This window comes from Streptomyces sp. A 4/2 (genome assembly GCF_940670765.1).
GTDB lineage: Bacteria > Actinomycetota > Actinomycetes > Streptomycetales > Streptomycetaceae > Streptomyces.
This window is the reverse complement of record NZ_CALNVW010000051.1, coordinates 114,026-171,696: the sequence shown is the minus strand read 5'-3', so window position 1 is coordinate 171,696 and position 57,671 is coordinate 114,026. Positions and strand designations below refer to the sequence as shown.

43 protein-coding genes and 1 riboswitch (2 of these 44 running past the window's edge) are annotated in these 57,671 nt (G+C 69.5%); of the genes, 16 read left to right on the top strand and 27 right to left on the bottom strand.

What is annotated here, in order from left to right; translation table 11 throughout:
- Positions 1 to 511 carry the beginning of a glycosyl hydrolase family 18 protein gene (locus tag NBY69_RS34210; RefSeq protein ID WP_250305998.1) on the bottom strand. It extends 1,787 nt beyond the left edge of the window, so the window shows 511 of its 2,298 coding nt (coding positions 1-511); the start codon lies at positions 509 to 511; its stop codon lies off the left edge, out of view.
- Positions 512 to 760: 249 nt separating this feature from the next.
- Between NBY69_RS34210 and NBY69_RS34205 the strand changes: the two genes are divergently transcribed.
- Positions 761 to 1,369, top strand: coding sequence for a TIGR03086 family metal-binding protein (locus NBY69_RS34205; protein WP_250305993.1), 609 nt, complete (start codon positions 761 to 763; stop codon positions 1,367 to 1,369).
- Between the two features lie 170 nt (positions 1,370 to 1,539).
- On the opposite strand, the gene NBY69_RS34200 is transcribed toward NBY69_RS34205, so the two are convergent.
- Positions 1,540 to 2,223, bottom strand: coding sequence for an alpha/beta fold hydrolase (locus NBY69_RS34200; RefSeq protein WP_250305992.1), 684 nt, complete (start codon positions 2,221 to 2,223; stop codon positions 1,540 to 1,542).
- Between the two features lie 258 nt (positions 2,224 to 2,481).
- Between NBY69_RS34200 and NBY69_RS34195 the strand changes: the two genes are divergently transcribed.
- Positions 2,482 to 3,342: a chitosanase gene (locus NBY69_RS34195; RefSeq protein ID WP_250305991.1), complete on the top strand. Its 861-nt coding sequence runs from the start codon at positions 2,482 to 2,484 to the stop codon at positions 3,340 to 3,342.
- 76 nt (positions 3,343 to 3,418) lie between these two features.
- Here the strand turns inward: NBY69_RS34195 and NBY69_RS34190 are convergent, their stop codons facing one another.
- The 7 genes from NBY69_RS34190 to NBY69_RS34160 all read right to left on the bottom strand — a co-directional run bounded on the left by NBY69_RS34190 (position 3,419) and on the right by NBY69_RS34160 (position 9,346).
- Positions 3,419 to 4,852: a nucleobase:cation symporter-2 family protein gene (locus NBY69_RS34190; RefSeq protein ID WP_250305990.1), complete on the bottom strand. Its 1,434-nt coding sequence runs from the start codon at positions 4,850 to 4,852 to the stop codon at positions 3,419 to 3,421.
- 276 nt (positions 4,853 to 5,128) lie between these two features.
- Positions 5,129 to 6,514 (bottom strand): 8-oxoguanine deaminase, encoded by a 1,386-nt coding sequence (locus NBY69_RS34185; protein WP_250305989.1) that lies wholly within the window; start codon positions 6,512 to 6,514, stop codon positions 5,129 to 5,131.
- A 161-nt stretch (positions 6,515 to 6,675) separates the two neighbouring features.
- The gene (gene pucL, locus NBY69_RS34180) at positions 6,676 to 7,599 is read right to left on the bottom strand and encodes a factor-independent urate hydroxylase (protein ID WP_250305984.1); all 924 of its coding nucleotides are present in this window, start codon (positions 7,597 to 7,599) and stop codon (positions 6,676 to 6,678) included.
- 7 nt (positions 7,600 to 7,606) lie between these two features.
- Entirely contained in the window at positions 7,607 to 7,996 is a 390-nt protein-coding gene (uraH, locus tag NBY69_RS34175) for a hydroxyisourate hydrolase (RefSeq protein WP_250305983.1), read from the bottom strand.
- A gap of 5 nt (positions 7,997 to 8,001) precedes the next feature.
- On the bottom strand, positions 8,002 to 8,553 hold the full coding sequence (gene uraD, locus NBY69_RS34170; protein ID WP_250305982.1) for a 2-oxo-4-hydroxy-4-carboxy-5-ureidoimidazoline decarboxylase: 552 nt from the start codon (positions 8,551 to 8,553) through the stop codon (positions 8,002 to 8,004).
- A gap of 155 nt (positions 8,554 to 8,708) precedes the next feature.
- On the bottom strand, positions 8,709 to 9,086 hold the full coding sequence (locus NBY69_RS34165) for a helix-turn-helix domain-containing protein (protein ID WP_250305977.1): 378 nt from the start codon (positions 9,084 to 9,086) through the stop codon (positions 8,709 to 8,711).
- The gene (locus NBY69_RS34160; protein WP_250305975.1) at positions 9,083 to 9,346 is read right to left on the bottom strand and encodes a hypothetical protein; all 264 of its coding nucleotides are present in this window, start codon (positions 9,344 to 9,346) and stop codon (positions 9,083 to 9,085) included. Before NBY69_RS34160 ends, NBY69_RS34165 begins: the two co-directional genes overlap by 4 nt.
- Positions 9,347 to 9,470: 124 nt before the next feature.
- Here NBY69_RS34160 and NBY69_RS34155 point away from each other — a divergent pair, with 124 nt between their 5' ends.
- The 4 genes from NBY69_RS34155 to pip all read left to right on the top strand — a co-directional run bounded on the left by NBY69_RS34155 (position 9,471) and on the right by pip (position 14,292).
- A complete protein-coding gene (locus NBY69_RS34155; protein ID WP_250305974.1) occupies positions 9,471 to 10,292 on the top strand; it encodes a TIM barrel protein in 822 nt (273 codons plus the stop codon).
- 35 nt (positions 10,293 to 10,327) lie between these two features.
- Entirely contained in the window at positions 10,328 to 11,218 is an 891-nt protein-coding gene (locus tag NBY69_RS34150; protein WP_250305973.1) for a 2-hydroxy-3-oxopropionate reductase, read from the top strand.
- 199 nt (positions 11,219 to 11,417) lie between these two features.
- On the top strand, positions 11,418 to 12,875 hold the full coding sequence (locus NBY69_RS34145) for a catalase (RefSeq protein ID WP_250305971.1): 1,458 nt from the start codon (positions 11,418 to 11,420) through the stop codon (positions 12,873 to 12,875).
- A gap of 457 nt (positions 12,876 to 13,332) precedes the next feature.
- On the top strand, positions 13,333 to 14,292 hold the full coding sequence (gene pip / locus NBY69_RS34140) for a prolyl aminopeptidase (protein ID WP_250305970.1): 960 nt from the start codon (positions 13,333 to 13,335) through the stop codon (positions 14,290 to 14,292).
- 80 nt (positions 14,293 to 14,372) lie between these two features.
- On the opposite strand, the gene gcl is transcribed toward pip, so the two are convergent.
- Positions 14,373 to 16,157 (bottom strand): glyoxylate carboligase, encoded by a 1,785-nt coding sequence (gene gcl, locus NBY69_RS34135; protein WP_250305968.1) that lies wholly within the window; start codon positions 16,155 to 16,157, stop codon positions 14,373 to 14,375.
- A gap of 234 nt (positions 16,158 to 16,391) precedes the next feature.
- Here gcl and NBY69_RS34130 point away from each other — a divergent pair, with 234 nt between their 5' ends.
- Positions 16,392 to 17,159, top strand: coding sequence for a hypothetical protein (locus NBY69_RS34130; RefSeq protein WP_250305966.1), 768 nt, complete (start codon positions 16,392 to 16,394; stop codon positions 17,157 to 17,159).
- Between the two features lie 41 nt (positions 17,160 to 17,200).
- Here NBY69_RS34130 and NBY69_RS34125 read toward each other — a convergent pair whose 3' ends face one another.
- Genes NBY69_RS34125 through NBY69_RS34115 form a run of 3 tightly spaced genes read right to left on the bottom strand, consistent with a single transcriptional unit; the run spans position 17,201 to position 21,306 of the window.
- The gene (locus NBY69_RS34125) at positions 17,201 to 17,971 is read right to left on the bottom strand and encodes a polysaccharide deacetylase family protein (RefSeq protein ID WP_250305965.1); all 771 of its coding nucleotides are present in this window, start codon (positions 17,969 to 17,971) and stop codon (positions 17,201 to 17,203) included.
- A gap of 57 nt (positions 17,972 to 18,028) precedes the next feature.
- Positions 18,029 to 19,630, bottom strand: coding sequence for an AMP-binding protein (locus NBY69_RS34120; RefSeq protein ID WP_250305963.1), 1,602 nt, complete (start codon positions 19,628 to 19,630; stop codon positions 18,029 to 18,031).
- Positions 19,627 to 21,306 (bottom strand): AMP-binding protein, encoded by a 1,680-nt coding sequence (locus NBY69_RS34115; RefSeq protein WP_250305961.1) that lies wholly within the window; start codon positions 21,304 to 21,306, stop codon positions 19,627 to 19,629. The genes NBY69_RS34120 and NBY69_RS34115 overlap by 4 nt, the downstream gene beginning before the upstream one ends.
- Before the next feature lie 136 nt (positions 21,307 to 21,442).
- Between NBY69_RS34115 and NBY69_RS34110 the strand changes: the two genes are divergently transcribed.
- Both NBY69_RS34110 and NBY69_RS34105 read left to right on the top strand, forming a co-directional pair.
- The gene (locus NBY69_RS34110; protein ID WP_250305960.1) at positions 21,443 to 22,264 is read left to right on the top strand and encodes a response regulator transcription factor; all 822 of its coding nucleotides are present in this window, start codon (positions 21,443 to 21,445) and stop codon (positions 22,262 to 22,264) included.
- A gap of 106 nt (positions 22,265 to 22,370) precedes the next feature.
- Complete coding sequence (locus NBY69_RS34105; RefSeq protein ID WP_250305959.1) at positions 22,371 to 23,222, top strand: GNAT family N-acetyltransferase; 852 nt, start codon at positions 22,371 to 22,373, stop codon at positions 23,220 to 23,222.
- Here the strand turns inward: NBY69_RS34105 and NBY69_RS34100 are convergent.
- Positions 23,192 to 26,062, bottom strand: a complete 2,871-nt coding sequence (locus NBY69_RS34100) for a BTAD domain-containing putative transcriptional regulator (RefSeq protein ID WP_250305955.1) — start codon at positions 26,060 to 26,062, stop codon at positions 23,192 to 23,194. The genes NBY69_RS34105 and NBY69_RS34100 overlap by 31 nt on opposite strands.
- A gap of 259 nt (positions 26,063 to 26,321) precedes the next feature.
- On the opposite strand from NBY69_RS34100, the gene NBY69_RS34095 reads away from it, so the two are divergent.
- Positions 26,322 to 26,987, top strand: coding sequence for a C39 family peptidase (locus tag NBY69_RS34095; protein WP_250305953.1), 666 nt, complete (start codon positions 26,322 to 26,324; stop codon positions 26,985 to 26,987).
- A gap of 118 nt (positions 26,988 to 27,105) precedes the next feature.
- Here NBY69_RS34095 and dmpI read toward each other — a convergent pair whose 3' ends face one another.
- The 3 genes from dmpI to NBY69_RS34080 form a co-directional block, all read right to left on the bottom strand.
- Entirely contained in the window at positions 27,106 to 27,288 is a 183-nt protein-coding gene (dmpI, locus tag NBY69_RS34090) for a 4-oxalocrotonate tautomerase DmpI (protein ID WP_250305952.1), read from the bottom strand.
- 117 nt (positions 27,289 to 27,405) lie between these two features.
- A complete protein-coding gene (locus NBY69_RS34085) occupies positions 27,406 to 28,296 on the bottom strand; it encodes a LysR family transcriptional regulator (protein ID WP_250305950.1) in 891 nt (296 codons plus the stop codon).
- 60 nt (positions 28,297 to 28,356) lie between these two features.
- Positions 28,357 to 29,451 carry a winged helix DNA-binding domain-containing protein gene (locus NBY69_RS34080; protein WP_250305948.1) on the bottom strand — a complete coding sequence of 365 codons (1,095 nt, stop codon included), beginning with the start codon at positions 29,449 to 29,451 and terminating at the stop codon, positions 28,357 to 28,359.
- Between the two features lie 156 nt (positions 29,452 to 29,607).
- Between NBY69_RS34080 and NBY69_RS34075 the strand changes: the two genes are divergently transcribed.
- Positions 29,608 to 30,759: a magnesium and cobalt transport protein CorA gene (locus tag NBY69_RS34075; protein WP_250305946.1), complete on the top strand. Its 1,152-nt coding sequence runs from the start codon at positions 29,608 to 29,610 to the stop codon at positions 30,757 to 30,759.
- Between the two features lie 199 nt (positions 30,760 to 30,958).
- Here NBY69_RS34075 and NBY69_RS34070 read toward each other — a convergent pair whose 3' ends face one another.
- Positions 30,959 to 33,997, bottom strand: coding sequence for an FG-GAP-like repeat-containing protein (locus NBY69_RS34070; RefSeq protein ID WP_250305944.1), 3,039 nt, complete (start codon positions 33,995 to 33,997; stop codon positions 30,959 to 30,961).
- Between the two features lie 475 nt (positions 33,998 to 34,472).
- Here NBY69_RS34070 and NBY69_RS37475 point away from each other — a divergent pair, with 475 nt between their 5' ends.
- The 4 genes from NBY69_RS37475 (at position 34,473) to NBY69_RS34045 (ending at position 45,211) form a co-directional block, all read left to right on the top strand.
- Positions 34,473 to 40,814 (top strand): RHS repeat-associated core domain-containing protein, encoded by a 6,342-nt coding sequence (locus tag NBY69_RS37475; RefSeq protein ID WP_284350091.1) that lies wholly within the window; start codon positions 34,473 to 34,475, stop codon positions 40,812 to 40,814.
- A 17-nt stretch (positions 40,815 to 40,831) separates the two neighbouring features.
- Positions 40,832 to 41,452 carry a hypothetical protein gene (locus NBY69_RS34055; protein ID WP_250305943.1) on the top strand — a complete coding sequence of 207 codons (621 nt, stop codon included), beginning with the start codon at positions 40,832 to 40,834 and terminating at the stop codon, positions 41,450 to 41,452.
- Positions 41,453 to 41,759: 307 nt separating this feature from the next.
- Positions 41,760 to 41,979, top strand: a riboswitch (cobalamin riboswitch).
- A 159-nt stretch (positions 41,980 to 42,138) separates the two neighbouring features.
- A complete protein-coding gene (gene metE / locus NBY69_RS34050; protein WP_250305941.1) occupies positions 42,139 to 44,457 on the top strand; it encodes a 5-methyltetrahydropteroyltriglutamate--homocysteine S-methyltransferase in 2,319 nt (772 codons plus the stop codon).
- 337 nt (positions 44,458 to 44,794) lie between these two features.
- Positions 44,795 to 45,211 carry a hypothetical protein gene (locus NBY69_RS34045; protein ID WP_250305940.1) on the top strand — a complete coding sequence of 139 codons (417 nt, stop codon included), beginning with the start codon at positions 44,795 to 44,797 and terminating at the stop codon, positions 45,209 to 45,211.
- A gap of 137 nt (positions 45,212 to 45,348) precedes the next feature.
- On the opposite strand, the gene NBY69_RS34040 is transcribed toward NBY69_RS34045, so the two are convergent.
- Positions 45,349 to 48,150 (bottom strand): molybdopterin-dependent oxidoreductase, encoded by a 2,802-nt coding sequence (locus tag NBY69_RS34040; protein ID WP_250305939.1) that lies wholly within the window; start codon positions 48,148 to 48,150, stop codon positions 45,349 to 45,351.
- A complete protein-coding gene (locus NBY69_RS34035) occupies positions 48,147 to 48,971 on the bottom strand; it encodes a xanthine dehydrogenase family protein subunit M (protein ID WP_250305937.1) in 825 nt (274 codons plus the stop codon). Before NBY69_RS34035 ends, NBY69_RS34040 begins: the two co-directional genes overlap by 4 nt.
- Positions 48,972 to 49,200: 229 nt before the next feature.
- Between NBY69_RS34035 and NBY69_RS34030 the strand changes: the two genes are divergently transcribed.
- Complete coding sequence (locus NBY69_RS34030) at positions 49,201 to 50,718, top strand: PucR family transcriptional regulator (protein ID WP_250305934.1); 1,518 nt, start codon at positions 49,201 to 49,203, stop codon at positions 50,716 to 50,718.
- 34 nt (positions 50,719 to 50,752) lie between these two features.
- On the opposite strand, the gene NBY69_RS34025 is transcribed toward NBY69_RS34030, so the two are convergent.
- From NBY69_RS34025 to NBY69_RS33995, 7 genes are all read right to left on the bottom strand, one after another.
- Positions 50,753 to 51,151 (bottom strand): molybdopterin-binding protein, encoded by a 399-nt coding sequence (locus tag NBY69_RS34025; RefSeq protein ID WP_250305931.1) that lies wholly within the window; start codon positions 51,149 to 51,151, stop codon positions 50,753 to 50,755.
- Between the two features lie 167 nt (positions 51,152 to 51,318).
- Positions 51,319 to 52,977, bottom strand: a complete 1,659-nt coding sequence (locus NBY69_RS34020; RefSeq protein ID WP_250305929.1) for a bifunctional aspartate transaminase/aspartate 4-decarboxylase — start codon at positions 52,975 to 52,977, stop codon at positions 51,319 to 51,321.
- Between the two features lie 60 nt (positions 52,978 to 53,037).
- Positions 53,038 to 54,714, bottom strand: coding sequence for an aspartate-alanine antiporter (gene aspT, locus NBY69_RS34015; RefSeq protein ID WP_250305927.1), 1,677 nt, complete (start codon positions 54,712 to 54,714; stop codon positions 53,038 to 53,040).
- Between the two features lie 128 nt (positions 54,715 to 54,842).
- A complete protein-coding gene (locus NBY69_RS34010) occupies positions 54,843 to 56,072 on the bottom strand; it encodes an aromatic acid exporter family protein (RefSeq protein ID WP_250305924.1) in 1,230 nt (409 codons plus the stop codon).
- Between the two features lie 131 nt (positions 56,073 to 56,203).
- Entirely contained in the window at positions 56,204 to 56,860 is a 657-nt protein-coding gene (locus tag NBY69_RS34005; protein WP_250305922.1) for an endonuclease, read from the bottom strand.
- 106 nt (positions 56,861 to 56,966) lie between these two features.
- Positions 56,967 to 57,608, bottom strand: a complete 642-nt coding sequence (locus tag NBY69_RS34000) for a class F sortase (protein ID WP_250305920.1) — start codon at positions 57,606 to 57,608, stop codon at positions 56,967 to 56,969.
- 43 nt (positions 57,609 to 57,651) lie between these two features.
- On the bottom strand, positions 57,652 to 57,671 hold the end of the coding sequence (locus NBY69_RS33995; protein ID WP_250305918.1) for a hypothetical protein. 463 nt of this gene lie beyond the right edge of the window; the window shows 20 of its 483 coding nt (coding positions 464-483); the start codon falls outside the window, past its right edge; its stop codon occupies positions 57,652 to 57,654.

Here is a 57,671-nt window from a genome sequence, read left to right as displayed (position 1 = left end):
TCCAGGAGAGCGTCGCGGTGTGGGCGGTCACGTCCGTCTGCTTGAGTCCGCCGGGCGCGGTCGGCGGTGCGTCCGCCGAGCCGTCGCACTTGTCACCGTTGATCCGGCAGCCGTCCGGTGCGGTGATCGGGCCGGTGGCGACGAACCAGAAGCTGTACGGCTCGGTGGTGCTGTGCGCCGCGACGGTGCCGTTGTAGGCGGCGTTGACGGCGGTGATGTGACTGCCCTGGGTGGTGACCGTCCCGTTGTACGAGGAGCTGATGGCCACTCCGGAGGGCAGGTCGAATTCCAGGGACCAGCCGGTCACGGCGGTGTCGCCGTCGTTGTGCAGGATGTAGGTCCCTTTCCACCAGGGCCCGTTGTCCGCGCTGGTGAAGGTGGCCGTCAGCTTGCCGGCCGCGTGGGCGGGCGTCGCCTGGAGGGACAGCAGCGCGAGTAGGAGTCCGAGAACGGCGATCAGGGATGTCGCCGTTCTGCGTCTGAATGATCCGAACGATCTGTGCTCGACCATGGTTCTCCCTTGAGGCAGGGACCGCAGGCGCGGTCCTCAGGGGGGAGCGAATGTCCTTGGTGCCATGGAGCACAGTGGAAGTTAGGTGGTCTGGACCAGTTCGTCAAGAGGTACAGACCACCTAGGTACAGACCAATACCGCCCGGCGGCCGGGGCCGTCCGGATGGGACGCGCCGGGCATGACCGTCCGGCCGGGCCGCGGCTCGCGCGGGAGAGTGGTTCACCCGCGGACGGGTGGTTCGCTGACCGATGAGTTCTCGGCGGCGCGCCAGTCTGAGGCGTGTGAATACCTACGATCTCGGCCCCGCCGCCCGCTCCGTGGCAGACCTCCTCGACGCCATCGACGACACGCAGCTGTCCGGCCCCACTCCGTGCCCCGACTACTCCGTCGGGGAGCTCCTGGCCCATGTCGTCGGACTGACCGCGGCCTTCCGCGCCGCGGCGGAGAAGGACTTCGGGCCGGCCACCGACACCGCCCCCGGCACGACGAAACCCGTACTCGAAGCGGACTGGCGGACCGTACTTCCCAGGCAGCTCGACGAGGTCGCCGCCGCCTGGCGCACCCCGGAGTCGCGCGAAGGACAGACCAGGGCGGGGGCGGTCGACCTGCCCGCGGAGGTGGCCGGGCAGGTCGCCCTCAACGAACTGGTCGTGCACGGCTGGGACCTGGCCCGTGCGACCGGACAGCCGTACGCCGTGGACGACGCGAGCCTTCAGGTGTCGTACGGGCTGCTGAAGATGATGAACCAGGGCGGACAGACAGACATCTTCGGCCCGGCGGTCGCGGTTCCCGAAGGGGCTCCGTTCATCGACCGGGTGATCGGTTCCAGCGGACGCAGCCCGGAGTGGCGGCCGTAGGGACGCAACGAAACAGGACGCCCCGCGCCGTACCCGGTGCAGGGCGTCCTGTTTCGTTTCGGGAGACGCGCTCGGCGCTCACCGTTCTCCGCGTGTGAGGCCGGACGTGCCGGCCGGACGTGCCATCTGGTCGCGTCAGCCGGTCGTGTCAGCCGACTCCCGGCCGGTCGTCAGCTGGTGAAGAACTCGCTGACCGCCGCCGAGAACTGCCCCGGCTCCAGCTCGTGCACCCGGTGACCGACCGGGATCGTGATCATCCGGGAGTCCGGGATCTTCGCGGCCATGTCGGGGATCCGGTCCTGCGGCATGGAGCTGTCCGGGCCGCCGGTCACGAGCAGGGTCGGTGCCACGATCTCGTCGAGCCGTTCGGCCCACTCCGGTTCGGGATCCCGGACCTGGCTCTTGATGGCGGGCACGGCGTTCCAGTCGTAGTCGACCGGCGCGTCCGGGTGGACGGGCTCGGGCCTTTCGCTGGGGAACGGCGGCGGGGTCTCCTCCAGTACGAGCCGCTCCACCCGGTCCGGATGCTCCTGGGCGAGCAGATACGCGACGACGCCGCCCATGGAGTGCCCGACGACCCCGACCCGGTCCAGGTCCAGCTCGTTCAGGAAGCCGAACACATCGTCCCGCATCAGTTCGAACGAGTACTCGTCCGGCCAGTCGCTCTCACCATGTCCGCGCAGGTCAAGGGCGTACACCCGCCACTCCTCGCCGAGCGCCTGCCCGGTCGCCTCCCAGGTCGCGGAGGAACCGCCGAGACCGTGCAGCAGCACCACCGGCGCCCCGAAGGGGTCGCCCCAGGTCCGGTAGGCCAGCCGTACGTCGCCGACATCGACTACAGAGTGATCGTCCATACCGAAGACGCTACAGCGCCCGGGGCCCTGCCTCCGCCGCGGTGCGCCGCCGGGGCTCCGGCCACCCCGGCGAGACAGGGTCGGACAAAATGCACCACCACAGCCACCCTCGTAGGGTTGATCAACGATCAAGGTCAGCCCTGCCCATACCGCATTCGCTCAACTCCTTTCTCCCCAAGGGGTGTACGACCCCCCGGACAGCTGATAGGAAAGCTTCCTAACAGAACACCTGAAGGACGAACTCCCCTTGGAGGACTGGTGAACGCCCCCCACCGCACCACCCCTGGACGCCGCAAGAGGATCATCACCCGCACGGTGCTCGGCCTGGCCCTGGTGGCCGTACCCGCCACCGCGTACGCCGCCAACGCGCCTGCGCCGCAGACGAGTTCGCATCAGGTGGCCGCTGCGGCGACCGGACTCGACGACCCGGCGAAGAAGGAAATCGCCATGAAGCTGGTCTCCAGCGCGGAGAACTCCTCGCTGGACTGGAAGGCCCAGTACAAGTACATCGAGGACATCGGTGACGGTCGCGGCTACACCGCGGGCATCATCGGCTTCTGTTCCGGCACCGGGGACATGCTGGACCTGGTGACGCTGTACACGAACCGCGAGCCCGGCAACCCGCTCGCCAAGTACCTCCCCGCACTCAAGAAGGTCAACGGCTCCGACTCGCACTCGGGTCTCGGCTCGGCCTTCGAGAGCGCCTGGAAGACCGCGGCCAAGGACACGGTCTTCCAGACCGCGCAGAACGACGAGCGCGACCGCGTCTACTTCGACCCGGCCGTCAAGCAGGGCAAGGCGGACGGCATCGGAACCCTCGGCCAGTTCGCCTACTACGACGCGATCGTCATGCACGGTGACGGTGACGACAAGACCAGCTTCAGCTCCATCCGCAAGAGGGCTCTCGCCAAGGCCAAGACCCCGGCCCAGGGCGGCAACGAGACCACCTACCTCAACGCCTTCCTCGACGCCCGGGTCTGGGCGATGCAGCAGGAGGAGGCCCACAGCGACACCAGCCGCGTCGACACCGAGCAGCGCGTCTTCCTGAAGAACGGCAACCTCGGCCTGAACCCGCCGCTCAGCTGGAAGGTCTACGGGGACCCGTACACCATCAACTGATCAGCGGTCCGGCACACGGAAACGGCGCGTACAGCACCTCAGCGGTGCGGTACGCGCCGTATCTGTCCCGCCGGGGTCAGTGGATCGCGGCTGCCGCCTCCGGCACGGCCTGCTGCTCCGGCTCCTCCACGCTCTTCCCCGCACCCAGATGGTTGAAGGCCAGGTTCAGCACGATGGCCACCACACATCCGGTGGAGATGCCCGAGTCGAGCACCACCAGAACGTCCTTCGGGAAGGCCTGGTAGAAGTCCGGCGCCGCTATCGGGATCAGCCCGATGCCGAGGGCGGTCGCCACGATCAGGGCGTTCTCCCCCTTCTCCATGGCCGCGCTCGCCAGCGTCTGCACCCCGCTCGCCGCGACCGAGCCGAAGAGCACGACCCCGGCGCCGCCCAGCACCGGCAGCGGTACGAGGGCGATCGCCGACGCGGCCATCGGACAGAGGCCGAGCAGGATCAGGATCCCGCCGCCGGTGGCGACGACGTAGCGGCTGCGCACCTTGGTCATCGCGACCAGGCCGATGTTCTGCGCGAAGGCGCTCGCCATGAAGCCGTTGAAGAACTGGCTGACCAGGCTGCCGATGGTGTCGGCGCGCAGCCCGCCCTCGATGGTCCGCTCGTCGGCGGGACGGCCGACGATCTTGCCGAGCGCCAGCATGTCCGCGGTCGACTCGGTCATACAGACCAGCATCACGATGCACATCGAGACGATCGCGGAGACCTCGAACTGCGGGGCGCCGAAGTGGAAGGGCGTCGGGAACCCGATCGGGTCGGCGTCGCGCATCGCGTCGAAGCTGGTCATGCCCATCGGTATCGCGATGACCGTCCCGATCACCAGGCCGAGCAGGATGGCTATCTGCTGGAAGAAGCCGCGGAGCAGTTTCCGCAGGGCCAGCACGATGACCAGGGTGAGGGCGGCCATCCCTATGTTCTTCATCGAGCCGTAGTCCGCCGCTCCCTGGGTGCCCTGGGCCCATCCGAAGGCGACCGGCAGCAGCGAGACCCCTATGAGGGTGATGACGGTACCGGTGACGACGGGCGGGAAGAAGCGGACCAGCTTGCTGAAGTACGGGGCGAGCAGGAACCCCAGCACGCTCGCGACGATGATCGCGCCGAGGATGACCGCGATGCCGTCGTGTCCCCGGCCCTTGCCGATGGCGATCATCGGCGTGACACCGGCAAACGAGACACCGTTGACGAACGGCAGCCGGGCGCCGACCCGCCAGAACCCGAGGGTCTGGAGCAGGGTCGCGATACCCGCGGTGAACAGACTCGCCCCGACGAGGAAGGCGGTCTCCTTGGCGCTGAGCCCCACGGCGGGGCCCACGATCATCGGCGGGGCGACAACTCCCGCGTACATGGCGGCCACATGCTGGAGGCCGCTGGTGAACATCCTGACGGGCGGAAGGACTTCGTCGACCGGATGCTTCACGGAGGTCTCAGGCCCTCCGGACGGTTCCGCGTCGACGGATACGGCTGCTGCATCATTGCGAAACCTGGGCTCGGCGGCCACGACGGCTCCTCCGGTCGGGTACACGTCGTCGGTGACGTGGGTGTCAGGGAGGTGGTGCGGAGTGCAGGTGCGGCTGCGGGTGAAGGTGGGGATCGGAGCCCGGACGGTACGGAGAGGAGGTTCCGGGTCGGTTCCAGGACGGTTCCGGGTAGGTCACCGCACCGGAGGGCGCATGCACTCTGGGCACACACCCCCCGGTCACGGCTGCCGTGAACCCCGCTCGGGCTCACGGCCGCCGGCCGGGGACCGTCCTCCCCGGCCGGAGCTCGTACGGGCTCAGTCCTGCGCGGCGATCCGCGCGAGGCGCTGCGCCTCGACCCGCGTGGCGCGGGCGATGGCGTCTTCGTCCACCGTGGTCAGGTGGCTGTCCTCGACGACGGTGAGGCCGTTCACGAGGGAGAGGGCGACGGGGGCGGCGGCGCCGAAGACGAGCGCGGTCACCGGGTCGGAGATCGAGGCGTGGGCCAGCGTGTCCATCTTCCAGAGCACCAGGTCGGCCAGTTTTCCGGGCTCCAGGGAGCCGATCTCTGCTGCACGGCCCAGGACTTGGGCTCCCCCGTACGTACCGAGGCGCAGGGCCTGACGGGCGTTCAGGGCCGCTTCGCGGTGGGTGCCGAGGCGGTTGATGAGCAGGGCGTTGCGCAACTCGGTGTGGAGTTCGCCGGACTCGTTGGACGCGGTGCCGTCGACCCCGAGGCCGACCGGGACGCCCGCCCCGAGCATGTCGGGGACCCGGGCGATGCCGGCAGCGAGGCGGGCGTTGGAGGACGGGCAGTGCGCGACACCGGTACCGGTACGGGCGAAGGCGGCGATGTCGGAGTCGTTCATGTGGACGCAGTGCGCCATCCACACATCGCTGCCGAGCCAGCCGGTCGACTCGAAGTAGTCGGTCGGGCCCATCCCGAACAGTTCCTTGCAGAACTGCTCCTCCTCGACGGTCTCACTGCCGTGGGTGTGCAGCCGCAGACCCTTGCGGCGAGCCAACTCGGCGCCTTGTCGCATGAGTTCGGTGGACACCGAGAAGGGTGAGCACGGCGCGACGGCGACCTGGGTCATCGCGTCGAACGAGGCGTCGTGGTACCGGTCGACGGTCTCCTCGGTGCCGGCGAGCGCGCCTTCCAGGGTCTCGACGGCGAAGTCCGGGGGCAGCCCGCCGTCCTTCTGGCTGCGGTCCATGGAGCCGCGGGCGAGGGTGAAGCGCACACCGGTCTCGGCGGCGGCCCCGATGATCGCACCCGACAGGTCGCCGGCGCCCTGCGGGTAGACGTAGTGGTGGTCCATCGCGGTGGTGACACCGCCGCGCGCCATCATGGCGAGGGAGCCCTGCGCGGCCGTGCGCGCCATCTGCTCGTCGATGCGCGCCCACGTCGGGTACAGCGCGACGAGCCAGTTGAACAGGTTGTGGTCGGTGGCCAGCCCACGGGTGATCCACTGGTAGAAGTGGTGATGGGTGTTGACCAGTCCCGGGGTGACCAGATGGCCGGTGCCGTCGATCCGGCGTACGACGTCGGTGAGCCCTTCGGGCGCCCTGCCGGACCCGAGGGACTCGATGCGGTTCCCCGCGACCACGACATGGCCCGATGCGTACTCGGTGTCGTGGGCGTCGACCGTCGCGATGGCTACGTTCTCGATGACCGTGCGCGCGGCTGCCGTTGGTGCCATGAGGATTCCTTCTCTCGCAGTGGCGAAGGGCACGGCAGGACCCAGGAGGATTTGAGTGCCGCAGCCGCGTGGCTCCGGGTGCCGAAAGAGTGCAGTTCAGTGGGTTTCCGGTACGCCACCGCCGGCGGTGGCCTCAGCCGGCGGTGACGTACCGGTCGGTCTCAGAGGTTGGTCATGTCGACCGGGATCCGGGCCTCGGCGCCGTCCCGCAGGATGGTGGCCTCGATGAGTCCGTACGGGCGGTCGGCCGCGAAGTAGACCTCGTTGTCGTTCTTGAGCCCGAACGGCTCCAGGTCCACCAGGAAGTGGTGCTTGTTCGGCAGCGAGAACCGGATCTCGTCTATCTCACTGCGGCTGTTGATGATGCGTGAGCCCATCTGGTACATGGTCTGCTGCAGGGAGAGCGAGTATGTCTCGGCGAAGGCCTGGAGCATGTGCTTCTTCGCCTGCTCGTAGGACTTGTCCCAGTTCGGCATCCGGGCCGCGTCGTCGGTCCAGTTGTACCGCCACTTGGCGGAGACCGCGGTCGCGAGGATACGGTCGTAGGTCTCCTGGAGCGTCGTGTACTTGTCCTTGGCGTAGCCCCAGAACTCCGAGTTGGTGGAGTTCATCACCGTCAGGTCCTTCAGGCCGGAGATGACCTGCCACTTCTCCCCGTCGAAGGTGATCTCGGTGGTGCGCAGTTCCTGGCCCTTGCGGACGAAGGAGTGCCTGACCTCGTCGGCGCCGATGAACTGGGAGCTGTTGCCGGAGGTGGCGATGCGCTCCCAGGCGTACTCCTCGATCCGGATCCGCGCGACCTTGATCGCGTCCTGGGTCGTCACGAAGTGCCTGGCCAGGTGGATGCCGAACTGCTCGGCGGACTCGATGCCGTGCTCCTTGGCGAACGCGAACACCGTGTTCTTGGTGGCATCGGTCGTCAGGACGCTGGCGTTGGAGCCGGAGTAGTGGACGTCGTCCATGTCGCCGGAGAGGGCGACAGAGACGTTCAGGTCCTTGATGTGGTGGGTGTCGCCGTCCCGCGTGATCTTGACTACGCGGTTCTCTGCTTTGCCGTACTGGTTCTGGCCGAGAATCGTGGGCATGTCGGTGCTAGCTCCCTCGGTATACGGAGTAGCCGAACGGGTTGAGCAGCAGCGGTACGTGGAAGTGCTCACCCGGTACGACGGCGAATGTGATCGCCACCTCCGGGAAGAAAGCGCCGCTGTCCCTTACGCGGGGGGCGTCCTGCTGTGCCTCGGCTTGTTTCTTGGAGAAGTACGGCCCGGTCTCGAAGTCGAGCCGTACCTGGGTGGTTCCTTCCGGCAGGGCCGGCAGGTCCTTGCAGCGCCCGTCCGCGTCGGTCGCCGATCCGCCCAGTGCCACCCACTGCGCGTCGGGGCCGCTGCGGGCCGCGAGCGCGATGGCGACACCCTCGGCGGGGCGTCCCACGCTGGTGTCCAGGATGTGCGTGGACACCGATGCGGTGGTCTGTGTGCTCAAGACCTTCACTCTCCTTGTTCTGCGACTGCGGCGACCACGATGTCCAGCCGGATCCGGTTGATCCTGCCGAGCTCGACGCGCACCAACTCGCGCTCCCGCTCGGGTGTGTTGATGATCCGGGCCTTCATCGCGTCGCGCATCTGCTCGCCGGTCGCGCCGGTCGCGCAGATCAGAAAGACATGTCCGAACCTCTCCTGGTAGGCCAGGTTCAGTTCGAGCATCTCGACCTTGAGCTCCTCCGAGGCCCCGGCCATCCCCCGCTGTTCACGGGACGATGTCGGATCACCGGGTTTCGGGCGGCCGATCGGCGGGTGCCCCGCCATCGCCTCGGCCAGATCTTCCGCGGTCAGTTCGGCCGTTGCGGCGTCGCTGGCGAGGAAGAGGGCTTCCGCGGTGGCGAAAGGGCGCTGGGCGAGGATTTTGCTCCCCCAGGCAGAACTGGCGCACACCTCGTGGAGTACGGCTCGTGCCGCACTGTCCCGCAGGGTGTTGAACCGGGCGAGACCCTCGGGGGTTGCAGGGTCCTCCCCCGGCAAGCGCAGTGAACTCGAAGTCACGGGGACCTCCGTGGCCTTGTGAGGGGCCTTGTGCTGGACGGGCTGCGGACAGCTAACGCCCTCGGAAACACCACGTCAACACTTTGTTGAAAACTTGGAGAGACAAAAACCGCCGCCCGGTTACCGGGCGGCGGCCGACTGCTCCGAACCTGCAGTCATTCACCCTTGGTGGCGTTCTCCCTGTTCAGGTAGTTGTAGACGGTGAAACGGCTGACTCCGAGCGCACCTGCCACGGTCTCCACACCGTGCCGCACGGAGAAGGCCCCGCGCGACTCCAGTATCCGCACGACCGACTGTTTCGTCCTCCGGTCGAGCTCGGACAGCGGCATCCCGTGCCTGCGCTCCATCGCCACCAGTATGTGATCCAGCGAGTCGGAGAGCTGCGGCAGCCGCACGGCCAGGACGTCCTCACCCTCCCAGGCCAGGACCACGTCGTCCTCCGCCGCCTGTCCGGGTACGAGGATCTCGGCGCCCATGGCGTCGACCAGCGGCTTCACCGCGGCGATCAGCGGGTGCTCCCCCGGCGCGGTCACCGCGCCCCCTCCTCGCCGTCGGGCCCGATCACGTTCACCTGGAGCGAGACACGGGTGGCGCCCGCCCCCAGCGCACGGCGCAGCAGCGCGTCGACCGCGGTCAGTACGGCGTCGGATGCGCCTTCCGCGGTGTTGCCGAACGGTCCGACGTCCACCGCGTCCAGCTCGGCCGCCTGAATGACCTCGCGAGCCACCACCGCATGGGGTGGCGCATCGTCCAGGTCGAAGGGCTCGGTCGTGAATTCCACTCTCAATCGCACGCGCTCAACCTACTGCGCAGGCCACGAAATTCGGGAGCCCTCTTGACAGCCTCACGACCCACCAGGCAATCTTCCATCAAGTAGAAACTAACTTCCGCAATACGGAAGGAGCGCCGAACGCCTTATGGGCTACACGGACCAGCGCTTCGATGTGAACCTCTCGATCCTCTTCAAGGAACTCCCGCTCCTGGAGCGTCCCGCGGCTGCCGCCGCGGCGGGCTTCGGCGCGGTCGAGCTGTGGTGGCCCTGGATCGAGACCCCCACCCCTCCGCAGGCCGAGCTCGACGCCCTCAAGAAGGCGCTCGACGACGCCGGCACCCAGCTGGTGGGGCTCAACTTCTACGCCGGCCGGCTGCCCGGCCCGGACCGCGGCGCACTCTCCGTCCCCGGCCAGGAGTCCGACCGCTTCCGCGCCAACATCGACGTGGCGGCCGATTTCGCCGCGTCGGTCGGCTGCAAGGCGCTCAACGCGCTGTACGGCAACCGCGTCGAGGGCGTGGACCCGGCGGTCCAAGACGCACTGGCCCTGGAGAACCTCACGACAGCGGCCCGCGCGGCCGACCGGGTGGGCGCGATCCTGCTCATCGAGGCTCTCAACAAGCCGGAGTCGCCGCTCTGCCCGCTGGTGAGCGCCCCGGCCGCCATCGAGGTGGTCGACAAGGTCAACGCCCTGACGGGGCTCGGGAACGCGAAGTTCCTGCTCGACCTGTACCACCTGTCGATGAACGGCGAGGACCTCAACGAGGTGATCGACACCTACGCCGCACAGACCGGCCACGTACAGATCGCGGACAACCCCGGCCGCGGTGCGCCCGGTACGGGCACGCTGCCGCTGGAGGACCTGCTCGACCGGCTGACCAAGGCCGGATACGACGGCCGGGTCGGCCTGGAGTACAAGCCGGGCGACCGCCCGAGCGCCGAGGCCTTCGGCTGGCTCCCCAACTGACCGTCTCCACCCGCGTGTTGAAAGAGGCACCCCGCATGAGCAAGCTCCCCAAGGTCGCCTGGATCGGCCTCGGCATCATGGGCTCCCCGATGTCCGAGAACCTGATCAAGGCCGGCTACTCCGTGACCGGCTACACCCTGGAACAGGACAAGCTGGACCGGCTCTCGGCCGCCGGAGGCACCGCCGCCTCCTCGATCGCCGAGGCGGTACGCGACGCCGACGTGGTGATCACCATGGTGCCCGCGTCCCCTCAGGTCGAGGCCATCGCCTACGGCGCGGACGGCATCCTGGAGAACGCGAAGCCGGGCGCGCTGCTGATCGACATGTCGTCGATCACCCCGCAGACCTCGGTCGACCTGGGCAAGGCGGGCGGCGAGAAGGGCCTGCGGGTCCTGGACGCCCCGGTGTCCGGCGGCGAGGCCGGGGCCATCGAGGCCGTACTGTCCATCATGGTCGGCGGCGAGCAGGCCGACTTCGACGCCGCGAAGCCGATCCTGGACGCGCTGGGCAGGACCATCGTGCTCTGCGGTCCGCACGGCTCGGGCCAGACGGTGAAGGCCGCCAACCAGCTGATCGTGGCGGTCAACATCCAGGCCTGCGCCGAGGCCGTGGTCTTCCTGGAGAAGTCCGGCGTGAACCTGGCCGCGGCCCTCGACGTCCTCAACGGCGGGCTGGCCGGTTCGACCGTCCTGACCCGCAAGAAGGACAACTTCCTGAACCGGGACTTCAAGCCCGGCTTCCGGATCGACCTGCACCACAAGGACATGGGCATCGTCACCGACGCCGCCCGCAATGTCGGCGCCGCGCTGCCGGTGGGGGCGGTGGTCGCCCAGTTGGTCGCCTCGCTCCGCGCCCAGGGCGACGGCGGCCTGGACCACTCGGCGCTGCTGCGCTCGGTCGAGCGGCTGTCCGGCACCCAGGTCTGAGGCACCGCTCCTCCTCCTTCCGAGGCTCCGGCCTCCTCTCAACTCCGGGCCGCGGCAGCGCTGACACCTGTCCTGTCGCGCCCAGGCGCTGCCGCGGCCCGGTACCCCCGAACCTAAATTTCAACAAACTGTTGACGTGACGTTCGCAGCATATTTACGCTCCTCAAGCCGTCAGCAGCCCCAGTACGGAAGGTCCACGATGTCGAAGCGCGTGCTTACGACCGAGTCAGGCGCCCCGGTCGCCGACAACCAGAACTCCGCCACCGCCGGCGTCGGCGGCCCGATCCTCCTCCAGGACCAGCACCTGCTGGAGAAGCTCGCCCGGTTCAACCGCGAGCGCATCCCGGAGCGCGTCGTCCACGCCCGTGGCTCCGGCGCGTACGGCTACTTCGAGGTGACCGACGACGTCACCGGCTTCACCCGGGCCGACTTCCTCTCCGCCGTGGGCAGGCGCACCGAGACGTTCATCCGCTTCTCGACCGTGGCCGACTCGCTGGGCGGCGCGGACGCGGTCCGCGACCCGCGCGGCTTCGCGCTGAAGTTCTACACCGAGGAGGGCAATTACGACCTCGTCGGCAACAACACCCCGGTGTTCTTCATCAAGGACCCCATCAAGTTCCCGGACTTCATCCACTCCCAGAAGCGCGACCCGTTCACCGGCAAGCAGGAGCCGGACAACGTCTGGGACTTCTGGGCGCACTCCCCCGAGGCCACCCACCAGGTGACCTGGCTGATGGGCGACCGCGGCATCCCCGCCTCGTACCGCCACATGAACGGCTACGGCTCGCACACCTACCAGTGGACGAACGCCCGGGGCGAGGCCTTCTTCGTCAAGTACCACTTCAAGACCAACCAGGGTGTCCGCAGCCTCTCCGCGGACCAGGCCGCCGAGCTGGTGGGCAAGGACGCCAACAGCCACCAGACGGACCTGCTCCAGGCCATCGAGCGGGGCGTCAACCCGTCCTGGACGCTGCACGTCCAGGTCATGCCCGCCGCCGACGCCGCCGGCTACCGCTTCAACCCCTTCGACGTCACGAAGGTGTGGCCGCACAGCGACTACCCATTGCAGCGGGTGGGCCGACTGGTCCTCGACCGCAACCCGGACAACGTCTTCGCCGAGGTCGAGCAGGCCGCGTTCTCCCCGAACAACTTCGTTCCCGGGATCGGCCCTTCGCCCGACAAGATGCTCCAGGGCCGCCTGTTCGCGTACGCCGACGCACAGCGCTACCGCGTGGGCATCAACCACACGCAGCTGCCCGTCAACGCGCCGCGGAACGCCACGGCGGACAACTACGGCCGGGACGGCGCCATGGCGACCCGGCACGGCGCGCGCCACGACAAGAACTACGAGCCCAACTCGTACGCGGGACCGGCCCAGACGGACGCCGCACTGGCCGCCCCACTGGCCGTCTCCGGCTGGACCGGCGCCCACGCCGCCGCCGAGCACGCCAAGGACGACGACTTCTTCCAGGCGGGCGAGCTCTACCGGCTGATGTCCGAGGACGAGAAGTCCCGGCTGGTCGCCAACATCGCGGGCGGCCTCTCGCAGGTCACCCTCGACGACGTGGTCGAGAAGAACCTCGCGCACTTCCGCGCCGCGGACACCGAGTACGGCAAGCGCGTCGAGGAAGCCGTCCACGCCCTGCGCGAGGACTGAGCAGCACCGAGAGACGGCGCCGATGGTCCGACGGGAGGTCGGACCACCGGCGCAGTCCGTACCACCGGCCCGATGAGGGGTGGCCGGGGTGCGGACGAGCCTGCGGACCGCGGCGGAGTGACGATGCCAGTGCGGTGGTGAAGGCCCACCGGTCCCTTTCCTGACCTGAAGGTTCGGGACCGCGAGGGCCGATCGCCTCCGCCGCGGTCCCCTGCTTCCCCAACTGCCGTATCCATTACGGGAGTCAGGGATCGGCGAGCACCACCACAAGCCCCGCCCGGTGGCGCGAATGTCCTGTCGCGCCCAGTCTCGCGTCGTCGGGCGGCACCATATTCCGGTGCGGGAGCACGGAGCAGGGACTACGGTCTTCTGCTCCGTGCTTCTTCGTGCTGCGCGGGACCGGTACGGAGCAGTAGTCCCCCGGGCCTCGCGGCGCTTCCACCGAAGGGAATGTGCCATGACCGGACTCCGTCCGCCGACCGAGCCGTACGACCAGGGAATGCTCGACGTGGGTGACGGCAACCTCGTGTACTGGGAGGTCTGCGGCAACCCGGCCGGCAAACCGGCGCTCGTCGTCCACGGCGGTCCGGGCTCCGGCTGTTCGGCGCGCTCCCGCGCCCCGTTCGATCCGGAGCGCTATCGCATCGTCCTCTTCGACCAGCGCAACTGCGGCCGGTCCACCCCGCACGCCGCCGACCCCACGACCGACCTGGCCCACAACACCACCGCACACCTGATCGCCGACATGGAACGGCTCAGGGAGCACCTGGGGATCGAACGGTGGCTACTGCACGGCGGTTCATGGGGCTCGACGCTGATCCTCGCGTACGCCGAGGCACATCCGCACCGGGTGTCGGAGGTCGTCATCGCCGGGGTCACCATGACCAGGCGCTACGAGACGGACTGGCTGTACGGGGGCGTGGGCCGCTTCTTCCCCGAGGCGCTGGCCCGGTTCAGAGCGGGCGTGCCCGAGGCCGGGGACCTGGCAGAGGTCGTCCCGGCGTACGCGCGCCGCGCCGCGGACCCCGACCCGGAGGTGCGGGCGAAGGCCGTGGCCGACTGGTGCGCCTGGGAGGACGCGGTGCTCTCCCTGGAGCCGCACGGCTCGGCGCACCCCTACGGCGACCGGCCGTCGGCCGCCCGGGTGGCCCTGGTGCGCATCGCGTCCCACTACTTCTCGCACGGCGCGTGGCTGGAGGAAGGGGCGCTGCTGCGCGACGCGGACCGGCTGAGCGGAATCCCCGCCGTGCTGCTGCACGGACGGCACGATCTGAGCAGCCCGTACACGACCGCCTGGGAGCTCGCACAGGTCTGGCCGGACGCCGAGTTGACCGTGGCCGAGGACTCCGGACACAAGGGCAGCGCCACCATGGACGACCTGGTGCGCGCCGCCCTGGACCGGTTCAGTACACGCTGAGAGCTTCCGGTGGTCCGCCGGGAGCACGCCGGAGGGGCGGGGCGCCGTGGACCGGCGCCCCGCCCCTCCGGGTGGGTCCGTCAGGAGGTGACGAGCGGGAGGATCGCGGTCGGGGCGTGGCCCGGCTCGGTCGCGATGTCCTCGAACTCGTTGACGCCGGCGATGTCCGTGCCGCTCATCGAGATGTTGGTGATCCGCTCCAGGATCGCCTCGACGACGACCGGGACGCGGTACTCGGCGGCCAGCTTCTTCGCCTCCTCGAAGGCGGGCAGCAGCTGGTCGGGCTCGGTGACCCGGATCGCCTTGCAGCCGAGGCCCTCGGCGACCTTGACGTGGTCCACGCCGTAGACGCCGAGCTCCGGGGAGTTGATGTTCTCGAACTCCAGGTTGACCTCGAAGTTGATGTCCAGGTTGCGCTGCGCCTGCCGGATGAGGCCCAAGTAGGCGTTGTTCACCAGGACATGGACGTACGGGATGTGGTGCTGTGCGCCGACCGCAAGCTCTTCGAGCATGAACTGGAAGTCGTAGTCGCCGGAGAGCGCGACGACCGTGGCGTCCGGGTCGGCGGTCGCGACACCCAGCGCGGCCGGGATCGTCCAGCCGAGCGGGCCGGCCTGGCCGCAGTTGATCCAGTGGCGCGGCTTGAAGACGTGCAGCATCTGCGCGCCGGCGATCTGGGAGAGGCCGATGGTGGTGACGTAACGGGTGTCGGGGCCGAACGCGCGGTTCATCTCCTCGTACACGCGCTGCGGCTTCATCGGCACGTTGTCGAAGTGGGTACGGCGCTGGAGCCTGGCCTTGCGGTCCTGGGCGGACGCGGCCCACTCCGTACGGTCGGGAAGCCGTCCCGCGGCCTTCAGTTCGCGGGCGACCTCGACGAAGAGCTCCAGTGCCACCTTGGCGTCGGACGCGATCCCGAAGTCGGGGGCGAAGATCTTGCCGAGCTGGGTGGGCTCGATGTCGACGTGGACGAACGTGCGGCCCTTGGTGTACGTGTCGAGCCTGCCGGTGTGCCGGTTGGCCCAGCGGTTGCCGATGCCGAGGACGAAGTCCGACTCCAGGAACGTGGCGTTGCCGTAGCGGTGCGAGGTCTGGAGTCCGACCATGCCCGCGTTCAGCTCGTGGTCGTCGGCGAGGATGCCCCAGCCCATCAGGGTCGGGACCACCGGGATCCCGGTCAACTCGGCGAACTCCACGAGCAGTTCGGAGGCGTCGGCATTGATGATGCCGCCGCCCGCGACGATCAGCGGGCGCTCCGACTCGTTGAGGAGCGCGATCGCCTTCTCGATCTGGGCACGGGAGGCGACCGGCTTGTAGACCGGCAGCGGGGTGTAGGTCTCCGGGTCGAACTCGATCTCGGTGAGCTGGACGTCGACCGGCAGGTCGATGAGGACCGGGCCGGGCCGGCCCGAGCGCATCAGGTGGAAGGCCTGCTGGAAGACGCCGGGCACCTGGGCGGCCTCCATCACCGTGGTCGCCGCCTTGGTGACCGGCTTGGCGATCGAGGCGATGTCGACGGCCTGGAAGTCCTCCTTCTGGATCACCGCGGTCGGCGCCTGGCCGGTGATGCAGAGGATCGGGACGGAATCACCCGTCGCCGAGTAGAGACCGGTGATCATGTCGGTGCCCGCGGGGCCCGAAGTGCCGATGCAGACACCGATGTTGCCCGCGTGGGTACGGGTGTAGCCCTCGGCCATGTGCGAGGCGCCCTCGACGTGGCGCGCGAGCGTGTGCCGGACACCGCCGGCGGCCTTGAGGGCCGCGTAGAACGGGTTGATCGCCGCGCCCGGCACACCGAACGCGTTGGTGACGCCCTCGCGCTTGAGGATCTCGACTGCCGCTCGGGCAGCGGTCATACGGGGCATTGAGTACTCCTGCTCGGCCAGTCGGAGTGGGCCTCCTGTCGCGCCAACCTGAGATCGCCCAGTTCCGTCGTCTTCCGTAGTGTTTTCCGCATTACGGAAATTCACTTCTGCTATATGGAAGCAATCTAAGAGCTGGCTCCGCTTTCCGTCAAGGGAGGGCGCCGCGGATGTCGGGAACCGGCCCAATGTGCGAAGTCCCTCCCCAACGCCTCGCGCTTGGTGGACGATGGCCGCATGGGAGAGGGCATGGACGAGACCGCGAGGACGGGGGCGACAGCGGCGGGGTACGCGCTGGTGCGCTGCCCGGACTGCTTGCAGGAACACACCTACACGGCGCCCGCCCTGCCCTGCGCCTGTGGCGCCCCGCTCGCCCCACCACTGCTGACGGGCGCACCACCGGAGCCGATCACCCATCGGACCTGGTCCGACGGGTGGGTCACGGTGCGCTGCGGTTCCTGCGGACGCCAGGTCGAGTGGCCGCAGCCGGAACTCGGCTGCTCCTGCGGTACGGTCCTGCGGATTCCGGTGCGCCCGGTGGCGGCGCCCCCGCCCGCCCCGGGGAACACCCGGGCACCGGCGCACATCCCCCTGCCGCGCACGGCGGCGACCGTCCGTCCGCCCTTCCGGCCGACGGCGATCCGCACCTCGCGCGACGCGGTGTCGGCAGCCGCGCGGTATCTGGAGTGGCTGGGCTTCCGCGACGTCCTTCAGCCGGAGCGGCGGCCCGCGTCCGGGATAGACCTGCACGGCCCCGGGCTGGTCGCCTCCGTGGCCGCGACCAGCGGGCCGGCCGTCCTGCGGGACATCGAGTGCCTCTGGCTGAACGGGCTGACCACCTCGTCGGCGAGCGTCTTCTTCTCACTCACGGGGTACGCCGACGAGGCGCGCGCCCGCGCCGACGAACTCGCCGTCGCACTCTTCGTGATGGATCCGACCGGCGCCCCGCAGCCGGTCAACGGCCCGGCCGACGAACTCGTCGGCGCGGGCGCCCAGGAGCCCTGAGCGGCCACGGGATCACCACCGCAGCCGCTCGGGCCCGCACCTCACGGGCGGATGATCTGGCCCGGCTTCAGCTGGGCGGGGGCGAGCAGCTGGGGCACGGTGACAAAGGTGTAACCGCGCTCCTTCAGCGTGTCGATGATGCCCGAGACCGCGGGCACCGTGCCCTTGTAGATGTCGTGCAGCAGGATGATGCCGTCGGGCTTGGCCTGCTTGAGGGTCCGCTTCTCGATGAGCGCGGAGTCGTTCGTGGAGTAGTCCTTCGCGGTGGTGCTCCACAGCACCTGCGAGACGCCCAGCTCCTTGCATATCTTGGAGACGTCGTCGTTGGTACGGCCCTGCGGCGGACGCATCACCCGGGGCCGGGTGCCGGTGATCTTCTCCACCGCGACTTCGGTCTTCTCTATCTCCTCGCGGGCGACATCACCCTTCTCCTTGGTGAGGATCTTGTGCGTCCAGGTGTGGTTACCCACCTCGTGACCCTCGGCCGCCTCCCGCTTGACGAGCTCGGGGTACTTCATCACGTGGTCGCGGCCCAGCAGGAAGAACGTCGCGTGAACCTTCTTCTCCTTCAGCACGTCCAGCAGATGGGAGGTGTTCGGGCCGGGACCGGCGTCGAAGGTCAGCGCTATGCACTTGGCCTTACGGCAGTCGACCGGCCCGAAGGGGGCCGCACTCTTCTTGTCCGCGTGATCCCGCGCCTGGGACGGGGATGTGGTCTCCATCGAACAGCCGCTCAGCACGAGGGACATGAGCGCGGCCAGGGCGGCGACGGATCCGATCCGCCCGGCCGCCTTCTTCTTGAGCAATGACATGACCCGGACTATACCCAGCATGTATAGACCGGGTGTATACCGGGGTCCCCCCAGCGGTCACACCCCGTACCGCCTGCGCAGTTCCACCTTTCGTACCTTGCCGCTGACCGTCATGGGAAACGCGTCCAGGATCCGGATCCCGCGAGGAATCTTGTAGTGGGCGAGCCGGTCCCGGCAGAACGCCCGGATCTCGTCCAGCGTCGGCGGGTGGGCCGGGTCGCGCGGGATGACACAGGCCAGCACCTCCTCGCCGTACTTCTCGTCCGGCACACCGATCACCTGGACGTCGGCGATCTTGGGATGGGTGTACAGGAACTCCTCGACCTCACGCGGGTAGACGTTCTCCCCACCGCGAATGATCATGTCCTTGATCCGGCCGACGATCTGCACATAGCCGTCGTCCCGGACGACGGCGAGATCCCCGGTGTGCATCCAGCGGCCCGCGTCGATGACCTGGGCCGTCCTCTCGGCATCGTCCCAGTACCCGAGCATCACGCTGTAGCCACGGGTGCACAGTTCGCCCGTCTCGCCACGCTCCACCGTCGTGCCGGTCGCCGGATCGACGACCTTCACCTCCAGGTGCGGCAGGACCCGGCCCGCCGTCCCCGTGCGGCGCTCCAGATCGTCCTCCCGCCGGGTCTGGGTGGAGACCGGCGAGGTCTCCGTCATCCCGTAACAGATCGACACCTCCGCCATGTGCATCTCCGCGACGACCCGCCTCATCACCTCGGCCGGGCAGGGCGAGCCCGCCATGATGCCGGTGCGCAGCGAGGTGAGGTCGTACGTGGCGAAGTCCGGGAGGTTCAGCTCGGCGATGAACATCGTCGGGACGCCGTACAGCGAGGTGCAGCGCTCGCGCTCGACGGCGTGCAGCGTGGCCGCCGGTTCGAAGGAGGGGCCCGGGATCACGATGCACGCGCCGTGCGAGGTGGCCGCCAGATTCCCCATGACCATGCCGAAGCAGTGGTAGAAGGGGACCGGCAGACAGATCCGGTCCTTCTCCGAGTACCCCACCAACTCGCCGACGAAGTAACCGTTGTTGAGGATGTTGTGGTGGGAGAGGGTGGCGCCCTTCGGGAATCCGGTGGTGCCCGAGGTGTACTGGATGTTGATCGGCTCGTCGCAGGAGAGCCGGACGCCGGAGAGCTGCGCTTCGAGCGGCTCCGGCCGGGCGGCGGCGGTCAGTTCGTCCCAGGACGCGTCGCCGATGTAGTGCACGGACCGCAGCTCGGGGCAGTTGCCGCGCACCTCGTCGACCAGGGCCCGGTAGTCGCTCCCCTTGTGCCGCTGCGATGCGACGAGCAGCGTGATGCCGGCCTGCTTCAGGACGAACTCCAGCTCGTGGGAGCGGTAGGCCGGGTTGATGTTCACCATGATCGCGCCGATGCGGGCGGTGGCGTACTGGACGAGCACCCACTCGGGGCAGTTGACCGCCCAGATGCCGACCCGGTCGCCCTTGCCGACGCCGGTACCGAGGAGTCCCCGGGCCAGTTCGTCCACCGCCGCGCCGAACTGGCGGTAGGTCCAGCGCCGCCCGGACACCACGTCGACCAGTGCCTCGCGCCCGGGAAAGGCGGCGATCGTGCGGTCGAGGTTGCCGCCGATGGTGTCGCCGAGGAGCGGGGTCGAGCCGGTCCCGTGCTCGTAGGCGAGCGTCACCTCAGGTCCCCTTCCAGGTACTCCGCCGGGGAGCCCGCCGCTGTCGCCTCGCGCAGTTCGATCCTGCGGATCTTCCCGGAGACCGTCTTGGGCAGTTCGCCGAACTCGATCCGCCGGATCCGCTTGTACGGGGCGAGCACCGCACGTGAGTGCGCGAAGAGCAGCTTCGCCACGTCGGGTCCGGGCTCCCAGCCCTCGGCGAGTACGACGTACGCCTTCGGCACGGCGAGCCGCAGCGGATCGGGGGCCGGGACAACCGCGGCCTCCGCCACGGCCTCGTGCTCCAGGAGGGCGCTCTCCAGCTCGAACGGCGAGATCTTGTAGTCGGACGCCTTGAAGACGTCGTCGGACCGTCCGATGTAGGTGATGTAGCCGTCGGCGTCGCGCGAGCCGATGTCCCCGGTGCGGTAGTAACCACCGGCCATCGCCTCGGCGGTCCGCTCCGGCTCGCCCCAGTAGCCCGTCATCAGTCCGACCGGACGCGCGGCGAGATCGAGCGAGATCTCCCCTTCGCTCGCCCCGGGCTCCCCGGTGACCGGGTCGAGCAGTTCGACCTTGTACCCGGGTGTCGGACGGCCCATGGAGCCCGCTTTGAGCAGCTGCCCGGGGGAGTTGGCGACCTGGACGGCGGTCTCGGTCTGCCCGAAGCCGTCGCGGATCGTCACCCCCCACTCGCGCCGCACCGTCTCGATGACCTCCGGGTTGAGCGGCTCGCCCGCGGCTGCGACCTCGCGCGGCGGGGTCCGCAGCTGACCGAGGTCGGCCTGGATCAGCATCCGCCAGACGGTCGGCGGCGCGCAGAAGGACGTCACCCCCACCCGGTCCATCTCGGCCATCAGCCGGGTGGGGTCGAAGCGGGTGTAGTTGTGGATGAACACCGTCGCCTCGGCGTTCCACGGCGCGAAGAGGTTCGACCAGGCGTGCTTGGCCCAGCCGGGCGAGGAGATGTTGAGGTGGACGTCGCCGGGCCGCAGACCGATCCAGTACATCGTCGCCAGGTGGCCGACCGGGTAGGACGTGTGGGTGTGCTCGACCAGTTTGGGCCGGGCGGTCGTCCCGGAGGTGAAGTACAGCATCAGCGGATCGTCGGCGCCGGTGGGTCCGTCGGGCTCGAAGTCGGCGGAGGCGTCGGCGGCGTCCGCGTACGACAGCCAGCCCGCCGGGACGTCGTCACCGACCGCGATCCGGGTGTAAGTGCCCTCCACACCGGTGAACTTGGCGGTGTCCTCGGACCGTACGAGCACATGGCGGGCCCGGCCGCGGTCGATCCGGTCGCGCAGATCGACGGGCCCGAGCAGCGGGGTCGCCGGGATGACGACGGCGCGCAGCTTCATCGCGGCCAGCGCCGTCTCCCACAGTTCCTGCTGGTTGCCGAGCATGACGAGGATGCGGTCGCCCGGCCGGACGCCCCGGGCCCGCAGCCAGTTCGCCGCGCGGTCGGACCGCCTGGACATCTCGGCGAACGAGACCTTGCTCCCGGTGCCGTCCTCCTCGACGATGTGCAGCGCGGTCCGGTCGTTGTCCCGTGCGATGACGTCGAACCATTCGAGCGCCCAGTTGAAATGCTCGGGCCGCGGCCAGCTGAAGCCCTCGTAGGCCGTGCGGTACTCCTCGCGGTTCCGGAGCAGGAAATCCCGTGCGGACCGGAACTCCTCCGTCGCATTGGTCGACGCCATGTGTCCTCCTCGTTGCGGGACTGCTGCCCAGCATCGTGTAATCAGTGCCTCAGGTCTCACTACCCCCGAACGGGGGTCCAGGGGAGTGTCACCGGGGATACAGCCACCCGGGGCCCCGCCAGAAAGGAAATTCCGCGTGCCGGAGCCGGTCGAGGCAGTGGAGATGCGGGCGGCGCTGCTGCGGATGCGTCGCGCGACCGGGCTGCCGGTCGCCTTCGGCGGCCTGCTGACCGGTACCAGACAGCTGCGCATCGCCGAGCTGAGCGGTACGGCGACGCCGGCGCTGCGCGGGCTCGCGGTGTCCGCGGGCAACGGTCTGGGCGGCAAGTCGATCGCGCTGTCCCGCCCCTGCGCGGTGACCGACTACCACTCGTCGCTCCACATCAGCCACGAGTACGACACGGCGGTGGGCGCGGAGGGGCTGCGCGCGGTGCTCGCGGTGCCCGTGGTGGTGCGCCGCCAGGTGCGCGGGGTGCTGTACGGAGCGGTGCGCGAACCACTGGCGTTCGGTGACCGTACGTACAACGCGGCGGTCGAGGCGGCGCGCGACGTGGAGCAGTCCCTGGTCGTACGGGACGAGGTGCAGCGTCTCCTCGCGGCGGCCCGGGAGCCGGTGGCCGGACCCGGCGCGTGGGAGCACGTCCGGGAGGCGCACAGCGAACTGCGCGCGCTGGCCCCGCGCATCGTGGATCCGGAACTCCGTGGCGAACTCCTCGCGGTGTGCGGGCGGCTGGTCTGCGGAAGCCCGGAGCGGGAACGGCAGATCGTGCTGGCGCCCCGCGAGGTGGACGTACTGGCCTGGGTGGCCACGGGCGCGACGAACGCGGCGGCCGGGGCGCGGCTGGGCCTGAAACCCGAGACGGTGAAGGGCTATCTGCGGTCCGCGATGCGCAAACTGGGGGCGCACACCCGGCTGGAGGCGGTCGTTGCGGCGCGGCGGGCCGGTCTGCTGCCGTAGCATCCCGGCCGGGACCGCACGACGAGCAGCAGCCACGAGCAGCAGCACGGCCCACAGACCGAGCCGGAGCACGAGCCGGAGCACGAGCCGCATACCGGGAGCACGCATGACGCACTCACCCACCGACCGGCTCGTCGTCGCGCGGGCGGCCGAGGAGGACTGGTCCGCGATCAGCGAGTGGGCGCACGACGAAGGGTGGAATCCCGGAGTCCGCGACGCGCGGAGCTTCTTCGCCCAGGACCCCGACGGCTTCTTCATCGGCCGGCTGGGCGGGGAGCCGGTCTCCGCGATCTCCGTCGTCAACTACGGTGCGCGCTACGCCTTTCTGGGCTTCTACCTGGTCCGCCCGGATATGCGGGGGCGCGGCCACGGCCTGGCCACCTGGCGGGCCGCGCTGGCCCACGCGGGCGACCGGACCGTCGGTCTCGACGGTGTGGTGGCCCAGCAGGACAACTACCGCAGGTCAGGATTCACGGCGTCCCACCGCACCGTCCGCCACACCGGCACGCTGCCTGTCCGCAGCGCCGAGGCGGTCCGGCCCGCCGTGGCGTCGGACCGCGAGGTGCTCGCCGCGTACGACAGCGCGTGCTACCCGGCCGACCGTCCCCGGTTCCTGGAGAACTGGCTGACCACGGACGGCCATCGCGCGTTCGTCCGCGTCGTCGACCGGCGGCTGACCGGATTCGCGGTGATCCGGCCGGCCCGCACGTCCCTCCGTATCGGCCCGCTGTTCGCCGACTCCCCCTCCGATGCCGAAGCGCTGTACGGAGCGCTGGCGCAGGAGGCGGGTGCGACTCCGGTCGCGGTGGACGTACCGGAGTCCAACCGCGCGGGCACGGCGCTCGCGCGTTCGCTCGGGCTCACCCCTTCCTTCGAGACGGCCCGGATGTACACCGGGCCGATCCGACAGGTCGCGGAGCAGTGTGTCTACGGGGTCACCACGCTGGAACTCGGCTGACGGTCGGCTCCGCCCGTCGACGCGGGCTCGGGCGGAACCCCCAGGCAGTCCCGGAGCCGGGCGTGCCTGAACTGGTAGACGGCGCCCATCTGCCGCAGCACGCCGCGGCGTCTGGCGTCGTCGAGGAACCGCATGAGCCGCCACGGGGTCCTCCCGCGGGCCGCGAGCCAGAGCCGGTTCAGCGCGAAGGCGCCCCAGGCCCGGGTGAGACAGACCGCGAGCCCCACGGCGAGCCCGAACGTGAGGCCCACGAGGAGCCCGTCGGTGATGCCGGTCGACCGCGGGAACACCAGGCCTCCGATCATCATTCCGGCGATCCCGTAGGCCGCGCTCCCCACCCCGCCGAGCAGATAGCGCCCCAGCAGGGCTGCCGCGGAGCCACCGGCCAGTGCGAGGACGAGATCGAACCGCCCGTCCGCCACGGTCACGAATCTGACCTGCCGGGTGAAGGCGAACGCCATCGCGTAGAACAGTCCGAGCGACAGGGCGAGCGACAGGGTGAACAGCACGGCGGCGAGCCGGTCCTGGCGGAGAAGGCTGGGCGGGCTGGACACCCGGTTCGCGTCGACCGGCGCGTCCAGCCAGACGTGCACCCCGATGCCGAGCCCGAAGATCACGGCGAGCAGGGTGACCGTCACGGCCGTGAGCGACCAGCTGATTCCGAGCCCGACGCCGATCGCGACACCGATGCCGAACCGGCCGAGGAAGCGGGCCGCGGTACCCCTGAAGTGGAGTTCCACCCGCAGCGGCCCCGGCCGGTTCCCGACCCCGTGGGCGACGCAGCCCGCGAGGGTGAACGACAACCCGTAGATCAGCCCGACCACGGGTCCGGCGGCGAGTTCGCCGGTGGCCGCGAACAGCAGCCCCGGCGGCAGCCCCAGCAGGAGCCCGGTGACGCACCGCGGAACGGCCCCCTCCAGCTGCCACCAGGCCATCTCGTGCGTACCGGTGGCGCGGAGGTGCTGGGCGAGGAAGGTCAGCCACCGCTGGGCCTCCTCCTGCGAGTAGTGACGGACCGGCACGGTGGGGTTGTACGGTGCCGCCGGGCGCGGGTGGCGCGGGTAGACGGCGGGCAAGTAGGCGGCGAGCAGGTGCTGTTCGACCTCGTGCCGGTCCGGGAAGCGGGCCGGGTCGCAGAGTTCGGCCGGGTCCGTGGCGGGGTCCGTGTAGGCGGTGCGCGCCAGGTCGACCATCAGCGGAGTACCCAGTGCCCGCGCGAACGCTCCGGTCGGGTGCCCCCTCAGATGGTCGGCGACCGGCTGCCAGCGGGGGTCGCCGAGCCGTTTGCGGGCGGTGAGGAATCTGATGGCGTCCTCCAGGCCGACCGGTTCGATCTCGACGACCGCCGCCCGTGCCAGGATGCCGCCCTCGTGACGCACCGCTTGTTCGTACTCCGCGGTCCGGCAGGTGACCACGAGCGGGCGGCCGTCGGCCACGGCCTGGTCCAGGGCGTCGATGGCCGCCGCGTGCAGGGCCGGCGGTGTTTCGTCGAGACCGTCGAGCACCGGGATCAGAAGCCCCTCGGCCACCAGGCGTTCCGCCGCGTTCCAGCCGTAGGCCGCGGTGTTCGCCAGGCCCGGGTACTCCTCGACCAGTCTGCGCTCCAGCCAGAGGCGCAGATGCTCCCGGCGGGGGTTCCACGACGCCAGCGGGAGGAGCACCGGCACCGGCTCCCCCGGCGCCCGGTCGCGGAGCAGCCCGAGCGTCAGCTGGATGGCCAGTACCGTCTTGCCCGCGCCCGGCTCGCCGAGCACCACCAACTGGCGTGCCGGGAGCCTGCGGAACTTCGCCGCCACATCGGTGAGGTCCCCGCGCAGGGTCATCCGCTCGGGCCGGTCCCCGTCCGGCCGCACGCCCAGTACGGCCCCGGCAACCGCGGCGACCGGGCGGCCGGTGCTGGACCACCCGAGGTGGACCGGCTCGGGCCGGTTCAGCGACCGCATCTCCGCCTCCGCCGTCCACTGGCGGGTGATGGCCGCACCCAACTCCCGTACCGCTCCGGCCAGTCGAACCGTTTCAGCAGTGCGGGGACCGGGGTCGGTCGTGCCCGCCGCGGGCCGTTCGGCGGGCGCTGCGGGCCGTTCGGCGGGCGTCGGCGCTGCGGGGCCCGCGGGCCCGGACTCGCCGCGGAGTATGCGCGTGTAGAGCTCCTGGAGTTCGGGCCCCGGGTCGATGCCGAGTTCGTCGGCGAGCCCGCCGCACAGCCGGCGGTACACCGCGAGGGCCTCGACCTGGCTGCCACCGCGGAACAGCGCGCACATCAGTTGTCTGCTCAGGCGCTCGCGCAGCGGATGTTCGACGACCAGCCCCGCCAGTTCGTCGGCGACCTCGCGGTGTTCGCCCAGCGCCAGTTGCCAGTCGATGCACTCCTCGACGGCGTTGAGCCGCTGCTCGTCGAGCAGCGCCGCACGACTGGTCAGCAGCGGGGTGTCGAGGCCGTCCAGCGCGGCGCCCCGCCACAGTCGCAGCGCCGCGCGGGCCTCGGCCACGCCCTCCGCGAGCCGCCCCTCGGCGGCGGACAGCCGGGCCGCCGTGAGCCCCCGGTGGAACCGGAGCGAGTCGAGCTGATCGCAGGTGACCGTCATCCGGTAGCCGGGCCCGTCGGTGGCGATCAGGTCGTTCCCCGCCGGGCCCAGCCTCTCCCGAAGCGCCGAGACGCAGTTCTGAACCTGCTTGGTGGCGGTGGCCGGAGGACGTTCGTCCCACAGCGCCTCGACCAGTTTCGGTAACGAGACCACCGCGTTCGGCGCGAGCAGCAGAGCCGCGAGTACACGCTGATGACGCTGGCTCGGCAGCGGCACCCTCGCGGCCTCCGACCAGACCTCCAGTGTTCCGAGCACACGGAATTCCATCCCTGAGTACCTCTCCCCCGACAGAAACCTCAGTGATTTCGAGCGTACCGAGGATCATCCGGCCGTGGCCGCGCATTCGTATGACGGCACGAGGACCGGGTGATGACGGCGTGATGAGGCGCCCTGCCACGGTCGGTCCGCGGCTTCACCGGCCCGGGGTGCGCACCCCGGCCACGCTCGCCGCGGTCCACGGGAGCGAGTGGCGCTCCCGGTCCTTCTTCCATTCTTCCGCAGAACGGAGCACCCCATGCGTACACGTATCGGAGTTGCCGTCACGGCCCTGGCCGCGGTGGCCGGACTCGCCCTGGCGGCCCCGGCGTCGGCCGGCGGCATGACACCGCAGCAGCACGCGCCCGGCTCAGGGACCTACCCCTCGTCGGCCGCGGTGCACGGCTACCAGTTCCAGACGGAGCCGTACGGAATGAACGGCGCCTGGTGCGGACCGGCGGCGACACGGCTCGCCATCACCGCGCAGGGCAAGTACCCGTCGGTGTCGACGCTCGCGTCCGAGGAGAGGGCGGGCGGTTCCAGGAGCGGTGCCGGTACCGCCACCATCGGGCTGGTCACCACGTCGCTCAACAAGCACATAGGCCGGAACTTCTACCAGAACAAGACGTCCAAGAGCCTGACGACGCTCAAGCGGGACCTGCGCTACGACTTCACCCACGGCTACGTCATCGTGGCCAACGTCAAGGGGAGCGCCAAGGACACCCAGGGCCGTACCCGGCGCTACTCGGGCGGTCACTACCTCGATGTCGTGGGGTACTACAACGACGCGAGCCGGGTGACCATCGAGGACATCGCCTACCCGAGGACGCCCTCCTCGGGCAGCGGGTACCACCGTCGCTACAACATGACCACCGCCAACCTGCTGAACTGGATCAACTTCGGATACAGCGGGTACTCGGCCTGAGCCGCCGGCCCGTCGCTGTTCCGGTATCCGGCAGAAGTGCCGGTCCGAGGCAGGCCTCGCAGGCCCGCCGCCGCACCCCGGTAGCGGCGGCGGGCCTGCGGCTGCGCCCGGACACGTGCTACTTGTCGGCGGTGAGCCTGCCCCCGATGGCCCAGCTGTCGGTCGGCACCTCCTGGATCCAGACCTGTACGGCCTCGGCCGGGATCTTGAGCGAGTCGACGAAGGCGTCGGTGATCTGCTTGACCAGTTCGCGCTTGAGCTCGATGTCGCGCGGACCCTGCTGGACAGTGACGATCGGCATGGCTGAACTCCCGTTCCCACGGCGGCTTCCCGGTTGTTCCCGGGGTGTCTCACCGGCATGACCCCAGTCCATCCGACCGGCGGCCTCCGACCAACAGGCAGAGTGCGACAGCAGCGATCAGTTCTGGTGATCGTCGCTGGTGGAAGGCGTAGCGCAGGCTTTCAGCAGCTGATCGAGGCAGCGCGGCGGGGCGGACTGCCGCACGGCGAGCGAGGTGGACAGAGCCAGGGGACGCGCGCGGAAGGGCAGGAACGCCACGCGTGGGCTGTGCAGTTGGCGGGCGTGCGCGGCGTACACGACGGTCCACTGCGGGATCGCGGACGCGCCGATGGTCGCGAGGGTGTCCTGGAGCGAGCCGCCGACCGGTCCCGGCAGCGGCTCGAATCCGGCCTCGTGGCAGGCGTTCACGACGAGGTCGACGAGTGCCGGGTTGGTACGGCGGGCGGTGATCCTCAGCTGGAGCGGGGCCAGGTCCGACAGATCGACGTCCCGCCGCGCGGCGAGCGGATGCCCGGCCGGGACGACCGCGACCAGGGGTTCCTCCCAGAGCGGGATGATCCGTACGCCGAGAGCGGGCTCCGGGGAGCGTACGAACGCCGCATCGAGCCGACCGTCCGCGACCTGCTCCAGCCGGGCCCGGGTGGGCGCGGAGACCAACTCGACCGCGGTGTCGGGGGCGAGAGCGGCGAAGGCGGCCAGTACCCGGTCCAGATGGGCACCGAGACCGGTACTCGTCCCCAGGCGCAGGGAGGTGCGCGGGGCGACGGCCGCGCGCGCCCGGTCCGCCGCTGTGAGCACGGCCCGCGCCTCGGGCAGCAGCCGCTCCCCCGCCCCGGTGAGCCGTACGTGCCGGGGTGAGCGGTCGAAGAGCTCCGCGCCCAGCTCCCGCTCCAGGCGCCGGATCTGCTGGCTCACCGCGGACTGGACTATGTGCAGCCGTTCGGCGGCCCGCCCGAAGTGCAGTTCCTCGGCGACGGTCACGAAATAGCTGAGCTGGCGCAACTCCATGTCCTGGACAGTAACGACCTGGTGCACGGCAGAGAGCGGGCTCCCGGCGATCCGGACGTCTCACCCGGTGAAGGCACCGAACCGGAGGTGGTGCGCGCCGGCGCCCGTCATGCCGCTGAGCAGCCGCTCCCCCTCTTCGGCCAGGGCCTCGCGGTCGGCGCGGCCGAGCCGGGCGAAGGGGTCGAGCTGAAGGGTCGCGGTGTCCCGGTCCTCCTTCAGCCGCCAGATCCCGGCGAGGAATCCGTCGAGGAGGAAGGTGCCGAAGTTCTGGTTGCCCTTGCCGTTGCGACCCCGGTACTCGGCGGGGATCACCCGCGTACGGTCCGCGTGTGCCAGCAGCAGATTGTCGAACTCGGGGAGAAATCGCGGCGGCGCCGGGGTGTCCTCGTCCGGCCGCGGTGCCTCCGGCAGATCGAAGAGTTCGGTTCCGGCGCTGTCACGGAAGGTGACGAGCTGCGGCCTCAGCCGTTCGAACACTTCACCCAGCCGGGTCAGTCCCGCCCACATCTGCATGTCCTTGACCGAGGCGGGACCGAAGGCGCTCAGATAGCGCAGCACGGTCGCATCGGGCGCGGGTACGGTCCCAGGCCCGCGGCCGAGCCACTGCTCGACGGTGGTGAGGGCGACCTGGCCGCTCCTGCCCCACAGCCCGCGCGGGGTGACCTGCACGAGCGGCAGGCGGCAGCGGGCGGCGACGGACAGGGCGAGCGGATCGGCGTCCGGCCACTCCGTGAGCAGCCGCTCGCGAAGCTCCTTCATGGTGCGGGGCCGCTCCTCGACGAGGTCGCGCGCCAGGTCGGCGAGCCGGTCCAGGTCGACCCCGGTGAGCCGGCCGCGGAAGGCCCTCAGCTCCCGCTCGCGGGCGGCCTGGACGAGGGGGCGCAGGGTGAGGGCGTCGTCGGCGGTGTGCAGATGGATGGTCGAACGCATGGTCACGATGCGTACGACCGCGCGGTCCGCCAGCAGACCGGACAGCTCCCGCGGGTCGAAACCGGCGAGCCGGGACCAGAGCTGGAAGTACGGGGGCCTGGTGTTCTGCGCCTGGAGACCGAGCAGATGGGTCACGGCTTCCTCGGCGGACCAGGGGGCACGGCGCAGCAGGAGCTGCCGGTCCAGGGTGGCGCGGTTGAGTGCGCGGGTACTCATCGGGGCCATGCCCGGGACGCTACTCCCGGTCGCGGACACCTCCTGTCCTCGATGCCGCATCCGGCCGGTCATGCTCGTGCCATTTGGCCCGTATATCCTGCACTGAAGCCAACCGGGGCCGGATCGCACCGGCCGAAGCAGAGCAGAAGCGGGAGGTGAGAGCCCATGCCGCTGTCCCCGAGGAACCGGAACTCCCGGAAGCACTCCTGGCGCAGGTCGGTCCCGTCCGCCGCGCCGAACCCGCCCGCCGAGACACCCCCCGCACCGACGGCGCCCGCGCCCGTACAGCTGGACAACACCAGCGTCGTCCAGGCCGCGCTGTACCGCGAGGGCCGCCGCGTCTCCACGCCCGACTCGCTCGCCGAAACCTTCCGGCAGCTGCGCGAGTACCCGGACGGCATGGCCTGGATCGGTCTGCACCGCCCGACGGAGGAGGAAATCCTCTCGCTGGCCGCCGAGTTCGATCTCCACCCGCTCGCGGTCGAGGACGCGCTGGAGGCGCACCAGCGGCCGAAGCTGGAGCGGTACGGCGACACGCTCTTCGTCGTCCTGCGCGCGGCGCGCTATCTGGACGCCCCGGAGGAGGTCGACTTCGGTGAGCTGCATGTCTTCGTCGGCAGGGACTTCCTGATCACGGTCAGGCACGGCGCCGCCCCCGACCTCTCCGCGGTACGCCGGCGCATGGAGGAGACCCCGGACCTGCTGGCGCTGGGCCCGGAGGCCGCGCTGTACGCGATCCTCGACGCGGTCGTCGACGGGTACGCGCCGGTGGTCGCCGGGGTGCAGATCGACATGGACGAGATCGAGACCGAGGTCTTCAGCGGCGACCCGGCGGTGTCCCGCCGCATCTACGAACTCTCCCGCGAAATGGTCGAGTTCCAGCGCGCCACCCGCCCCCTGGTGGGAATGCTGCACGCGCTGATGGCGGGCTTCGCGAAGTACGGCACCCACGAGGAACTACAGCGCTCGCTGCGCGACGTGGCCGACCACGTGACGCACACGAGCGAACGGGTGGACGGCTTCCGGCAGGCGCTCACCGAGATCCTCACGGTCAACGCGACCCTGGTGTCCCAGCAGCAGAACGCGGAGATGCGGGCACTCGCCGAGGCGGGTTTCGAACAGAACGAGGAAATCAAGAAGATCTCGTCGTGGGCGGCCATCCTCTTCGCACCCACGCTGGTGGGAACGATCTACGGCATGAACTTCGACAACATGCCGGAGCTGCACTGGTCGTTCGGCTACCCGTTCGCGATCGGCCTGATGGCGGTGGTGTGCGTGAGCCTGTACTTCATCTTCAAGAAGCGGGACTGGCTGTAGCGGCAAGCGCGGACCCATCGGTCAACGCCGCGTGTACGAGTGTTTTTGATACGAGTGTTGTTGAAGCGTTCCGCACTCCGTTGCGGGCTCGAACCCATGGGGTGGATTCGAGCCCGCTCCGTGCCGGCGTCCACGGACACCGTCAGCAGTTACCGGTCGGACGGGTGCTCGGCCGGCCTGCCGGGGTGTTCGTGGTGGGTCAGCTGATGGTTGTGTAGCCGGTGAAGTCCTGCTTCATCTCGACCTTCGCCTTGTGGTCGGTGGCCGGGTCGCGGTAGCCGATGAGTGTGGCTGCGCCGCCCGAGACCCGGGTGTACCAGAGGTCGAAGAAGCCGCTGTGGTCGGCGTCGCCCGGTGAGGTGATGAGGGGGTTGGCGGCCGTGGTGAAGCTGGAACCGGCCTGAACGCGCTGGGACTGGTCGGCCAGGCCGTCGCCGTCCTCGCCGGTGCCGCGGTAGATGTAGAGAGCGCCGGTGGTCCGGTCACGTGCGCCGAGGTCGACGTGGCCGTCGCCGTCGGTGTCGCCGGGGGCGAAGAGGTCCATGTTCGCCCAGTTGTCGTCGCCGATGAGGACGGGTTCGCGGTCCAGGTCGAGGCGGTTGTCGTCGGTGCCGTAGTACAGCCACAGCAGGTCACCCTGTTTGACGAGGAGGTCCGGGTGGCCGGGGGCGTCGGGTTCGCCGTCCCCGTCGGTGTCCAGCGGGCCGTCGACGTCGCCGATGGCGAGGATCTGATCGGCGCCCTGCCAGTGGTCGTTGGCCTCGTCGTAGAGGGTGAGTTCCTGCCGTACGCCTCCGGCCTCTTCCGTGCAGGCGGTGCAGGCGAAGCCGTATCCGTTGTTCGGGTGGATCCAGAGGCGGTCGGAGTTCGTGTCGGCGTCGTGGCGCAGGGCGATGAGGTCTTCGTAGCCGTCGTTGGTCCAGTCACCGCGGTGGGTGATCCGCACGTTCTTCCAGGTGGAGTTGGACGCGGTCGCGGTGCCGTCGCTGGCGGTGCCGTCTCCGGCTCCGTAGAAGCGGTGCAGGAGGCCGTCCTTGTCCACGGCCCACAGGTCGGGGTTGCCGTCACCGTTGATGTCGCCCGGCTGGTCGGGGCGTTCGGGGCCGAAGACGTAGAAGAGGTAGTCGGCGGGGTCGGAGACGTTGCCCGCCTGGTCGATGCTCTCGGCGTAGAAGTGGTGGCCGCCCGCGAGGGTCGGGGTCAGCTTGACGGTCACGCTCGCGCTGGTGGTGGCCGGAGTCAGGGTGCGTTTGGTCTTGTCGGTGTCGGTCCAGTACCGGTACTGGGCGACGTCCTTGACGCCACCGCTGCCGAGGGTGAACGTCCCCTCGGTGCGCACGTGGCCCGTGGTCGTGGGGACGCCGTCGGAGCCGTCGGGGAACTGCTTGGACACCACGGTGGGCGGTGTGCTGGGCCGGTCGGGGTCGAAGACGAAGCGGCAGCCGGCCGCGCCCTTGGTGGGGGTCCAGTCCGACGAGGCGGTCGCGTCGAGTGCCTGGGCCTTCCAGGAGAAGTTGCCGTTCGCCGTACCGACACCGGCGATGAGAGTGGCCTTCGGGACCTTGAGACGGGCGACCGTGCCCGAGGTCACGGAGACGGTCTGGTCGACGAGGATCTTGCCCTTGGGGTCGTCGTTGGGGTGGTGTCCGGTGGCCCAGAGGTTGAACCTGGCCTTGACCGTGCCGCCGTCCTTGTCGGTGACCTTGGCGTTCAGGTAGACGTCGGTGTTGCCGATCCGGCCGAAGGGGCTGACGTTGCAGGCCGTGTCGTTCTTGGTGGAGGGGCTGGTGTCCAGGCCGGTGGGAGCGCTGGGCGGGGTGTTGTACTGCGTCGACATGGCGGCGGACTTGGCGTCGAACTTCTTCCAGCCGTAGACGTCGGTCTCACTGCCGGCGGACAGCTCCAGGGTGATGGTGTTCCACTTGCTGGAGGCGGCGTCCTTGGCGCCCTTGGTCACGTCGAAGGCGAGGTTGCCCGCCGGGCAGCCCGAGCCCCAGCCCTTGGCGTCCGTGACGGCGTCCATCTTCTCCCGCCGGGTGGGACGGTTGTTCCAGGTGGTCGAGGCTCCGATCACCGCCGTGCGCCAGAGGTTCACGGGTTTTTTGGTGCACGACCAGGACCAGGTGTTCTTGATCCGGAAGGTGGACTTGACCACCTGCTTGTCCGTGCTCCACAGGTTCTTGGTGTTCATCCGGAAGTAGGAGCGCGCGAGCCCGTTGGTCTCGTTCTCGTAGCCGGACCGCGCCTCGGTCGTCTTGCTGCCGGAGCCGCCCCAGCCCGCCCCGTTGAAGAAGGAGCTGTTGGGGTACTTCTTGTACGCGATGGTCCACGAGTAGCGCGAGCCGTCGACATACGGGTCGATGAAGACCGGGTACCGGGTCCCCTCACCGGTCAACAGGTCCTGGTCCGGGGTCAGTTCCAGCGACTCGCCGTCGAGCTTGACGGGCATCGCCGACTGCCGTGCCCCGTGGGCGGGTTCGAACTCCGAGGCCGGCGGAGGCGGACCGGCCGGCTCGGCGGCGCTGCGGGCGGTGACGGCGGCGCCCGCGGAGGAACTGCTGTCCCACATGCGCGGGGTGGGGGCCGTGAAGAGGGTCTGCCCGGCCGGGTCGACCGCTGACAGGTTTCCGTGCTCGTCGGCATCGACCGAGACCCCGTCGCCCCGCACACGGTACGCGAGGGTGCGCAGCGCCGGGTCGGTGGCGGCCTCGGGGGTCTTGACGACGAGGAGTTGGGCGAAGCCCGAGGCGTCGGCACGCAGCTTGAGGTCGACTCCGGGCAGGACTTCCGGGTAGGTCGCGGTGTCGTCCTCGATGAGAGGTCGTGGCAGTGGGGCGGGCCACTTGAACGTCATGGCGCGCCCGTCGCGGCGGATGGTGGCCAGGGTGTCACCGCCTCCGCCGCCGAACTCCAGCCCGACGGTGGTCGCCCGGGGCCGGACGGAGCCGTCGGCTGCGCGGCTCAGACGGGTGTCGATGTCGACGAGCTTTCCGTCCTTGCGGGTCCATTGAGCGACGGCGTAGCGGTCCTCCGTGAAGGTCCCGTCCGGGTTCGCGAAGACCTGCGAGGTCTCCGTACGCCGTGACAGCACCTCGACCGGCTCGCCGCCGTCTGCCGCTTTCTGCGCCGCACGCGCTTCAGGCGTGGCGACGGCCGGGGCGGTGTCGTCCGCGGCAGCCGGCCCGGCGAGCACGGCCGGGCCGGTCAGCGCCGAGGCGAGAACAGCCGCTACGGCCACTCCAGTTGCCCATCTTCTGCGCCCATCAGTGCGCTTCATTACTGTTCCTATTCTTTGTCTTTACGAGCTGGAAGACCATACAACTCCCTTCCCTGGCTCGCTCCAGGCGACTCATCACCCCTCTTAAGTGAACTTTATCTTGCATGTCCGAATTGAACACTTTGATCGCTTCGCCGTGGAATCGCACGGGAAACGCACAGGCCACAGTGGTCGCAAGCGTGCCAAACTCGGTATTTTCGGGCCGGATTACTCGCCCTCCCGTGCCATTTACCGTACGTCGAACCGTCGTTCCGATAACGAATCCATGTCGACATAGACAGGCGCTTGTTGACCCAGTCTTTATGGTTGCTAAATTCCTTGCTCTCCATGTTGTGAAGATTGAGGAGCTGTTGTGCCTGAATGGCGAAGAGGGAGGCGAGGCGGTACACGCCTTGTCGGTGCGTCTCCGCGAGGAGTCGGACGTCGCGCCCGGTGGGTGGCCGGCACGCTGGCCGGATTGCTGGGCGCCGGGCTGATCGGTGGTCCGGTAGCCGCAGCGACCGGGCTGGACCTGATGGAGAGCACAAAGCCGAAACCTGTGCCGACGGCACAGGCCAGGACACACCAACTCGGGCTGAAGGACGAGACCCAAGGGCACGCCTGGAAGACACCGAAGGTGTCGTGGCCCAAGGCCGGGGTGGCCACGGTCCGTCTGCCGGAGGCCGACCGCTCCCGCGCGAAGGCGGGCACTCTCCCGGTCGAGATGAGGCGCTCCGGCTCCACCGGCTCCGCCCCGACGAAGGCCACGGTCCAGGTACTGGACCGAAAGGCAACCGAGCAGTTGGGGGTCGACGGGCTGCTTCTGGCCGTCCGCCCCGAGGCCGGAGCCCCGGGCAAGGTCGACGTACGGGTGGACTACGCGGGTGTACGCGGCGCCTACGGGGGCGACTGGGCCTCGCGCCTGACACTGCGTCGTCTGCCCGCCTGCGCGCTCACCGGGGCGACCAAGGGCTGCGGCACCGGGGAGGACCTGCCCGGTGTCGTCAACGACACGGAGGCGGGCACTCTCACCGCCACCGTTCCACTGGACGGGGCCGCCACGGCAGGCCAGGCCCCGGTGACCGAGGCGCCGCGTTCCGCACGTTCGGCAACGGGGCTCTCGGCAACCAGCGGCACGGTACTGCTGGCCGCGACGGCCTCCGCCTCCGGCCCCGCGGGTGACTTCGGTGCCACCTCGCTGGCCCCCTCGTCCACCTGGTCGGCAGGCGGCTCCAACGGCGGCTTCTCCTGGAACTACGCCCTGGACACCCCGGACGTTCCCGGCGGCACGCAACCGGACCTGGCACTGAGCTACAGCTCCCAGTCGGTCGACGGGCGTACGGCGGCCACGAACAACCAGGCGAACTGGATCGGCGACGGCTGGTCCATGGAGCCCGGGTACATCGAGCGCCGGTACATCTCCTGCGCCGACGACGTGAAGGACGGCAACGGCACCGCCAAGAGCGGTGACCTGTGCTGGAAGAGCGACAACGCGATCCTCAACCTCGGCGGCCAGTCCAACGTCCTGATCAAGGACGACAAGACCGGGGACTGGCACCTGGAGAGCGACGACGGCACGAAGGTCGACAAGCTCACCAGCTCGAACCGGGGCAACGGCGACAACGACGGCGAGTACTGGCGGGTGACGACCCCCGACGGCACGCGCTACTACTTCGGTTACAACCGTCTCCCCAACTGGGTCGAGGGCGATCCGGAGACCAACTCCACCTGGACGGTGCCGGTGTACGGCAACCAGAAGGGCGAGCCCTGCCAAGCGGACGCGTACAAGGACTCGTGGTGCAAGCAGGCGTGGCGCTGGAACCTCGACTACGTCGTGGACCCGCACTCCGACGCGATGGCCTACTACTGGAACAAGGAGTCCAACTCCTACGGCCGCGACGTCAATCCGGACACCGGCGCCTCCACCGCCACGCCCTATGACCGGGGCGGCTGGCTGGACCACATCGACTACGGGCTGCGCTCGAACGCGATGTACACCAAGAAGGCCGCGGCCAAGGTCACGTTCACGACGTCCGAGCGCTGCCTGAGCGACTGCGCGACCTTCGACAAGACCCATGCGAAGAACTGGCCGGACGTACCGTTCGACCAGTACTGCAAGGAGGGCGAGCAGTGCAAGGACCGCTACTCACCGTCCTTCTGGACCCGTAAGCGCCTGACGAAGATCGACACCTCGGTGCTCGTCGGCAGCGCCTACAAGCCTGTCGACTCCTGGGCGCTGGCCCAGCAGTTCCCCTCGACCGGCGACGGTTCCTCACCGGCCCTGTGGCTGGACTCGATCACCCGGACCGGGCACACCGGCACGGGCGACGTGAGCCTGCCCGCCGTCACGTTCCTGGGGCAGCAGCTCGCCAACCGCGTCGAGGGCGCGACGACCGGCGGACGGCCCGACCCGGTCCCGCCGCTGGTGCGCTACCGCGTGCACGCGGTGAACACCGAGTCCGGCTCGACCCTCGGCGTCACCTACTCGGCCCCGGACTGCAAGCCGGGCAGCATACCGAAGCCGGAGTCCAACACCCGGCGCTGCTACCCGGTGATGTGGTCCCCGCCGGACGCGCCCGCGGCCGAATACGAGCCGTACCTCGACTGGTTCCACTCCTACGTCGTCGACCAGATCCTGGAGAGCGACAACACGGGCGGCGCGCCCGTCAAGGAGACCGACTACACCTATCTCGACGGTCTCGCGTGGGCCAAGGAGCAGGGTGACGAGTTCACCAAGGCCAAGTACCTCACCTACGGCGACCGCAAGGGCTACGGCCGTGTCCAGGTCCGCACCGGGGCCCCGGCCGAGGGCAAGCAGACCCTCACCGAGTACCGCTACTTCAGGGGTATCGAAGGGGCCAAGGTCACCGACCACGAGGGCAAGACGGTCACCGACCACCCCGCCTTCACCGGGATGACCCGCGAGGAGGCCACCTACAACGGCGACGGCGAAACGCTGGAATCCACCCTCAGCCACACCCCCTGGCACTCCCCCGCCACCGCGACCCACACGCGCACCGGGCTGCCCACGCAGTACGCATACGCCACCGGGGACGCCTCGGAGACCAACCGCACCTCCCTGGGCGACGACAAGTGGCGCACCACGCGCACCGATCGCACCTTCGACGACAACGGGCAGATCCTGACCGAGTCCAACCTCGGCGACACCGCCGGGAGCGGCGACGAGGAGTGCACCACCACCTCGTACGCGAAGAACGCGGACAAGAACATCCTGACTCTCGTCAAGGAGATCAGGACCACCGCCGTGGCCTGCGATGCGACCGCGTCCCTGCCCGCCGACCTCGTCTCCGTCGAACGCCACTACTACGACGACGCCACCGGCCTCGACACCGCTCCCGTCAAGGGCGACGTGACACGGCTGGACGAGCAGGACGACAAGGGCACCGGCTACCTCACCACCGCCACCCACACCTACGACCAGCACGGCCGCGAACTGACCGACACCGACGCGGACGCGAAGACCACCAGGACCGCCTACACCCCGGCCACCGTCGCCGCACCGACCTCCAGCACCGTGACCAACGCGCTCGGTCACGCCGCGACCACGACGTACGACCCGGCCCGGGGCCTCGCGACAGCTGTCGTGGATCCCAACGGCAAGCGCTCCGACGCCGAGTACGACGGCCTCGGCCGCACCGTGAGGGCATGGACACCGAGCTGGCCGAAGAGCGCGCACGCCGACCAGCCCGCCACCGCGTACACGTACACGGTCTCCAGAACGGCCGCCAACGCGGTCGCCACCAAATCCCTGCAGTACGACGGCTCGTACGCGAGCACCTACGAACTGCTCGACGGCATGCTGCGCCCGCGCGAGACCCAGGCCCCGGCGCTGGGTACGAAGGACCGCCTGGTCACCGAGACGCTCTACGACACCCGGGGCAACGCCTGGAAGACCTACGACTCCTACTACGCGGAGGGCGCCCCGTCGACGGTGCTCACCAGCGCACCGGACAACAAGATTCCGTCCATGACGGAGAACGTGTACGACGGGATGAGCCGTGTGACGGCCGCGGTCGCCCGCACCTACGGGGACGAGACCCGGCGCACCCGCACCGAGTACGCCGGTGACCGCACCACCGTCATCCCGCCGGCGGGCGGGACGGCGACCACGACGGTCACCGACGCACTGGGCCGCACCAGCGAACTCCTGGAGTACACCGACGCCGCACGCACCGCGTCGCAGAAGACGGCATACACCTACGGCAAGTACGGCGAGCCGGTGAAGGTCACCGACCCGTCCGGCAACACCTGGACCTGGACCTTCGACGCCCGTGGCCAGCAGGTCAGCACCGATGACCCCGACAAGGGCCCCACGACCACCACGTACGACAAGCTCGGCCGTGCGGCGACGGTCACCGACGCCCGCGGGACCACGCTGACCACCACCTACGACGAACTCGGGCGCGAGACGGCCGTCAAGAAGGGGAGCACCACCCTCACCGCCCACACCTACGACACCGTCGCCAAGGGGCAGCCCGCCACCAGCACCCGCTACGTGGACGGAGCGGAGTACACCAGCGCCGTCACCGCCTACAACGACGCCTACGAGCCCACCGCGAGCAGCGTCACGATCCCGTCCGGAGCCGGAAGCGTCGCCGGGACCTACGACTGGACGTTCGGCTACAACAAGTACACCGGCCAGCAGGAATGGCTGAAGCAGCCCGCTGTCGGCAACCTCCCCGGCGAACGTGTCACCACGGTCTACGGACCGGGCAACCTGCCGCTCAAGAGCACCGCGGGAGCGGTGATCCTCGTCGGGAACAGCGTCTACGACGTGTGGTCGCGCCCCACCCGCACCGAGTACGGCGCCCTCGGCAAGAAGGTCTACCGCAGCCGCGCCTACGACCTGCAGACCGGCCGACTCACCCGGCAGACCACGGACCGTGATCTGGCACCCCAGCGCATCGACGACTCCACCTGGAGCTACGACGACGCCGGGAACATCACCGGGCTGACCACTGCCTCCGGGCAGGACGCCGCCCGCACCGTGGACACCCAGTGCTTCACCCAGGACGCCCTCGGCCGCCTGACCGAAGCCTGGACGGCGACCAAGGACTGTACGGCCAAGCCGTCCGCGGCCGGCGTCGGCGGACCCTCCGCCTACTGGCAGAGCTTCACCTACGACGCCCTGGGTAACCGCACCAAGCAGACCGACCACGGCACCGGGGTCCTCGCGGGCGCCGACAGCACGACCACCTACACCCAGCCCGCCGCGGGCAAGCCGCTCCCGCACGCGGTGCAGACCGCTGCCGTCAAGGGCGGCGCCGACGACGGCAAGAAGAGCACCTTCGGCTACGACAAGGCCGGCAACACCACCGACCGCACCCTCGCCGACAGACAGCAGAAGCTCGCCTGGGACGACGAGGGACACCTCAAGTCCCTCACCGAGAACGGCAAGAGCACCGACTACCTCTACGACGCCGACGGCGACCGGCTCCTGACCCACGAAGCCGACGGCAGTACGACCCTGAACCTGCCCGGGAACAACCAGCTCACCGTCACCGCGGCGGGCGTCAAGGACGCCACCCGCTACTACAGCCACGGCGACGAGACCGTGGCCGTACGCACCAGCAAGGGCTTCTCCTACCTCATCAACGACCACCAGGGCACGGCAACAGCTGCCATCGCAGCCGGCACCCTGGCCATCACCCGCCGCAAGCAACTCCCCTTCGGCCAGCTCCGCTCCGAGGAGAGCGAAACCCTCCCCGGTACCCGAGGCTTCGTGGGCGGCACCAACGACCCCACCGGCCTCACCCACCTCGGCGCACGCGAGTACGACCCCACCCTCGGCCGCTTCCTCTCCGTCGACCCCGTCATCGACACGGACGAACCAGCCCAGATGAACGCCTACTCCTACGCCCACAACAACCCCATCACCCAGTCCGACCCCACCGGCCTGCGTCCCCTCGGCCCCACCGACGGCGGCCAGTCGTCCGACGACCGCTGGGCAGCCGAACGCGGCATGAACGCCGGCTACACCTACAAGAACGGAAAATGGGTCTGGAACCAGACCCCGAAGAAGGACAAGGCGTCCCAGAAGAAGTACGCCGCGTACCGGGCCAACCCCGCCCACTACATGATCGACGATGGCAACGCCAAGGCCCAGCAGCGCAAGTACGCCGCTGAAAGCCGAAAGGCCGAGGCAGCACGGCAGAAGGCACAAGCCATCAAACGAGAGAACCAGAGAAAGGCTGCCCAGGCGGCACAGCGGAAGAAGGACGGCATCTTCGGAAGCATCATGAAGGGCAACTGGGGTGCCGCCTGGACGAACGCAAAAAATACAGGAGCAGCCCAATGGGTAGGCAATCACTGGGATGACATAAAGAACTACTCCGCAATCGTCGGCTTTGGAGTGTGCATCGTCGCAAGCGCCGGTACCTGCATCGCTGTGGGAGCCGGAATAGCCGCTGCTAAATTCCTCGGAGACGGTATCGGAACCGGAAACTGGGACGTTGCCGCGTTGTCGAAAGACCTCGCCTGGACAGCCGTTGGCGGCGGCAGCGCAGCCGTCTACGGCAGACTGGCCGGCGGCGCCAGAAGCTGGGGTGCCGCTTATCGAGGAAACGCGATCGCCCGCCTCCCACGTGCGTACCGTACGAAGGTGCCGGGCACCCGCGGCGTCGGCGGGGGCTCCAGGAGTTGGACATCAACTGATAGCCCAGGTGGGGCAATCGGCTGGGGCACCACATACGGCAACATGAGCGTCAACGCGATTTCCAATACGGTATTCTGCGGCTCAGGTAATGCCAGCGCAGGCTCCTACGGCGGAGTTTGCTAATCAAAATCATGGTGCGGGTGGGTGAGATGAACATCACTCACCCACCCGCACCAGTTGCGCGACAGTCGCGCAACCACCAGAAAGGGAAGGCGACCGTGCCGAAAAAACGCGAGGATGAAATCCTATGGAGGCTGTCTTTCAAGATAATCTCCTGGGTCAGCACCACCGGATTCGGACTCGTATCGGTAGGATTGCTCATTGGCTTCGCTTCCCACCCCGAGGGCGGAATGGCGATCGGCGTAGCCGTTTCCCTCTTCGTCATCGCGCTTATCCGACGCATCATGAGGTCGCGCATTGCGCTGAGTTCCGTAACCGTGACGGTCATTAATCCACTGATGACGCACACCGTGCCCTACAACAGCATCATCGAAGTACGCGGAGGAAACGGGGGGACACTCAATCTGGTCACACGGGAAGGTAAAGAGATCTACTCTACCGCATTCGGCGGATCAGTGATTGACACTTTCGTAGGATCGGCAAATCGCGCCGCAGAACGCATCGAGTGGCACATGAAAAAACGACGGAAGGGAGCGGTACCACCTCCGTTTTCGACTAGGTTCACAATCTCTCCGGTCGCTGACGCATGCTTCTTCATCGCCTTGGTATTCGCAATCATTGGCGGAATTCTGGGATTCTAAGGGCTGGTGAAGTCTCACCCCGATTCTCACGGAGCGCATGAGACCGCCGACGAGTTCCCGAGCCAGGCAGCTGTAGCCCTCATGGACCTCGCCCTTGGCCTGCGGGTGCTGGCGGAACCGCCACGCGTCGCCCTCACCGCACACGGCGGTCCGGGGAGCGGGCGGACTCGCCGGACAGCCCGGATCCGCTCTACGCCGAGTTCGAGGAACCTCTTCGCACAGGTCCCGCCGGTCGCCGGACCGGCCCGGTGTCTCAATTCACGTACCGGAATGTGAACCACCGTGCCCGCGCAGCGAACGACCCTCTAGTCTGACCCGTGCAGCTGGTTCGCCCTGTCCGCCAGGCAGGCGCGTCGCAAGAGGGAACCCGGTGGGAATCCGGGACTGCCCCGCAGCGGTGAGTGGGAACGACCGCCGTCATACGCACTGGGACCCGAGACGGGACCTGGGAAGCGACGGCCAGTAGGTGTCCGCCTCGGCGGACGCGCCCGCGAGTCCGAAGACCTGCCCGTTGCCCGTACGCGACCCCTCGCGTACGGATATCCCGGTGACCTCGTGGGCGGGTCGGCGTACACACCAGACGGACGGGCGCCTCAACGGCGCGACCGATCTGTCCGGTTCGCTACCCTTCGCGTCCGTGTCCCGTCTCCGGGATCTCAAGGAGTCATCTCGCGAAGGAGATTTCCGTGACAGCGAAGTCCGCAGCCGCGGCAGCACGGGCCACCGTGTACGGCTACCCCCGCCAGGGCCCGAACCGGGAACTGAAGAAGGCCATCGAGGGTTACTGGAAAGGCCGGGTCACCGCCGACGCCCTCCGGGAGACTGCGGCCGGTCTGCGCCGGTCCAACTGGCGTCAACTGGCGGATGCCGGTGTCCACGAGGTGCCCACGGGCGACTTCTCGTACTACGACCACGTCCTGGACACCAGCGTCATGGTCGGCGCCGTGCCCCGGAGGCACCGCGAGGCCGTCACCGCCGACGCACTCGACGGCTACTTCGCGATGGCCCGCGGCACCCAGGACGTGGCGCCGCTGGAGATGACCAAGTGGTTCGACACCAACTACCACTACCTCGTCCCCGAACTCGGCCCGGACACCGTCTTCACCACCGACTCCACCAAGCAGGTCACCGAGCTGACGGAAGCCCTCGCGCTCGGACACACCGCCCGGCCCGTGCTGGTCGGCCCCGTCACCTATCTCCTGCTCGCCAAACCCGCCCCCGGGGTGGCCGCCGATTTCGAGCCGCTCACCCTGCTGGACCGGCTGTTGCCGGTCTACGCCGAGGTACTCGCCGATCTGCGGGCCGCCGGCGCGCAGTGGGTACAGCTCGACGAGCCCGCACTGGTCCAGGACCGTTCCCCGGCCGAGCTGGGCGCCGCCGCCCACGCCTACCGCGAGCTCGGCGGCCTGAGCGACCGGCCCAAGTTGCTCGTCGCCTCCTACTTCGACCGGCTCGGCGAGGCGCTCCCCGTACTGGCGAAAGCCCCGGTGGACGGTCTGGCGCTGGACTTCACGGACGCTGCCGCCGCCAACCTCGAAGACCTCGCCGCCGTCGGCGGGCTGCCCGGCAAGCGGCTCGTCGCAGGGGTCGTCGACGGCCGCAATGTCTGGATCAACGACCACGAGAAGTCGCTGGCCACCCTCGCCACTCTTCTCGGTCTCGCCGACCGGGTCGACGTGGCTGCCTCCTGCTCCCTGCTGCACGTCCCGCTCGACACGGCGCCCGAGAGGGACATCGAACCGCAGATCCTTCGCTGGCTCGCCTTCGCCCGGCAGAAGACCGCCGAGATCGTCACCCTGACCAAGGGGCTGGCCCAGGGCACCGGCGCCATCACCGCGGAACTCGCCGCCAACCGGGCCGCTCTCGCCTCCCGGGCGGCCTCCCCCCTCACCCACGACCCGGCCGTACGCGCCAGGGCCGCCGCCGTCACCGACGCCGACGGCCGCCGCTCCCAGCCGTACACCGCGCGGGCCGCCGCCCAACGGGCCCACCTCGGGCTGCCGTTGCTGCCGACGACCACCATCGGCTCGTTCCCGCAGACCGATGAACTGCGCACGGCCCGCGCCGACCTGCGTGCGGGCCGGATCGACACGGCCGGTTACGAGGAGCGGATCAGGGCCGAGATCGGTGAGGTCATCTCCTTCCAGGAGATGACCGGCATCGACGTCCTGGTGCACGGCGAGCCGGAACGCAACGACATGGTCCAGTACTTCGCCGAACAGCTCACCGGCTACCTCGCCACCCGGCACGGCTGGGTCCAGTCCTACGGCACCCGCTACGTCCGCCCACCGATCCTGGCCGGCGACATCTCCCGCCCCGAACCGATGACGGTGCGCTGGACCTCGTACGCCCAGTCGCTCACCGACCGTCCGGTCAAGGGCATGCTCACCGGGCCCGTCACCATGCTCGCCTGGTCCTTCGTCCGTGACGACCAGCCACTCGGCGACACCGCCCGGCAGGTCGCTCTCGCCCTGCGCGACGAGGTGAACGACCTGGAAGTGAGCGGCAGTTCGGTCATCCAGGTCGATGAGCCCGCGCTGCGCGAGACCCTGCCGCTGCGGACCGCCGACCGTGCCGCGTACCTGGACTGGGCCACCGAGTCGTTCCGGCTCACCACCAGCGGGGTGCGTCCGGACACCCAGATCCACACCCACATGTGCTACGCGGAGTTCGGCGACATCGTCCAGGCCATCGACGACCTCGACGCCGACGTCATCAGCCTGGAGGCCGCCCGTTCCCACATGCAGGTCGCCCGTGAACTCGCCGCCCACGGCTACCCGCGCGAGGCGGGCCCCGGTGTGTACGACATCCACTCCCCACGCGTGCCCGACGCCGACGAGGCTGCCGCGCTGCTCCGCAAGGGACTGCGGGCCATTCCCGCCGAACGGCTGTGGGTCAACCCCGACTGCGGCCTGAAGACCCGTGGTTGGCCCGAGACCAGGGCGTCTCTGGAGAACCTGGTCACCGCGGCCCGCACGGTCCGCAGCGAGCTGCCCTCGTCCTGACCGAGAGGCGTGAGGAGGGCCGGGGCGTTCACGAGCGCCCCGGCCCCGGCCTCACCGGAAGGCCACCGAGTACGCCGAGTACGCCGAGTACGCCGAGGCCCCGCCGTACGCCGAAGACACCGACGGCACCGACGGCGGCTGGGACTTCCGAGAAGTTCACACGACCGGGGGCCGGAAGCCGGGAGCCGGGCACTGAGGGCCGGGCCAGCCTGTTACATGACGGTGACACAACGCCAACAACGCATGCGGGCCACACGTCGTCTTTTGATGTGAGACCCACACCAACGGTATTTGTCTCACCATTGCGTGAAATCAGAGCTCCTCGAAAGGAACACTCATGATCATCACCAAGCGGCACTCCCTGCGCATCGCTGCCGTCAGCACGCTCGCCGCCGCAACCGTCGCCCTGGCAGGTACCGCCGCGATGGCCGACTCCTCGCCCGCGCCCAGCGCGACCGTCGCGCAGCAGACCGTCGCCGCGAAGGCCACCATCACCGCGAAGCCGTCGGTGAGCTCCGTGAAGGCCTGGCAGCTCTTCCGCGTGACGGGCACCACGACCGGCCTCAAGGCGGGCTCCAAGGTGACCCTGCAGCAGAAGCAGGGCGCCAAGTGGGTCACCCTGCCCGCCTCTGCGCCCGTCAACCGCAACGGCAGCTACTCGCTGCGCGTCGAGCTCGGCATCAAGGGCAAGAACCAGCTGCGCATCGTCAGCGGGAGCACGGCCTCCCCGGTCTTCTACGTGACCGTGCGCTGACCGGCGGGCCTCCCGTCCGGCAGTGCCCCGGCGCCCCCGTGGGCTCCGGGGCACTGTCACGTTCACCGCACGCGGCGAACACCGAGCGGCGGTTGTCACCGCACGGGCCGAGCCGCTCGCCCGGACCCGGCGCTCGGCTACGCCACCGGACCGGCCCGCCGCCCTGCCCGCCGGTCCATCGCCAGCCAGACGCGGTCCCGGGTCACGGGCATCTCGGTGAAACGGATGCCGGTGGCGTCGTGCAGCGCGTTGGCGAAGGCGGGGGCCACCGGGTTGAAGGGGCTCTCGCTCATCGACTTGGCTCCGAGCGGGCCGATCGCGTCGGTCGTCTCCATGAAGTGGACCTCGGTCCGTGGTACATCGGCGTACTGCGGGAGGCGATAGCGCCGGAACGCCGCCGTGGTCACTTCACCGCGCTCGTCGAGCCGTACGGTCTCGAAGAGCGTGGCGCCCAGCGCCTGGGCGACACCGCCCTCGATCTGTCCCCGGCACTGCAGAGGGTTCATGACCTTGCCGGCGTCGGCCGCGTGGACGCTGCGCAGGATCTTCATCTCGCCCGTGTCCGGGTCGACGGCGATCCGGAACCACTGGGCGTTGAAGGCCACCGAACGCGGGCTGCCGCCCCAGTGGCCCTCCGCCGTGGTCTCGTGCTGCGCCCCCTGGGCACGGGCCGCCTCGTGGAGTTCCTTCAGCGTGACGGTGCGGCCGGCGCAGTCGAACGCCTCCGCGCCGAGCGTGCACAGGTGGCGGGCCACTCCGGTGTACCGGGCCGCGAAGGTCTTCAGGCGCCCGGCCAGGGCCTCCGCGGCCAGCAGGACCGCCTTGCCGGCCACGACCGTACCGGCCGAGCCGAAGGCCCCGGTGTCGTGGCGGACGACGTCGGTGTCGGACTGGCGGATGGCGATCCGGTCCACCGTGGTGTCGAGGGCGCCCGCGGTGATCTGCTTGTGGACGGTGGTGGTGCCGTTGCCGAACTCCGCCGTGCCGACGGCGATGTCGTACGTCCCGTCGGCGAGGAGGCTGACCGTCGCGTCGGCGTAGTGGCCGCCGGGCGGGCCGGTCGCGATCATCGCCATGGCCGTGCCCTGGCCGGTGAGCCATCCCTCCGGTACGTCGTCGGCGCTCCGGTCGTCCGCGATGGCCTGGCGGACGATCGACAGACACTGGGCGAGGCCGTACGAGGCGACGTGCAGGTCCTCCTCCTCGCCGATCGGACTGGCCATGTGATCGCCGGGGCCGATGATGTTCTTCTCCCGGAAGGCGAGCGGGTCCATGTCCAGGCGGCGGGCCAGCTCGTCCATGGCGGACTCGACGGCGAAGGTGACCTGGCCCAGGCCGTAGCCACGGAAGGCGCCCGCGGGGACGCCGTTGGTGTAGACGGAGTACGCGTCGACCTTCTTGTGCGGGGCCCGGTAGACGGCGAAGGACTCGCCGACGCTGTGGAACATCACGGCAGGGCCGTGGTTGCCGTACGCGCCGGTGTTGGAGACCACGCGCATCTGGATCGCGGTCAGCGTGCCGTCCGCACGGGCGCCCAGTTTGATGCGGATCGTGAACGGATGGCGGGTGGTGGCACCGTAGAACTGCTCGGCACGGGTGTATTCGAGCTTGACCGGACGGCGCAGCTTGAGCGCGGCGAGCACGACGATGTCCTCGGTCAGCATCTCCTGTTTGCCGCCGAAGCCGCCGCCCACCCGGCCCGCGACCACCCGGACCTCGTCCTCCGGAAGGCCGTAGAGCGCGCACAGCGCGCGCCGGGTCAGGAACGGGGTCTGCGTGCTGGAGCGCACGGTGAGCCGCTCGCCGGCGCCGTCGGCGCTGTCGTCCTTCGGCTCGAAGTAGGCGACGCAGCCGTGGGTTTCGAGGCTGGCGTGCTGGACGCGCTGTGTACGGAAGGTCTCCTCGTGGACGACCGCGGCTTCCGCGAATCCGTCGTCGACGCAGCCGATCTCGCCGTGCACCTCACCGGCCACGTTGTTCTCGACGCGGGCGATCCGCGCCTCCGGCCCCTTGCCGGCGTGGATGACGGGCGCGCCGGTGCGCATGGCCTCCTCGGGATCGGTGACGAACGGCAGCTCCTGGTAGGTCACTTCGATCCGTCGGCAGCCCTCTTCGGCCGCCTGCTCGCTCGTCGCGACGACGGCGGCGACGCGCTGGCCGATGTAGCGGACGGTGTCGTCCAGGACCCGGGTGTCGTCGGGGTCCGCGGTGGGGTGCTCGTGCCGGGCACTGGAGTACAGCGTGGCGGGGGCGTCCTCGTGGGTGAGGACGGCGTGGACGCCGGTGACACGGAGGGCGGCGGAGGTGTCGATGGCCAGGATGCGGGCGTGCGGGTGCGGGGAGCGCAGCAGCTTCATGTGGAGGAGGCCGGGGACCTCGACGTCGAAGGTGTACCGGGCGGTGCCCGTCACGACCTGGGGTCCGGCCGGGGCGCCGAGGCTCTTGCCCACCGCCTGCCCGGCGCAGGGGCGTTCGGTGTGTTTCACCCCGCGGACCGCGTCCTCGATGGCGCGATATCCGGTACAGCGGCAGATGTTGCCCTTGAAGGCCCGAGGGAGGTCGTCCAGTTTGCCGTCGTCGTGGGCGCACCCCTTCTCCTGTTCGAGGGCGGCCGTGGTCATCAGGAACCCGGCGGTGCAGAACCCGCACTGGAAGCCCTGGGCGTCCAGGAACTTCTGCTGTACGGGGTGGAGTTCGCCGTCCTTCCCGGCCAGGCCCTCCACGGTGGTGACCGACCGGCCCTGTGCCCGTACGGCCGGATAGAGACAGCTGTGGACCGGCTCGCCGTCCACATGGACCGTGCAGGCGCCGCAGTCTCCGGCGTCGCAGCCCTTCTTCACGCCGAACCAGCCGCGCTCGCGCAGATACGTACGCAGACACTGGCCGGGACGGGGCTCGGCTGCGAAGGGCTGGTCGTTGACCTGGATGTGGAAGCTCATCGCGCACCGTCCCGGGTGAGTTCGTGACGGACCTGCTCGGCGAGGTGGAAGGCCATGTGCCGCCGCCACTCGGGCAGCCCGTGGATGTCGTCGAACCAGTCGGCGTCGCCCACGGCCGACGTGATCGCCGCACGCAACTCGGCCCGGTCCGGCGGCAGGGCGAACCAGAGACGGAACGGCCGTCGGGTCGCGGCCGTGAGGGTCACGGCCAGCGAACCGTCCACCGGATCCAGCGTCCCGATGACGAGGGCGCCGGAACGCCCGAGACCGTAGAGCGACGCCTGCCGGAAAGCCGTACGGCACCGCAGTGAGCGGGCGGGAATCGTCACCGAGCGCAGCAACTCGCCCTCGGCCAGGTCCTTGCGGCCGGCTCCGGTGACGAAGCCGGTGGTCCTCACCTGCCGGACCGATCCGTCCTGGGCCCGGAGCAGGCACTCGCCGTCGAGGGCCGCGGTGAGGGAGATCATCGGGCCGGCTGGCAGGGCGTTGCAGAGGTTCCCGCCGACGGTCGCCATGTTCCAGATCTTGAACGAGGCGAGGAAGGCCCGGCAGCACTGCTCGATGAGAGGGGCGGCCGTCGCATCGAGCGTCCGCCCGAACCGGGACAGCTGCGCGATCGTGCACGTGGCTGCGATCTCCACCGAGTGGTCGGGCAGCGTCCGGAGCGGCTCCCAGCCCATCCGGCTCAGGTCCACCAACCGCCGCAGATGCGGCTGGGGTTCGGAGAAGAGGTACGTTCCGCCACCGAGCCAGGCGTCGCCCGGTCGCCAGGGCTCGTGACCGCGTGCGTCCCGGATGTCGAGAACCGTGTTCAGATCCATGTCTCCACCGCCGTCGGCTGCTGCTTGCCTGCTCAGTGAAGCGGGACCGGAGGCCGAAAACGACTGGTGCGCAACACGGAAAATCTCCAGCCCGGCCGACCCCGTCCTGGTGGATCAACCAAGAGGATTCTCCTTCTTGTCCCTTGCATTTACGATGGCCCGACTCGTGTCCACCTCGTGGATGTGAGAAGCCGGAGCACTGTCCGGTGGCCGTACAAGGAGTCAGCGCATGCACGTCGGAGACCTCCTCCAGATCGAGGGGCTCGATCTCACCCTCGTCTGGGGTGGCGAGAATCTACTCAGCCAGGTGATCAGCGGCGTGACCGCGACCGACCTGGAGGATCCCGCCCGTTTTCTCCAGCCCGGAGAGATCGTGCTCAGCGGTCTGGTGTGGTGGAACGAAGCGGACGGCCAGGTGAGGACCGAGCGCTTCGTCTCCGCACTGGCGGAGGCCGGAGCCACCGCGCTGCTCGCCGGGGAGGAGACCCACGGCGCCGTCCCCGTCGACATCGTCAACTCCTGCCGTGAGCACGGCATCGCGCTGCTGGCCGTGCCGGCGCGCACCAGCTTCCGGGCCGTCACCGACGTCGTGTACCGGCGCCAGTGGGGCGACCTCAGCCGCCGCCCGGCGGACCACTTCGCCCTGCCGGAGAACGTACGCAGCGATCTCGGCCGCCTCGTCGATCTCGGCACCGACGCCGGTGAGATCCTCGGGCGGGCGCTCGCCCCGTTCGGTACGCCGCCGTGCTACGTGCTCACCAGCACCGGGCGCACGATCGCCCGCACCGCGTCGGCCCCCGAGCTGACGGCGGCGCGGGCCGTGGAGAACCTGCGCAGCCTCACCGGCGAAACGCTGCGGGTCCAGGCCGAGACCACCCCGTACGACGCCTGGTACCTCCATGTGCCGGAGGCCGGCGGGGTGCCTCCCCGGGCCCTGCACGAGACAGCCGAGGTCATCGGCCAGTACCGCCACCATCACTACCGCAGGCACTCGGGCCGGCGCCGGACCGGGCAGGACCTGGTCGCCCTCGTCGGCAGGGGGGACGCCGGTACCGGAGCTCTGGCGAACGCCCTTGAATCCTGTGGGCCGCTGGCCCGGGGACCCTGGCGGGTGGTGGTCACGACCACCGGCGGGCGGCTCGCGGGCAGTGGCGCCGAGGAGGCGCTCGGAGAGGCACTTCAGCACCTCCCTTCCCCGGTCTTCGCGGTCGGCACCACGCCGGACGCGGAAGCCGTCGCCGTCGTACGGAGTGACGTCGAGAGCGCCCTCTCGCTGGGCGAGCCCTGGTCCCTGCTGCACGGCTGTCGGCCCGAGACTCCCCTGTACGCCGGCGTCAGCGCCGTCACCACGGAGCCCACCGGACTCCACGCCGCCCTCACCCAGGCCCGTTACGCGCTGGCGGCGGCACGGCAGAGCTCCCCGACGACCGGGCGCGTGACCAGCGTCGAGGAACTCTCCTCGCTGGAGTCACTCCTGGCCGGCATCCCCGCCGACGTCCGGGCGATCTTCAGCGGCACGACCCTCGGGCCGCTCGCGCGGAGCGACACGGCCTCGCACCACATGCTGCTGCACACCCTGGAGGTCTTCCTCGCGCACAACTGCTCCTGGGCCCGCACCGCCGAAGCCCTGCATCTGCACGTCAACACCGTCCACTACCGCATCGAACGCGTCCAGGCCCTCACGGGACGGGATCTCGCCCGCCTCGACCACAAGCTGGACCTGCGCGCCGCGCTGCTGTGCCGCTGAGACGGCACCGAGATGCCACTGGGACAGCGCAGGTTCAAGGAGTGTCGATGTGCACGTTGGTCGACTTCACCCGCGCGGTGACGGTGACACCGACCTCGATGCCGAGTTCCTCGACGGACTCCCGCGTCACGAGCGAGACGATCCGGTGCGGTCCGGACTGGATCTCGACCTGCGCGGCGACGTCGTCGAGCGCCACCCGCGTCACGATCCCCGGGAAGGCGTTCCGTACCGAAGTGGCCACGGCGCTCTCCGGCAGCGCGTGCATGCCCTGCGCCCGCTCCTTCGCGAAGGCCGCCAGGCTCACCCCGTCGATCGCACGGTTTCCCGGCCCTTCCCTGTCCATGCGCAGGCGTCCGGAGTCGGCCCACCTCCGGACGGTCTCCGAACTCACGCCCAGCAGCCTCGCTGCCTGCCCAATGCTGTACGACGGCACACAGCGCACTCTAGTGCCGTTCCCGGCAAGCTCTGCCCTGCCGTCGAACTGCCCTCTGCCGCACGGCGTTCTCCACGTCGGCGCGGGAACCGGATCCTACGAAGGCGCCGCCCATGCGGTCACCACGGTCGAACCGTCCGCGTCCATGCGTCCCCGGCGCCCCGCCTTCAGAGCCGCCCGCTCGACTCCTGCCACTCCTGTGCGTACTCGTTGAAGATCGACCTCAGGTGGTGGCCGATCTTCAGGTAGTCCAGGTCGTCCAGGTTGGCCAGCGACACCCGGACCGACCACTCCGGTCCGTCGAAGCCGCCGCCGTTGAGCAGGACCACGGAGGTCTGCGCGGCCAGCCGGAACAGCGGGTCGACCGGTTCGTAGGCGGCTTCGAGGTACTCGGCGAACGGTTTGCCGTGGATGCGCTCCGCCTCCGCGAGCAGATCGAGTTCGATGTAGTAGCCGGCTCGTTTCGGATCCTCGGAGATCTTCATGTGCGCGCCCTCCAGCAGGAGTTGCAGCCGCTGCTGGACGATCGCGCGGATCCGTTCCTTGTAGGCCTGCCCCTCGTCGAGCATGTCGAAGAGCGAGAAGAGCGCCATCATCACCTGCTGCGGCAGGGAGAGTCCGGCGGTGTGGTTCAGCGCCACCTGGCGGGAGTCGGCGACCAGCCGGTCGATGAACCTGATCTTCTCCGGTTCCAGGGACAGCGTCCCGTACCGCCTGTTCAGCGCGGCCTTCTCCTGCGGGCCGAGTTCCGCCAGCATCGTGTCGATGACGTTGTCGTCGTGCAGCCCGATGACGCCGAGCCGCCACCCGGTGGCCCCGTAGTGCTTGGAGTACGAGTACACGAGCAGCGTGTTGCGTGGCAGATCGGCGGCCAGTGAGCGGAAGCCTTCCACGAACGTGCCGTACACATCGTCCGTGACGACGATCAGCTCCGGGTTCGGCCCGTCGACGATGGAGACGATCTGTTCGGTGACCTTCGGGGAGAGCGCCAGCGAGGGTGGATTGCTCGGGTTGACGCAGCAGACCAGCCTGACCGCCGGGTCGGCGAGCTTCGCGATCTCCTCGGGCGGGTAGCGCCACTGGCGGACCCCCGTCTCCGCGAAGAGACTCGCCTCGATCCGCACCACGTCGAATCCGTACGTGTCCAGCTCGGGGATCTCCACGTACGGCGTGAAGACCGGCACCATCAGGGCGATCCGGTCCCCCTTCTTCAGGATGCCGTTCTTCATCAGCGAGTCGAAGATGTAGCACATCGCCGCAGTCCCGCCTTCGGTGGCGAACAGGCTGAGCCGCTGCCCCGCCGGCGGGCGCCCGTCGAAGATCTCGTCCGCGAGGTAGCCGCGCACGATCTCCTCGGTGTGGTGCAGGATGCGGTCCGGCACCGGGTAGTTGTCGCCGATCGACGAGTCCGTCATCTCATGGACGAAGGCGTCGGGTTCGAAGCCGAAGCGCTCGACCGCCAGGTCGAAGCTCGCCTTGAGCAGCTCGATGCCGGGCAGTTCGGGGTGCGTACGCACGAAGGATGCGAAGCGGCGCGCGCATCCGCTCTCCTCCGGCATCCCGCCGAGGTTGTCGGCGGTCCACACCCGGCGGGACTCGGCGAGCGAGAAGTAGCCGAGGGCGTGGAAGGCCTCGCGGGGGCCGGTGGCCACCCAGTTGGGGTTGCCGCGTCCCGCGTTGAGCATGGCCCGGGTGGTCTTGCCCTTCTGGCCGGGCTTGTCGCTCTGCGCGGACCGGGCGATCTCGATGAACTTGTCCTTCAGCTCGAACGGGCTGAGCCGGGCGAACGACTTGATCTCCGCACGGCTGAAGCTGCTCTGGGTCATCGGTTGGTCCGCTCCTGAAATTCGTGGGGTACCGGTGGTCGGGGATGACGGACAGCCGGGTCAGCTGCCCAGGACGCCGACGAGAATCGGGCCGGTGAGGGGCAGCAGGAAGTTCGAGAGGGTGTACGTGATCGTGTAGCCGAGGAGCGGTACGGAGCTCTGCGCCACCTGGGTGATCGAGGTGATGGCCGGGGTGGAGCACTGCTGCCCGGCGATGGCGCCGATCAGCAGCGGCTTCTCGATGTGCAGCAGCTTGCGGCCGACGATCAGTGAGATCGTCGCGGGGACCAGCACCATGGCGATGCCCGCGAAGGGCAGCAGCGCCCCGTACTGCTTGAGCAAGGGCCAGGCCTGCGGACCGGCGGAGAGTCCCGTGCAGGCGATGAAGACGGCGAGGCCGAGGTCCTTGAGCAGGGTCGCGGCCTGTGGTGGGAAGGCGCCGAACGTCGGCCTGCGGGAGCGGAACCAGCCGAAGACCAGCCCGGAGATGAGACAGCCGCCACCGGTGCCGAGAGACATCGGGATGTCACCGGCGCGGATGACGATCTGGCCGAGGAGCGAGCCCACCACGATGCCGAGGCCGAGGTAGATGTAGTCGGTGGTGTCATTCTTGACGACCGCGCCGACCCTGGCGACCAGCTTGTTCAGCCCGCCACGCGCACCGACGAGGGTGAGGACGTCACCGCGTTGTACGACGGTGTCGGCGGAGGCCGGCAGATGCTGGTCGTTGCGCAGCACGTCGGTGATGTACACCCCGTCCTCGCGGAACTCCGGGTGCGTCTGCTCCACCCGGTCGATGGTCATGCCGTGGGTGGCCTTCTCGGTGACCGCCACCTGCTGCATGGCAAGCGGGGTGTCGAGTCCGGGAACGGCGGGGGTCTCCGGGCCGATCTCGCGGCCCGCGGCGATGACGGCGGAGCGGCGGCCGACGATCTGTACGAGGTCGCTGAGCACCAGCTTCAGGCCTGGGGTGGGGGTGAGCAGTCTGCTGCCGCGTTTGATGCCTTCCACCGTGATCTGCCCGCCGCGGGCGGCTCGCAGTTCGCCGACGGTACTGCCGTCCGCCACGGTGACGAGGTAGGTACGGCCGACGGTGCCGGGCAGCGCCTCCCGTTCGTCGGACTGCAGACCGGAGGTACCGCCCCGCAACTTCTCCCACAGCTCGCGGGAGGCGTCGGCCAGGTTGATGCGCAGCAGCATCGGCATGATCTGGCTGGTGAAGAGCACGATGGTGATCAGGCCGAAGAGGTAGCAGACCGTGTATGCGGTGGCGACGTGGCCCTGGTACCGGGAGACCTGGTCGGCGGTCAGCCCGCTCAGCTTGGCGATGGACTCGGTGGCGGTACCGACGACGGCCGACTCGGTGGCGGCGCCCGCCAGGATGCCGGAGGCCGTACCGACGTCGAGGTCGAAGCCCTTCGCCAGGCCGTAGGCGATGCCGAGGACACAGACCAGTTCGATCACGCACAGGGCGAAGAACCGCAGGCTCTTGCGGTTCAGGTTGGAGAAGAACTGCGGCCCCGCCATGTATCCCAGCGAGAAGATGAAGAGCGAGAAGAACACCGTCTTCACGTCGTCGTCGACGGTGACATGACGGGTGCCGAGCAGCAGCGAGACGATCAGTACGCCGCAGATGCCGCCGAGGGTGATCGGGCCGATGCGTAGCTTCCCCACCAGATATCCGGCGGCGACGCAGAGGAACAGGGCGAGTTCGGGATGGTCGCGGATCGTGCCCATCCGGCCTCACCCGCCCAACTGATCAGAGACCGATAATTCACGCATAAGGGGCAAATTAACAGAGCAGACAGAACGTGACCTCCCGACGTCCGAGCGCGGAGAGCCGAGCGCGGACAGCCGAGCGCCGGTCAGGAATCGGGTCCTGGTCTGACGGCCGCCGCGCTCCCCCGCAGCCGGCGGGTCACGGCGACAAGTCGGGGATGCCGCTCGCGCACGGCATCGGTCCGGCTGTTCAGTTCCTCGATGAGACGCTCGGTGCGTTTGTCGACATCGAGTTCGTCCAGGATCCGGTCCACTTCGGCCAGCAGCGCGCCGTGCAGCTGCCACTGCCGCGGGTGCCTCTGCACGTTCTCCAGAAGGAGATCAGCGACCCGGTCCCGGGTGGCCCGGCCCTCGGCCAGCGCCGCGAACAGCCGCGTCTCGGCCTCCTCGGCGCTGGCCGCGACCGGCGTGGTGACCAGGACCGCGAAGCTCTCGATGGCGTCGGCCAGGTCCCCCATCAGTACTTCGAGGCCGGACGTGACATCCGCGGGGAAGAGCAGTTCGTCGGTGCGCGCCTTCGACAGGTCCGTCATGGTCCGGGTCAGCACCCGCAGCACCACGGCGCAGATCTCCAGGGTGTCCAGGCCGGTGCGCAGTACGACCCGGGACAACAACCCCTGGCGTACCCGGGGGTTGAGCAGCAGACTCTCCTCGGCCTGCCGCAAGGACGCGTCCACCTCGGCGATGTCGTGGTCGAGGCGGCGGGCCTCGTGCAGTCGCCGGGCGGCCCGCGCGACGGGGACCGGGGCGTCGATCTCGGCGCCGACGGCCCGCAGCATCCGGCCCATGTCGCCCGCCAGGCCCTGGATCGACGTACCTGCGGACTGGACCCAGACGGGCGGTGCGAACAGCAGGTTGAACAGCAGCCCCACGCCCGCGCCGATCAGCGTCTCCAGGATCCGGTCCCAGGCCGTGTCGGCCACCTGGGAGACGCCCAGCACCAGCATGGCGCTGATCGCGACCTCGGGGACGAACTCGTCCACCCGGACCAGCCGTCCCACGATCAGCGCGGTGAAGATCGTCAGCCCGAGGCTCCACCAGGTCAGCCCCACCAGGGTGCTGAAGCCGATAGCGATGAGCACCCCCACCACCACGGAGTTCACCCGCTTCATCCCGGTGGTGAGCGTCGCGTAGAGCGTGACCTGGACGACCAGCAGGGCGGTCAGCGGCGCGGTGAGCGGTGCCTGTTGCGGCAGCAGCAGGAGCGCGACCACGTACGCGATGACCGCGGCGGCGGTGGACCGGAGGGTCTGTGCCGCGACGGGTTCGGTGGTACGCCGGACCAGTTTGACCACGGGTGCGGATACATCGGGCATTTCACAGCCCTTCCCGGTCCGGAGGCCCGGCACTCCGGCGGCGGTCGCGCCGATCACGTCGACCGGCACGGCTACCCCGGCCGCCCCGGCCGCTCCCGCCGCTCCCGCCACGGGTTCCTGCGGGGGCCCGCTCACCCATGCGCGTTCGCCCGTTCGACGACCGCTGCCGCGGCCTTCCGGTCGAGGGCGACCCGCACCAGCGCCGCTGCGAACCGGGGCAGTTCCTCGGCCCCGACCAGCCGGGCCAGCCCCCGCGGCTCGTCCGGCAGGCCCACGGCCGCCGCTCCCTGAAGGGCCTTCACGTCCAGCAGGGGCGCCACCTCGGGCCACACCCCCTGCACCTCCCGCAGGAAGATGTTCACGCCGGTGGGACCGAGGCCGGGCACGTCCCGCAGCAGCGTGCGCAGCCGGCCGAGGTCCCCGTCCGCCCGCTCCCGCATACCCCGCACGTCCCCGCCGTACGTGTCCGTCAGCAACTGCGCGCCGTCGCCGAGCTGTGTGGCGGTGCGCTCGTCGTAGCGGCGGTAGCCGCCGCGGCCGAGGGCGTCCACCCGCTCCTGCCACGACGCCGCGCGCATCCTGCGGGCGTCACGCAGCCCCGCCTCGCTCAGGGACCGGGCCGTCGCGACGGCGACGCCGCTGCGGATCCGGGCGCTCAGCAGGCACGCGAGGACCAGGAGTTGGTACAGCGGCTGAGGGGTGTCACGCAGCCGGATGCCCGCCTCCGCGGCGAACGTACGGCCGTGTTCGTCGAGCAGTACCCGGGTGATCTCTCCTCGGGTGGCCATGGGTGCTTCCTCTCGGGAGGACGGGGCGGGAGGCCGGGCGCGAGGCCGGGCCGTGGGCCACCGCACGGGACGTACGGCAGGAGCGGAACGAGCCGTGTGCCGGGCGTCAGTGCGCCGCTGTCATACGGGCGAAGACGACGACGTTCCCGGCGTACCCGGTCTTCTCCGCGTACGCGCCGCCACAGGTGATGACCCGGAGTTCGGGCCTGCCGGTGTCGGCGTGGACCCGTCCGGCGGGGAAGCCGTCCTTCGTGAACACGCTGATGCGGTAGATGTCGAACACGGCGGTACGGCCGTCCGTCCGCAACACCTCGATGCGCAGCCCCGGCCTGAGGGCGCCCAGGTTGAAGAACACCCCCGGCCCCGTCCGGTTGTCCACGTGCCCGACGACGACCGCGGTACCGCTCTGCCCCGGCGAGACCGAACCGGTGTACCAGCCCGCCAGGTTCCTGCTCGCCGGAGGCGGCGCGTCTATCCAGCCCTGCGGGTCCCTCCCCACGTCGGCGACCGGGGCGTCGACCTGGATGGCCGGGATACGGATGCGCTGGACCCGGGCGGCCGGCAGCGCCCGTACCGGGGGGAACGTCGGGTTGCCGGTGAGCCCGGCGGCGGCCGAAGCGGAGGAGGGTTGCGGTGGACCGCCGGTCTGCGCACCGTGGCGTACCAGCGCGAGACCGGTGACCAGGGCGAGCGCCACGGCTCCCCACCGGGAGCGGCCGGACCGGGCACAGTCGCCGTTCACGCTCATCGCGTACCGCCTGGCACCGCGGTGAACAGCTTCCCGCTCCCGGTCAGGAGTTGGCGCGGGAGG

What these genes read in the sequence shown, in the direction of transcription:
- NBY69_RS34205 (WP_250305993.1), top strand. Translation starts at nt 761, where the DNA reads ATGAGTTCTCGGCGGCGCGCCAGTCTGAGGCGTGTGAATACCTACGAT.
- NBY69_RS34200 (WP_250305992.1), bottom strand. Translation starts at nt 2,223, where the DNA reads ATGGACGATCACTCTGTAGTCGATGTCGGCGACGTACGGCTGGCCTAC.
- NBY69_RS34185 (WP_250305989.1), bottom strand. Translation starts at nt 6,514, where the DNA reads ATGGCACCAACGGCAGCCGCGCGCACGGTCATCGAGAACGTAGCCATC.
- pucL (WP_250305984.1), bottom strand. Translation starts at nt 7,599, where the DNA reads ATGCCCACGATTCTCGGCCAGAACCAGTACGGCAAAGCAGAGAACCGC.
- NBY69_RS34155 (WP_250305974.1), top strand. Translation starts at nt 9,471, where the DNA reads ATGGGCTACACGGACCAGCGCTTCGATGTGAACCTCTCGATCCTCTTC.
- NBY69_RS34150 (WP_250305973.1), top strand. Translation starts at nt 10,328, where the DNA reads ATGAGCAAGCTCCCCAAGGTCGCCTGGATCGGCCTCGGCATCATGGGC.
- NBY69_RS34145 (WP_250305971.1), top strand. Translation starts at nt 11,418, where the DNA reads ATGTCGAAGCGCGTGCTTACGACCGAGTCAGGCGCCCCGGTCGCCGAC.
- pip (WP_250305970.1), top strand. Translation starts at nt 13,333, where the DNA reads ATGACCGGACTCCGTCCGCCGACCGAGCCGTACGACCAGGGAATGCTC.
- gcl (WP_250305968.1), bottom strand. Translation starts at nt 16,157, where the DNA reads ATGCCCCGTATGACCGCTGCCCGAGCGGCAGTCGAGATCCTCAAGCGC.
- NBY69_RS34130 (WP_250305966.1), top strand. Translation starts at nt 16,392, where the DNA reads ATGGGAGAGGGCATGGACGAGACCGCGAGGACGGGGGCGACAGCGGCG.
- NBY69_RS34125 (WP_250305965.1), bottom strand. Translation starts at nt 17,971, where the DNA reads ATGTCATTGCTCAAGAAGAAGGCGGCCGGGCGGATCGGATCCGTCGCC.
- NBY69_RS34115 (WP_250305961.1), bottom strand. Translation starts at nt 21,306, where the DNA reads ATGGCGTCGACCAATGCGACGGAGGAGTTCCGGTCCGCACGGGATTTC.
- NBY69_RS34105 (WP_250305959.1), top strand. Translation starts at nt 22,371, where the DNA reads ATGACGCACTCACCCACCGACCGGCTCGTCGTCGCGCGGGCGGCCGAG.
- NBY69_RS34095 (WP_250305953.1), top strand. Translation starts at nt 26,322, where the DNA reads ATGCGTACACGTATCGGAGTTGCCGTCACGGCCCTGGCCGCGGTGGCC.
- dmpI (WP_250305952.1), bottom strand. Translation starts at nt 27,288, where the DNA reads ATGCCGATCGTCACTGTCCAGCAGGGTCCGCGCGACATCGAGCTCAAG.
- NBY69_RS34085 (WP_250305950.1), bottom strand. Translation starts at nt 28,296, where the DNA reads ATGGAGTTGCGCCAGCTCAGCTATTTCGTGACCGTCGCCGAGGAACTG.
- NBY69_RS34080 (WP_250305948.1), bottom strand. Translation starts at nt 29,451, where the DNA reads ATGGCCCCGATGAGTACCCGCGCACTCAACCGCGCCACCCTGGACCGG.
- NBY69_RS34075 (WP_250305946.1), top strand. Translation starts at nt 29,608, where the DNA reads ATGCCGCTGTCCCCGAGGAACCGGAACTCCCGGAAGCACTCCTGGCGC.
- NBY69_RS34045 (WP_250305940.1), top strand. Translation starts at nt 44,795, where the DNA reads ATGATCATCACCAAGCGGCACTCCCTGCGCATCGCTGCCGTCAGCACG.
- NBY69_RS34040 (WP_250305939.1), bottom strand. Translation starts at nt 48,150, where the DNA reads ATGAGCTTCCACATCCAGGTCAACGACCAGCCCTTCGCAGCCGAGCCC.
- NBY69_RS34035 (WP_250305937.1), bottom strand. Translation starts at nt 48,971, where the DNA reads ATGGATCTGAACACGGTTCTCGACATCCGGGACGCACGCGGTCACGAG.
- NBY69_RS34030 (WP_250305934.1), top strand. Translation starts at nt 49,201, where the DNA reads ATGCACGTCGGAGACCTCCTCCAGATCGAGGGGCTCGATCTCACCCTC.
- NBY69_RS34020 (WP_250305929.1), bottom strand. Translation starts at nt 52,977, where the DNA reads ATGACCCAGAGCAGCTTCAGCCGTGCGGAGATCAAGTCGTTCGCCCGG.
- aspT (WP_250305927.1), bottom strand. Translation starts at nt 54,714, where the DNA reads ATGGGCACGATCCGCGACCATCCCGAACTCGCCCTGTTCCTCTGCGTC.
- NBY69_RS34010 (WP_250305924.1), bottom strand. Translation starts at nt 56,072, where the DNA reads ATGCCCGATGTATCCGCACCCGTGGTCAAACTGGTCCGGCGTACCACC.
- NBY69_RS34005 (WP_250305922.1), bottom strand. Translation starts at nt 56,860, where the DNA reads ATGGCCACCCGAGGAGAGATCACCCGGGTACTGCTCGACGAACACGGC.
- NBY69_RS34000 (WP_250305920.1), bottom strand. Translation starts at nt 57,608, where the DNA reads ATGAGCGTGAACGGCGACTGTGCCCGGTCCGGCCGCTCCCGGTGGGGA.